58 protein-coding genes and 3 pseudogenes are annotated in these 54,721 nt (G+C 68.8%); 34 read left to right on the plus strand and 27 right to left on the minus strand.

What is annotated here, in order from left to right; genetic code table 11:
- Positions 1 to 20: 20 nt before the first annotated feature.
- Positions 21 to 1,217, minus strand: a complete 1,197-nt coding sequence (locus tag ACFPFQ_RS24355) for an ATP-binding protein (RefSeq protein WP_379622663.1) — start codon at positions 1,215 to 1,217, stop codon at positions 21 to 23.
- Positions 1,207 to 1,782 (minus strand): hypothetical protein, encoded by a 576-nt coding sequence (locus ACFPFQ_RS24360; RefSeq protein WP_379622665.1) that lies wholly within the window; start codon positions 1,780 to 1,782, stop codon positions 1,207 to 1,209. The genes ACFPFQ_RS24355 and ACFPFQ_RS24360 overlap by 11 nt, the downstream gene beginning before the upstream one ends.
- Positions 1,783 to 1,941: 159 nt before the next feature.
- On the opposite strand from ACFPFQ_RS24360, the gene ACFPFQ_RS24365 reads away from it, so the two are divergent.
- Positions 1,942 to 2,277, plus strand: a complete 336-nt coding sequence (locus ACFPFQ_RS24365) for a nuclear transport factor 2 family protein (RefSeq protein ID WP_379622667.1) — start codon at positions 1,942 to 1,944, stop codon at positions 2,275 to 2,277.
- Between the two features lie 59 nt (positions 2,278 to 2,336).
- Here ACFPFQ_RS24365 and ACFPFQ_RS24370 read toward each other — a convergent pair whose 3' ends face one another.
- The 5 genes and pseudogenes from ACFPFQ_RS24370 to ACFPFQ_RS24390 form a co-directional block, all read right to left on the minus strand.
- Positions 2,337 to 2,819: a hypothetical protein gene (locus ACFPFQ_RS24370; RefSeq protein WP_379622767.1), complete on the minus strand. Its 483-nt coding sequence runs from the start codon at positions 2,817 to 2,819 to the stop codon at positions 2,337 to 2,339.
- Between the two features lie 187 nt (positions 2,820 to 3,006).
- Positions 3,007 to 3,177, minus strand: a pseudogene (locus tag ACFPFQ_RS24375) (hypothetical protein); the annotation flags it as partial.
- A 77-nt stretch (positions 3,178 to 3,254) separates the two neighbouring features.
- Positions 3,255 to 3,536 carry a hypothetical protein gene (locus tag ACFPFQ_RS24380; RefSeq protein ID WP_379622669.1) on the minus strand — a complete coding sequence of 94 codons (282 nt, stop codon included), beginning with the start codon at positions 3,534 to 3,536 and terminating at the stop codon, positions 3,255 to 3,257.
- A gap of 297 nt (positions 3,537 to 3,833) precedes the next feature.
- Positions 3,834 to 4,151 (minus strand): hypothetical protein, encoded by a 318-nt coding sequence (locus ACFPFQ_RS24385; protein WP_379622671.1) that lies wholly within the window; start codon positions 4,149 to 4,151, stop codon positions 3,834 to 3,836.
- Between the two features lie 15 nt (positions 4,152 to 4,166).
- A complete protein-coding gene (locus ACFPFQ_RS24390) occupies positions 4,167 to 4,568 on the minus strand; it encodes an ArsR/SmtB family transcription factor (RefSeq protein WP_379622673.1) in 402 nt (133 codons plus the stop codon).
- Between the two features lie 124 nt (positions 4,569 to 4,692).
- Here ACFPFQ_RS24390 and merA point away from each other — a divergent pair, with 124 nt between their 5' ends.
- From merA to ACFPFQ_RS24415, 5 genes are read left to right on the plus strand one after another with little or no spacing between them, the layout of a single operon-like run.
- Positions 4,693 to 6,138 carry a mercury(II) reductase gene (gene merA / locus ACFPFQ_RS24395; protein ID WP_379622675.1) on the plus strand — a complete coding sequence of 482 codons (1,446 nt, stop codon included), beginning with the start codon at positions 4,693 to 4,695 and terminating at the stop codon, positions 6,136 to 6,138.
- Positions 6,139 to 6,190: 52 nt separating this feature from the next.
- A complete protein-coding gene (gene merB / locus ACFPFQ_RS24400) occupies positions 6,191 to 6,829 on the plus strand; it encodes an organomercurial lyase MerB (RefSeq protein WP_379622677.1) in 639 nt (212 codons plus the stop codon).
- A 29-nt stretch (positions 6,830 to 6,858) separates the two neighbouring features.
- Positions 6,859 to 7,062, plus strand: a complete 204-nt coding sequence (locus ACFPFQ_RS24405) for a rhodanese-like domain-containing protein (protein ID WP_379622679.1) — start codon at positions 6,859 to 6,861, stop codon at positions 7,060 to 7,062.
- 3 nt (positions 7,063 to 7,065) lie between these two features.
- Positions 7,066 to 7,533: a CBS domain-containing protein gene (locus ACFPFQ_RS24410; RefSeq protein ID WP_379622681.1), complete on the plus strand. Its 468-nt coding sequence runs from the start codon at positions 7,066 to 7,068 to the stop codon at positions 7,531 to 7,533.
- Positions 7,534 to 7,567: 34 nt separating this feature from the next.
- On the plus strand, positions 7,568 to 7,867 hold the full coding sequence (locus ACFPFQ_RS24415) for a hypothetical protein (protein WP_379622683.1): 300 nt from the start codon (positions 7,568 to 7,570) through the stop codon (positions 7,865 to 7,867).
- A gap of 292 nt (positions 7,868 to 8,159) precedes the next feature.
- Here the strand turns inward: ACFPFQ_RS24415 and ACFPFQ_RS24420 are convergent, their stop codons facing one another.
- The 3 genes from ACFPFQ_RS24420 to ACFPFQ_RS24430 all read right to left on the minus strand — a co-directional run bounded on the left by ACFPFQ_RS24420 (position 8,160) and on the right by ACFPFQ_RS24430 (position 9,292).
- The gene (locus tag ACFPFQ_RS24420; protein ID WP_379622685.1) at positions 8,160 to 8,324 is read right to left on the minus strand and encodes a hypothetical protein; all 165 of its coding nucleotides are present in this window, start codon (positions 8,322 to 8,324) and stop codon (positions 8,160 to 8,162) included.
- A 388-nt stretch (positions 8,325 to 8,712) separates the two neighbouring features.
- Positions 8,713 to 8,955, minus strand: coding sequence for an SRPBCC family protein (locus ACFPFQ_RS24425; protein ID WP_379622687.1), 243 nt, complete (start codon positions 8,953 to 8,955; stop codon positions 8,713 to 8,715).
- Positions 8,956 to 9,043: 88 nt separating this feature from the next.
- Complete coding sequence (locus tag ACFPFQ_RS24430) at positions 9,044 to 9,292, minus strand: hypothetical protein (protein ID WP_379622688.1); 249 nt, start codon at positions 9,290 to 9,292, stop codon at positions 9,044 to 9,046.
- A 158-nt stretch (positions 9,293 to 9,450) separates the two neighbouring features.
- Here ACFPFQ_RS24430 and ACFPFQ_RS24435 point away from each other — a divergent pair, with 158 nt between their 5' ends.
- The 4 genes from ACFPFQ_RS24435 (at position 9,451) to ACFPFQ_RS24450 (ending at position 13,632) form a co-directional block, all read left to right on the plus strand.
- A complete protein-coding gene (locus tag ACFPFQ_RS24435; protein ID WP_379622690.1) occupies positions 9,451 to 10,335 on the plus strand; it encodes a hypothetical protein in 885 nt (294 codons plus the stop codon).
- A gap of 14 nt (positions 10,336 to 10,349) precedes the next feature.
- A complete protein-coding gene (istA, locus tag ACFPFQ_RS24440) occupies positions 10,350 to 11,834 on the plus strand; it encodes an IS21 family transposase (protein ID WP_379622692.1) in 1,485 nt (494 codons plus the stop codon).
- Positions 11,831 to 12,604 carry an IS21-like element helper ATPase IstB gene (gene istB, locus ACFPFQ_RS24445; protein WP_379622694.1) on the plus strand — a complete coding sequence of 258 codons (774 nt, stop codon included), beginning with the start codon at positions 11,831 to 11,833 and terminating at the stop codon, positions 12,602 to 12,604. The genes istA and istB overlap by 4 nt, the downstream gene beginning before the upstream one ends.
- Before the next feature lie 80 nt (positions 12,605 to 12,684).
- Positions 12,685 to 13,632 (plus strand): transposase, encoded by a 948-nt coding sequence (locus tag ACFPFQ_RS24450; protein ID WP_379622696.1) that lies wholly within the window; start codon positions 12,685 to 12,687, stop codon positions 13,630 to 13,632.
- Between the two features lie 399 nt (positions 13,633 to 14,031).
- On the opposite strand, the gene ACFPFQ_RS24455 is transcribed toward ACFPFQ_RS24450, so the two are convergent.
- Positions 14,032 to 16,686: an alpha/beta fold hydrolase gene (locus ACFPFQ_RS24455; RefSeq protein WP_379622698.1), complete on the minus strand. Its 2,655-nt coding sequence runs from the start codon at positions 16,684 to 16,686 to the stop codon at positions 14,032 to 14,034.
- A complete protein-coding gene (locus ACFPFQ_RS24460) occupies positions 16,683 to 18,038 on the minus strand; it encodes a salicylate synthase (protein WP_379622700.1) in 1,356 nt (451 codons plus the stop codon). Before ACFPFQ_RS24460 ends, ACFPFQ_RS24455 begins: the two co-directional genes overlap by 4 nt.
- A 313-nt stretch (positions 18,039 to 18,351) precedes the next feature.
- Between ACFPFQ_RS24460 and ACFPFQ_RS24465 the strand changes: the two genes are divergently transcribed.
- The 4 genes from ACFPFQ_RS24465 to ACFPFQ_RS24480 all read left to right on the plus strand — a co-directional run bounded on the left by ACFPFQ_RS24465 (position 18,352) and on the right by ACFPFQ_RS24480 (position 21,327).
- Positions 18,352 to 18,615, plus strand: a complete 264-nt coding sequence (locus ACFPFQ_RS24465; RefSeq protein ID WP_379622759.1) for a metal-sensitive transcriptional regulator — start codon at positions 18,352 to 18,354, stop codon at positions 18,613 to 18,615.
- 121 nt (positions 18,616 to 18,736) lie between these two features.
- Positions 18,737 to 19,030, plus strand: a complete 294-nt coding sequence (locus tag ACFPFQ_RS24470) for a rhodanese-like domain-containing protein (protein ID WP_379622702.1) — start codon at positions 18,737 to 18,739, stop codon at positions 19,028 to 19,030.
- A gap of 61 nt (positions 19,031 to 19,091) precedes the next feature.
- Positions 19,092 to 20,474 (plus strand): MBL fold metallo-hydrolase, encoded by a 1,383-nt coding sequence (locus tag ACFPFQ_RS24475; protein ID WP_379622704.1) that lies wholly within the window; start codon positions 19,092 to 19,094, stop codon positions 20,472 to 20,474.
- A gap of 61 nt (positions 20,475 to 20,535) precedes the next feature.
- On the plus strand, positions 20,536 to 21,327 hold the full coding sequence (locus tag ACFPFQ_RS24480) for a sulfite exporter TauE/SafE family protein (protein WP_379622761.1): 792 nt from the start codon (positions 20,536 to 20,538) through the stop codon (positions 21,325 to 21,327).
- Positions 21,328 to 21,435: 108 nt separating this feature from the next.
- On the opposite strand, the gene ACFPFQ_RS24485 is transcribed toward ACFPFQ_RS24480, so the two are convergent.
- The 7 genes and pseudogenes from ACFPFQ_RS24485 to ACFPFQ_RS24515 all read right to left on the minus strand — a co-directional run.
- Positions 21,436 to 21,852: a hypothetical protein gene (locus ACFPFQ_RS24485; RefSeq protein WP_379622705.1), complete on the minus strand. Its 417-nt coding sequence runs from the start codon at positions 21,850 to 21,852 to the stop codon at positions 21,436 to 21,438.
- Positions 21,853 to 22,198: 346 nt separating this feature from the next.
- Positions 22,199 to 23,728, minus strand: a complete 1,530-nt coding sequence (locus tag ACFPFQ_RS24490) for a lytic transglycosylase (RefSeq protein WP_379622707.1) — start codon at positions 23,726 to 23,728, stop codon at positions 22,199 to 22,201.
- 196 nt (positions 23,729 to 23,924) lie between these two features.
- Positions 23,925 to 24,491: a hypothetical protein gene (locus ACFPFQ_RS24495; RefSeq protein WP_379622709.1), complete on the minus strand. Its 567-nt coding sequence runs from the start codon at positions 24,489 to 24,491 to the stop codon at positions 23,925 to 23,927.
- Between the two features lie 923 nt (positions 24,492 to 25,414).
- On the minus strand, positions 25,415 to 25,681 hold the full coding sequence (locus ACFPFQ_RS24500) for a hypothetical protein (protein ID WP_379622711.1): 267 nt from the start codon (positions 25,679 to 25,681) through the stop codon (positions 25,415 to 25,417).
- 141 nt (positions 25,682 to 25,822) lie between these two features.
- The gene (locus ACFPFQ_RS24505) at positions 25,823 to 26,044 is read right to left on the minus strand and encodes a hypothetical protein (RefSeq protein ID WP_379622713.1); all 222 of its coding nucleotides are present in this window, start codon (positions 26,042 to 26,044) and stop codon (positions 25,823 to 25,825) included.
- Positions 26,037 to 26,387: a hypothetical protein gene (locus ACFPFQ_RS24510; RefSeq protein ID WP_379622715.1), complete on the minus strand. Its 351-nt coding sequence runs from the start codon at positions 26,385 to 26,387 to the stop codon at positions 26,037 to 26,039. The genes ACFPFQ_RS24505 and ACFPFQ_RS24510 overlap by 8 nt, the downstream gene beginning before the upstream one ends.
- Positions 26,388 to 26,422: 35 nt before the next feature.
- Positions 26,423 to 26,569, minus strand: a pseudogene (locus ACFPFQ_RS24515) (IS5/IS1182 family transposase); the annotation flags it as partial.
- Between the two features lie 353 nt (positions 26,570 to 26,922).
- On the opposite strand from ACFPFQ_RS24515, the gene ACFPFQ_RS24520 reads away from it, so the two are divergent.
- The 4 genes from ACFPFQ_RS24520 (at position 26,923) to ACFPFQ_RS24535 (ending at position 30,907) form a co-directional block, all read left to right on the plus strand.
- Positions 26,923 to 27,888, plus strand: a complete 966-nt coding sequence (locus ACFPFQ_RS24520) for a PEP/pyruvate-binding domain-containing protein (protein WP_379622717.1) — start codon at positions 26,923 to 26,925, stop codon at positions 27,886 to 27,888.
- 180 nt (positions 27,889 to 28,068) lie between these two features.
- Positions 28,069 to 28,908, plus strand: coding sequence for a 3-oxoacyl-ACP synthase III family protein (locus ACFPFQ_RS24525; RefSeq protein WP_379622719.1), 840 nt, complete (start codon positions 28,069 to 28,071; stop codon positions 28,906 to 28,908).
- Positions 28,909 to 28,924: 16 nt separating this feature from the next.
- Positions 28,925 to 30,070, plus strand: a complete 1,146-nt coding sequence (locus tag ACFPFQ_RS24530; RefSeq protein WP_379622721.1) for an FAD-dependent oxidoreductase — start codon at positions 28,925 to 28,927, stop codon at positions 30,068 to 30,070.
- Positions 30,071 to 30,091: 21 nt separating this feature from the next.
- A complete protein-coding gene (locus ACFPFQ_RS24535) occupies positions 30,092 to 30,907 on the plus strand; it encodes an alpha/beta fold hydrolase (RefSeq protein WP_379622723.1) in 816 nt (271 codons plus the stop codon).
- On the opposite strand, the gene ACFPFQ_RS24540 is transcribed toward ACFPFQ_RS24535, so the two are convergent.
- Entirely contained in the window at positions 30,867 to 31,385 is a 519-nt protein-coding gene (locus ACFPFQ_RS24540; protein WP_379622725.1) for a hypothetical protein, read from the minus strand. The genes ACFPFQ_RS24535 and ACFPFQ_RS24540 overlap by 41 nt on opposite strands.
- A gap of 62 nt (positions 31,386 to 31,447) precedes the next feature.
- Here ACFPFQ_RS24540 and ACFPFQ_RS24545 point away from each other — a divergent pair, with 62 nt between their 5' ends.
- Positions 31,448 to 32,878 (plus strand): PEP-utilizing enzyme, encoded by a 1,431-nt coding sequence (locus ACFPFQ_RS24545; RefSeq protein WP_379622726.1) that lies wholly within the window; start codon positions 31,448 to 31,450, stop codon positions 32,876 to 32,878.
- 233 nt (positions 32,879 to 33,111) lie between these two features.
- On the opposite strand, the gene ACFPFQ_RS24550 is transcribed toward ACFPFQ_RS24545, so the two are convergent.
- The 3 genes from ACFPFQ_RS24550 to ACFPFQ_RS24560 all read right to left on the minus strand — a co-directional run bounded on the left by ACFPFQ_RS24550 (position 33,112) and on the right by ACFPFQ_RS24560 (position 35,053).
- Entirely contained in the window at positions 33,112 to 33,660 is a 549-nt protein-coding gene (locus ACFPFQ_RS24550) for a hypothetical protein (RefSeq protein ID WP_379622728.1), read from the minus strand.
- Positions 33,661 to 33,664: 4 nt separating this feature from the next.
- Positions 33,665 to 34,426: a transposase domain-containing protein gene (locus tag ACFPFQ_RS24555; protein ID WP_379622729.1), complete on the minus strand. Its 762-nt coding sequence runs from the start codon at positions 34,424 to 34,426 to the stop codon at positions 33,665 to 33,667.
- A gap of 171 nt (positions 34,427 to 34,597) precedes the next feature.
- Entirely contained in the window at positions 34,598 to 35,053 is a 456-nt protein-coding gene (locus tag ACFPFQ_RS24560; protein ID WP_379622763.1) for a tyrosine-type recombinase/integrase, read from the minus strand.
- A gap of 998 nt (positions 35,054 to 36,051) precedes the next feature.
- Between ACFPFQ_RS24560 and ACFPFQ_RS24565 the strand changes: the two genes are divergently transcribed.
- The 5 genes and pseudogenes from ACFPFQ_RS24565 (at position 36,052) to ACFPFQ_RS24585 (ending at position 40,204) form a co-directional block, all read left to right on the plus strand.
- Positions 36,052 to 36,564 (plus strand): AAA family ATPase, encoded by a 513-nt coding sequence (locus ACFPFQ_RS24565; RefSeq protein WP_379622731.1) that lies wholly within the window; start codon positions 36,052 to 36,054, stop codon positions 36,562 to 36,564.
- A gap of 5 nt (positions 36,565 to 36,569) precedes the next feature.
- Positions 36,570 to 37,154 (plus strand): AAA family ATPase, encoded by a 585-nt coding sequence (locus tag ACFPFQ_RS24570; protein WP_379622765.1) that lies wholly within the window; start codon positions 36,570 to 36,572, stop codon positions 37,152 to 37,154.
- 49 nt (positions 37,155 to 37,203) lie between these two features.
- Positions 37,204 to 37,995, plus strand: a complete 792-nt coding sequence (locus ACFPFQ_RS24575; RefSeq protein ID WP_379622733.1) for an ATP-binding domain-containing protein — start codon at positions 37,204 to 37,206, stop codon at positions 37,993 to 37,995.
- Between the two features lie 915 nt (positions 37,996 to 38,910).
- A pseudogene (locus tag ACFPFQ_RS24580) lies at positions 38,911 to 39,294 on the plus strand (helix-turn-helix domain-containing protein); the annotation flags it as partial.
- 160 nt (positions 39,295 to 39,454) lie between these two features.
- Positions 39,455 to 40,204 (plus strand): IclR family transcriptional regulator, encoded by a 750-nt coding sequence (locus ACFPFQ_RS24585; protein ID WP_379622735.1) that lies wholly within the window; start codon positions 39,455 to 39,457, stop codon positions 40,202 to 40,204.
- A 9-nt stretch (positions 40,205 to 40,213) separates the two neighbouring features.
- Here ACFPFQ_RS24585 and ACFPFQ_RS24590 read toward each other — a convergent pair whose 3' ends face one another.
- Together ACFPFQ_RS24590 and ACFPFQ_RS24595 are read right to left on the minus strand one after the other, a co-directional pair.
- On the minus strand, positions 40,214 to 41,620 hold the full coding sequence (locus tag ACFPFQ_RS24590) for an MFS transporter (RefSeq protein WP_379622737.1): 1,407 nt from the start codon (positions 41,618 to 41,620) through the stop codon (positions 40,214 to 40,216).
- A 46-nt stretch (positions 41,621 to 41,666) separates the two neighbouring features.
- Positions 41,667 to 43,313, minus strand: coding sequence for an FAD-dependent oxidoreductase (locus ACFPFQ_RS24595; protein WP_379622738.1), 1,647 nt, complete (start codon positions 43,311 to 43,313; stop codon positions 41,667 to 41,669).
- 471 nt (positions 43,314 to 43,784) lie between these two features.
- Between ACFPFQ_RS24595 and ACFPFQ_RS24600 the strand changes: the two genes are divergently transcribed.
- The 6 genes from ACFPFQ_RS24600 to ACFPFQ_RS24625 all read left to right on the plus strand — a co-directional run bounded on the left by ACFPFQ_RS24600 (position 43,785) and on the right by ACFPFQ_RS24625 (position 49,965).
- The gene (locus ACFPFQ_RS24600; RefSeq protein ID WP_379622740.1) at positions 43,785 to 44,726 is read left to right on the plus strand and encodes an NAD(P)H-dependent flavin oxidoreductase; all 942 of its coding nucleotides are present in this window, start codon (positions 43,785 to 43,787) and stop codon (positions 44,724 to 44,726) included.
- 34 nt (positions 44,727 to 44,760) lie between these two features.
- A complete protein-coding gene (locus ACFPFQ_RS24605) occupies positions 44,761 to 45,888 on the plus strand; it encodes an acyl-CoA dehydrogenase family protein (protein WP_379622741.1) in 1,128 nt (375 codons plus the stop codon).
- A gap of 31 nt (positions 45,889 to 45,919) precedes the next feature.
- Positions 45,920 to 47,560, plus strand: a complete 1,641-nt coding sequence (locus tag ACFPFQ_RS24610) for a class I adenylate-forming enzyme family protein (protein WP_379622743.1) — start codon at positions 45,920 to 45,922, stop codon at positions 47,558 to 47,560.
- 13 nt (positions 47,561 to 47,573) lie between these two features.
- Entirely contained in the window at positions 47,574 to 48,011 is a 438-nt protein-coding gene (locus ACFPFQ_RS24615) for a PaaI family thioesterase (protein WP_379622744.1), read from the plus strand.
- Positions 48,012 to 48,057: 46 nt separating this feature from the next.
- The gene (locus ACFPFQ_RS24620) at positions 48,058 to 48,711 is read left to right on the plus strand and encodes a GntR family transcriptional regulator (protein ID WP_379622746.1); all 654 of its coding nucleotides are present in this window, start codon (positions 48,058 to 48,060) and stop codon (positions 48,709 to 48,711) included.
- Between the two features lie 240 nt (positions 48,712 to 48,951).
- Positions 48,952 to 49,965, plus strand: coding sequence for a PDR/VanB family oxidoreductase (locus tag ACFPFQ_RS24625; protein WP_379622748.1), 1,014 nt, complete (start codon positions 48,952 to 48,954; stop codon positions 49,963 to 49,965).
- Here ACFPFQ_RS24625 and ACFPFQ_RS24630 read toward each other — a convergent pair.
- Positions 49,962 to 50,765 carry an IclR family transcriptional regulator gene (locus ACFPFQ_RS24630; protein ID WP_379622750.1) on the minus strand — a complete coding sequence of 268 codons (804 nt, stop codon included), beginning with the start codon at positions 50,763 to 50,765 and terminating at the stop codon, positions 49,962 to 49,964. The two genes, ACFPFQ_RS24625 and ACFPFQ_RS24630, sit on opposite strands and share 4 nt — an antisense overlap.
- Before the next feature lie 171 nt (positions 50,766 to 50,936).
- On the opposite strand from ACFPFQ_RS24630, the gene ACFPFQ_RS24635 reads away from it, so the two are divergent.
- From ACFPFQ_RS24635 to ACFPFQ_RS24650, 4 genes are read left to right on the plus strand one after another with little or no spacing between them, the layout of a single operon-like run.
- The gene (locus ACFPFQ_RS24635) at positions 50,937 to 52,193 is read left to right on the plus strand and encodes a Rieske 2Fe-2S domain-containing protein (protein ID WP_379622752.1); all 1,257 of its coding nucleotides are present in this window, start codon (positions 50,937 to 50,939) and stop codon (positions 52,191 to 52,193) included.
- A gap of 46 nt (positions 52,194 to 52,239) precedes the next feature.
- Positions 52,240 to 52,587 carry a hypothetical protein gene (locus ACFPFQ_RS24640; RefSeq protein WP_379622754.1) on the plus strand — a complete coding sequence of 116 codons (348 nt, stop codon included), beginning with the start codon at positions 52,240 to 52,242 and terminating at the stop codon, positions 52,585 to 52,587.
- Positions 52,584 to 53,648: a Gfo/Idh/MocA family protein gene (locus ACFPFQ_RS24645; protein WP_379622755.1), complete on the plus strand. Its 1,065-nt coding sequence runs from the start codon at positions 52,584 to 52,586 to the stop codon at positions 53,646 to 53,648. The genes ACFPFQ_RS24640 and ACFPFQ_RS24645 overlap by 4 nt, the downstream gene beginning before the upstream one ends.
- The gene (locus ACFPFQ_RS24650) at positions 53,645 to 54,259 is read left to right on the plus strand and encodes an RraA family protein (protein ID WP_379622757.1); all 615 of its coding nucleotides are present in this window, start codon (positions 53,645 to 53,647) and stop codon (positions 54,257 to 54,259) included. Before ACFPFQ_RS24645 ends, ACFPFQ_RS24650 begins: the two co-directional genes overlap by 4 nt.
- A gap of 57 nt (positions 54,260 to 54,316) precedes the next feature.
- Here ACFPFQ_RS24650 and ACFPFQ_RS24655 read toward each other — a convergent pair.
- A partial coding sequence (locus tag ACFPFQ_RS24655) for an AMP-binding enzyme (RefSeq protein ID WP_417715034.1) occupies positions 54,317 to 54,721 on the minus strand: 405 nt, incomplete at its 5' end.

Genomic DNA, 54,721 nt, shown 5'->3' on the forward strand with positions numbered 1-54,721 from the left:
CCCTCGAGCGTTCAGAGGGGTCAGTTTTCCGGCGCCGTCAGGGGGTCAGCCTTCACGAGTCGGCGACAGTCCCCGTCCTGCGCGGTGGTTTCCAGGGCATCGGCCGCGGCGCGGCTCAGCCGGGCCCGGACCGGCGGCAGCAGCGCGTCGAGCACCACGTCCCGGGTCAGCGCATGACGGAACTCGAACGCGGTACCGGCGCGGGTCAACAATTGGGTGCGGTACCCGGCCTGTAGCGCGGCCAGCACCGCGTCCTCGCCCAGCCCGGTGATCGCGCCCAGCAGCGCGTCATCGAATCGGCGGCCCAGGATCGCCGCGACCCCGAGGACCTCGCGGGCGTCGGCGTCCAACGTCGCGAGGCGATCCGACACGGTGTCCGCGAAGCGCACCGGCAGGTACGGGTCGGGCGGCTGCACCATCCGCCATGTGCCCGCGTCGTCCTGGCACAACGCGCCCGAGCGGGCCGCCGCACCGAGGAGATCCTCGACGAGCAGCGGCAGCCCCTCGGCCCTCTCCAGCAGCTCGTCCACCCCTGCGGGCAGGGCGCCGGCGCCGGCGCCGGCGCCGAGGGCATCGAACGTGTCGAGCTCAAGGCACGCTCGGGCCAGGGCCAGCACCTCGTGGGGGGCCAGGGTGGCCAGACCCAGGTGCACCGCCGAGCGGCGGGCGGCCAACCGCCCGATCAGCGCCGCCGCGGACGGCGGTTCCGGTCGTACTGTGGCCAGTACGGCGATCGGCTGACCGGCCAGGTTGTCACCGAGGTACTCGACCACGGCGAGCGTCTCGGGGTCGGCCCAGTGCAGGTCCTCGAGCACCAAAAGCACCGCGTCCCCCATCCGGGCGAGCAGGCGCAGCATGGCTTCGGCCACCTCGACCAGCGACGGTTCGCTGCGCACCGCCCCCCACCGCGGGACCACCCGGGCCAGCGCCCCCACCGAGGGCAGCTCAGCCGGCAGCCCACCGGCCCGCTCCAGCCCCAGCAGCGCCTCCGCGATCGCCCGGAACGGGACCGACGGTCCTGAGGATGCCCGCCCACAGGCCACCGTCAGGCCGCGCCCGGTGGCCGAGCGCACCGCAGCCCGGGCCAGACAGCTCTTACCAACCCCCGCCTCGCCCTCCAGCGCCAACAACCCGCCCCGGCCGGCGGCCGCGGCATCGAGCAGGAAACCAATTGCGGCCAACTCAGTGGTCCGCCCCACGACCCGGTCAGCCAGCATCTGCCGACCAGCGAGATCGTTCACCGCGCCGCGACTGTGGCCAGGTACTCCTCGACCACCCCGCCAGTTCCTGCGGCTGTCGACCCGACGGCGGTCTCACGCCGTCGCCGGACACGCCCCACGGGTCCATCAGGGCGCTGACGGGGTGCGCGAACTCCCGCCAGGCGGAGCGCTGCTCGCCCAGCACCGCCCGCCCCGCCGTTGTCAGCTCGTAGCTGCGCTGCCGCCGGCCGCCCACCATCGACCAGCCGCTGGCGATGGACGCGTCGCCGCTGGCGTCCCAGTGCAGCGGGGTCTCGGCGTGATCAGATCCGGTGACCGGTGCGTTGGGGTCGGCGCCGGCATCGATGAGCAGGCCCACGACGGCCGAGTCGCGCGGGAAGTAGCCGGGCCAGTCGGTCGCGATGTGCAGCGGGGTCCGGGTGCTGCCGTTGCGGCCCTGGATGTGGACCAACGCCCGCCCGGGATCCTCGGCGGGCAGGCGCTGCAGCGCCGTGGAGTCGCCGGCCCGGATGGCCTGCCCGAGCGCCACGGCGACCGGATCGTCGGCGGGAAGTATTGCCATGGGGTGTGCTCCTGTCCCGGGCTCGTCGACCCCGATTGTTGTCCCTTCGGGGTTCGTCACGGAGCTGTTGCTGGGATCGGAGCTGAAGTCCGTTGCGCGCGGCAGGGCGGGCGACCATCATCGCGACGTCGCCCACCCGGGGCCGGACGGAGAGCGTCGATGACCGAGCACGTCACCCAGCAGGTGATCGACGCGTTCACTGCGAACGACCTGGATGCGCTGGCCGCGCTGATGGACCCCGGGCTTAGCTGGCATGCGGTCGATGCCCGCGCCGCCTGCCACGATCGCGGCGAGGTCCTTGATCTGATGCGTCGGCAGGTCGCCGCCGGGGTTCGGGCCGAGGTGGTCGAGTCCCGAGTGGCCGGGTCGTGTGTGCTGGTCGGGCTCGCGGTCAGCGCCCCGGAGGGTGTCCTTACCGACGACGTGCCGCGCGATCAACCCGCCTACAAGGTGATCACTACCGGGGACGGGCGGGTCTCACACATCCAGGACTGAGTCGACCGCTCCCACGCAGCCGGGCTCGCCGGCGTGACCTGACCGGTCGAGGTGCCGGGTTACCGGGTCGTGTGTTCCGGCGCCATCGGGGTGGTGGCCGTCGAGTCCTCGGCCGGGCAGCAGTCCTCGGGGGTCGGAGGTGCATCGGTGGGGGTGTGTCGGGTCCGGATCACCGCGGCGGCGGCGATGATCACGAGGGCGGCGGCGGTGAGCGTGACGGCGAGTTGGTGCTCGGTGATGGCGGTGGCCACCCGCCCGGCGAGCCCGGCCAGTCCGGCGTCGCCGAGCCGCGGTGTGCCGAGCAGCTGAGGCAGCCAGTAGACGAGCAGGTAGGCCCCGGACACGGCGAGCAGCGCGCCGGCGATCCGCCCGGCGTAGCGGGCGACCCGCTGCAGCGCGGCGGCCAGGGTGTGCCCGGCGAACGAGGCCAACACCGCGAGGGTGATCAGCAGCAGCGCGGAGCCGGCGGCGTAGGCCGCGAACACCGCGACGGCCCCGACCAGGGTGGTGGCCGCGGCCTGGGTGACCACGGCGAGCAGCACCCGCGAGGGTGCAGGACGCCGACGCGACGGCGTAGCCGGCGCCGAAGACCACGATCCGCCCGACCCCGCCCGCGACCGCGGTGTGGCCGGGCTGTCGGCCGGGCAGCGTGACGGGCAGGTGCCGACCGGCGAGCAACGCCAACCCGGCCAGCACGAGGATCGCGCCGATGCCGGCGGCGATCCAGGGGACCACGGTGATCAGGGACCGGATCCCGGCGGTGAGCCCGATCCCGATCACGAGGAAGGTGGCGGTGAACCCGACGGTGAGGGCAAGCCCGGCCCGTAGGCCGCCGGCCAGCCGGGCCGCGACACCGCGGCGCTGCGCGTTGTCGGGGTGGCCAAGGGTGGCGGTGAGCATCGCGGGGAGCAGCCCGAACCCGCACGGGTTGACCGGGGCGAGCAGCCCGGCGCCGAAGGCCAGGGCCAGCAGCCCGGTCACTGCGCCGTCAGCTTCGTCAGTTCGGTCTGGACCTGCTCGCGGGTGGGTTCGACCGCGCGCCAGGTCGGTGCGCCGGAGGGGTTGAGCACGATCACGGTGGTCAGCTGGGTGACCCCGAGCGCGGTGATCAGCCGGGTGTCGTGGTCGAAGCTGTAGCCCAGGCCGGTGGCGTGGTTGGTGGTGAGGAACCCGCGGACGTCGCTGTCGGTCTCGCCGGGGGTGATGTCGACGCCGACGACGTTGGCCGCGCCCGGGTTCTGCTGCTGGATCTGGGCCACGCGGTCGAGGTCGGGCCACAGCCGCCGCAGTTCACGCCGAAGAACAGCAGCACGCTGGGTTTGCCGCCGGGCACCGCGACCGGCTGCCCGGACATCGTGGCGGCGGTGAACGACACAGGACCACCGGCCGAGCCGGCGCCGGCGGCACCGTCGGCGCTGCTGGCCGGGGTGAGGGCGGTGTAGAGGACCGCGGCCACGGCCAGCACCACGACGAGGGCGCCGGCCAGCCACAGGGTCCGGCGCCGGGTCGAGCGCCGGGTCGCCGCGGTGGGCTTGTCGGTGGAGGTGGGGGGCATCTCAACGCTCCTGGTGCGAGATCGGGGATCGGTCGGTGTCGACGGACTGAGCAGGATGCTCGGGTGGGCAGGCCGCGGGCCTCAGCGAGGAGGTCGCGCGCGGCCGCAGCCGCCACCCGAGCGCGGCGAGCGTGAGCAGGCCGGCGGCGCCGAGCAGCCACGGGTTGAGCAGCCAGGCACCGATCACGCCCGCGGTGGCGGTGAGGGTGGCCACGCCGAGCAGCGCAGGCCCGGCGCAGCACAGCACCGGCACCAGCAGCAGCGCGGCGGTGCCCAGCGCGGAACGCGTGTCGCTGCGCTGGGGGTTCGGACGGAACATCGGGTGGGGCTCCCGTCAGCCGGTCGGGTCGGCGGAGGGGATGCGCATGCAGGCGGCCAGCGCGGCTGCGTTGTCCGCGGCCAGTGAACGGGCCAGCACCACCAGATCGGCCACCCGCGGGTCCGCGACCCGGTAGTAGGCGAACCGGCCGGCGCGGCGCACCGAGACGTAGCCGCAGTCCGACAGGCACCCCAGATGGGTGGAGACCCGGCCCTGGGACAGCCCGATGTGCTCGACGCACTCGGTGACGGTGTGCTCGTCGTCGAGCAGGAACTCCAGCAGCCGCAACCGGGCCGGGTCGCCCAGCGCGCGGAAGAACTTGGCCACCATCTCCACCCCTCCCGCCTCGACCGGCAACAACGCCACCCCGCCCTGATGCGGCGCGGCCGACTGGTCGGTCTTTGCTCGGTTCGTCATCGCCTACCGCCCTTCCCGTCCGGGACCTGTCACATCCGGATCCCCGGATACTAGGGTAGACATTGTGGCATCCGCGTGAGCGGATACCTCGCTGTATCGGGTTCGTAAGAGGAAGGGCGGCGCGATGGGCAGCGACAACGACGGCGGTACCGGCGGCGGCGTCGAGTTCGACCTGGTGATCGTGGGGTCGGGCGGGGCCGGGTTCGCCGCCGCGATCGCCGCCAGCACCTCGGGTGCGCGGCTGGTGATGGTCGAGCAGGGCACCACCGGAGGGACGTGCGTGAATACCGGGTGTGTGCCGTCCAAGGCGCTGCTCGCCGCCGCCGGCGCCCGCCACGCCGCCATCCAGGCCTTCCCGGGCGTCGCGACCAGCGCCGGCCCGGTCGACATGGCCGCGCTGATCGCGGGCAAAACCGCACTGGTTCAGGGGTTGCGGGCGGAGAAGTACACCGACCTGGCCACCGCGTACGGCTGGCCGATCCTGCACGGCACCGCCCGCTTCGCCGCCACCGACAACGGGGGCACCGACGACGGCCCGGTGCTGGAGGTGGACCTCGACGCCGGCGGACGTCGCCGGATCGAGGCCGCGCACTACCTGATCGCCACCGGCTCCGCCCCGCACACCCCCGACCTCGACGGCCTTGAGGAGGTCGACTACCTGACCTCGACCACGGCGATGGAGCAGACCGAGCTGCCCGAATCGCTGGTGGTGATCGGTGCGGGCTATGTGGGGTTGGAGCAGGCGCAGCTGTTCGCGCACCTCGGCGCCCGGGTCACCCTGGTGGGCCGGTTCGCCCCGCACGCCGAGCCCGAGCTCGCCGACATCCTGGCGGGGGTGTTCACCGACGACGGCATCACCGTCGTCCGGGAGCGCGCTCTGGCCGTCATCGACGAGGACGGCGGTGTCGTGGTCACCACCACGACAGGGCGGGAGGTGCGGGGGCAGCGGCTGCTGCTGGCCGCCGGGCGGCGCCCGGTCACCACGGGCCTGGGGCTGGACGCGGTCGGGGTGAAGACCGGCGACCGTGGCGAGGTCGTCGTCGACGAGCAGCTGCGCACCACGAACCCGCGGATCTGGGCGGGCGGGGACGTCACCGGGCACCCGCAGTACGTCTACGTCGCCGCCGCGCACGGCACCCTGGTCGCCGACAACGCCCTGCACGGCGCCGACCGCACGCTGGACTACACAGGCCTGCCCGCGGTCACCTTCACCACCCCCGCGCTGGCCTCGGCCGGGATAACCGAGTCCGCCGCCGTCGAGGCCGGGCTGGACTGCGAGTGCCGGGTCCTGCCGCTCTCCGCGGTCCCGCGGGCGCTGGCCAACCGCGACACCCGCGGCGCGATCAAACTCGTCGCCGAGACCGGCACCGGGCGGTTGCTCGGCGCGCACGTGCTGGCCGAGGGCGCCGGGGACGTCATCGCCGCCGCGGTCTACGCCCTGGCCAACCAGATGACCGTGGCACAGATGGCCAGCCTGTGGTGCCCGTACCTGACCATGGCCGAAGGGCTCAAACTCGCCGCCCAAACCTTCACCACCGACGTATCCAAGCTGTCCTGCTGCGCCGGCTGACCCCGGCCTGGCCAGCACCGATCCGCACACCCCCGGAAGGGATCTCGCGACGATGAGCACGGATGTCGACCAGCTCGCCACCCAACTGTCCGGATCGCTGGGCGGCCGTGCGGCGGCGCTGCCGTGGCTGTGGCCGGCGCTGCTGCGCGCGCTGGCCCGCGCCGCCCCGGTCACCCTCGACGAACTCGCCGCCGCGACCGGCCACAACCTGGCCGAGGTCAGGGCCGGGCTGGGCGCGCTGACCGACACCGAGTACGACGCGTACGGCCGGGTGGTCGGGCACGGCATCACGGTGAACCCGACCCCGCACTCCTTCGAGGTCGACGGGCACCGGCTCTACACGTGGTGCGCACTGGACACGCTGATCTTCCCCGCCGTCCTCGACCGGGCGGCGCGGGTCAGCTCGCCGTGCCACGCCACCGGCACGCCGATCCACCTCGACGTCGACCCGCAACGGGTGGCGAGCATCGAGCCGGCCGCCGCGGTGGTCTCGATCCTCACCCCGGACGGGGTCACCTCGGTGCGCTCCGCGTTCTGCAACCAGGTCCACTTCTTCGCCTCCGCCACGGCCGCGGAGCCGTGGCTGCGCGAGCACCCTGACGCCTCGGTGCTGCCGGTGCGCGAGGCGTTCGACCTCGGCCGCCGGCTCACCGCCACCCTGCTCGTCGGCGTCGGCACGTCCTACTGCTGAACCCACTCATCCACTGCCAGGAGGTCCCGGTGCCCACACCGATCGCCCTACCCGCCCTGCGAACGCTGCTCGATCAGGGCGCCCAGTTGGTCGAGGTGCTGCCCGCGCAGGAGTACGACGAGATGCACCTGCCCGGTGCGGTGAGCATCCCGCTCAAGACCCTCGACGCCGCCACGACGGCCGGGCTCGACCGGGTGCGGCCGGTGATCGTGTACTGCTGGGACGGCCTTTGAGATATGAGCCCACGAGCCGCGTGCCGGCTCGCAGCGCTCGGCTTCACCCACGTCTTCGACTACGTGCCCGGGAAGGTCGACTGGCTGGCCCACAACCTGCCCGTCGAGGGCACAGCCGCCGGCGCGCCGACGATCGGCGCCCGGCTCCGCGACGACGTCGCGACCGCGTCCCTCGATGAACCGGTGGCCGCGGTCCGGGCCCGGGTCACGGCGAGCCGATACGGCTTCGCGCTGGTCCTGGCCGCCGACCAGGTCACGCTGCTCGGGCGGCTGCGGCCCTCGGTCCTCGCCAGCGCCGATCTCGACCGCCCGGCCGGTGAGGTGATGGAACCCGGGCCTTCCACCCTGCGCCCCCACGAACCGGTCCGGGAGATCGGGCAGCGGCTGGCGGAGCGCCATCTCACCTACGCCGTCGTCACCGACCCGGAAGGGCACCTGTTGGGTACCGTCCACCCCAGCGACCTGCACTGACGGCCGAGGCCCACCCGCGTGGAGGTGTCCCATGATGAGCGCCCAAGCCCAGCACGAACCGGCGTCTGTCCCGGCCTGCTGGTGTTGCGGGCGGCCCTACCCCGAGACCGAGTTGACCCGCCTCGGGCAACACCCCGAGATCGGGGTCTGCCTGGGCTGCGCGGTGTTCCTCAAACGCCGCGCCACCGCCCACCGCGACACCGGAAACTCCAGCCCGGCGAGCCGGGCCCGCGGCCTGATCGGCACGGTGCGCGAGGCCGTGATCAGCCGCGGCTGGCACGAACACGGCCCGCTCGCAGCCCTGCTGCGCCGCATCGACCGGTACCTCCCATAGACCTGGGCCAGTCGCGGTTCTGCTCGGGCGGTGCCGCATCGTGGCGGTGTGATGACGCCGCGGGTGCGACAGTTCAGTTCGCGCGCACCGTGCACGTGATCGCCTCGGTCGGACGGCTCTGCGCGGTCGTGGGTTTCCTCGCGCTCGCCATCTTGGCCTGACCGAGGTAGACGTGGGCGCCGTGGGCCGGCCCATCTCGCAATGGATCTGACCGGCCCGAATGTCCTGGTCCGTTCAGCATCGCGTCCCCGTCGTGCTCGTATGCCGCGGCGGCGCTTACCCGGTCGGTGTTCTACTGCACACGAACTCCACCGCCGCGAATCGGCTTCGAGATCGCCTCGACAACCTGGTCGTCGAGCTCGTCGAAGATCGCGGTGACCTTGCAGCGGTGCGTGGCGTGGTTCTCCCAGCGCCATACGGACGCGATGTGTCGTGCCGGGATGGCTGACCGAACCACGGTCCTGATGGAGCACGTGCGCGCAACGAAGCTGCCCCGGATCGGTCCCGCGAACGCCGGCTACCAGGAGACCCGGCTCGGCTTTGACGTCCGTGCGCCGCACCGGCCGGTCGCGACCGTGCCCGTCGGCCACACCTCGGACGTCGCGGGCGCGCGGAAGGCCTCGCATCGTTGCTGTCGTCATCGTCAGCTGTGCGCGTGCTGGTCTTCGACGGCTTGTTTGAGAGTGTCGAGGTAGCCGACCCATTTCTTGTGTAGCTGGCGCGGGAGCAGCGATTCCATGAGTCGGAACATCCCGGAGGTGACGGCGTCGACGTGGATGTCGACGCGGGTTCCTGTCGCGGTGGGGGTGAACTCGAGGCGTTGGGTGGGGCGTACCCCGGGCCGGTCAGGTTCTCCAGCACCACCTGGTGGTCGGGCGCCCAGTCGCGCACGATAATGCCGAACTCCTTCCTTCCGAGAAACGCCACGATCTCGGAGAAGGTGGATCCGGTCGAGAAAGGAAGCTGCGCGCGCCGCGGACCTCAAGGACCTCAGGTCGCCAGCGCGGGATGTTGTGCGGGTCGGCGGTGTAGGCGAAGACCTCGGCGACGGGCCGGTCGATGGTGATGCTGTGGTCGAAGCTGAACATCAGATGACTCCGGTGGGAGACGGGGCTGGGGTGGGAGTCGGCCGTGCCGGGGCGACCCACCTGGGTCGCCCCGGCGGGGTCGGGCGGCTCAGTGTGCCTGGGCCGAGGCGGGGAGCTGGCGTTCGCCGGCCTGGGTGATGATCTGACGGGCCGGGTAGACGTGCGGGGTGGGCGCGATTCCGGCCTTTGCGCTGGCCGGGCCGAGGATTTCGCCGAACGCGGCGAAGGCTTCCTCGGAGTCCCACACGTCCCGGACGCCGAAGCCGGTGTCGGTGCGATAGCACACGTGGTAGAGCCGCGCCGGTTGGTGCAGCGCGGCGTCACCGGCGGCCTCCATCCTGCGTTCCGCGTAATTCGGCTCGTCTAGAGATCCTGGTTGGATGAAGCCCGAGGTCATCGCTGTGCAGGTCGCCACTGAGCCGAGAAGTGCCTAGAGAAACGTCTAATATAGTCCGAGCTGCTAGAGAGCCGTTTAATGGTGTAGCGTCTAGAGCCATGTTCGTGAAGACGACGGTGCGGAAGACGAAGAACGGCCCGGTCCACTACCTGCACCTGGCGCACAGCGAGTGGGACCCGGTCGCCGGCCGGTCGGTCCCGAAGATCCTCTACGGGTTCGGCCGCGCCGACCAACTCGACCGCGACGCGGTCAAGAGGCTGGTCGGGTCGCTGTCTCGGCTGCTCGACCCGGCCGACGCGCTGGCCGCCACCATCGGCTCAACCCCGGAGTTGGCGTTCTGCGAGTCCCGCTCGTTCGGGGGCACGTTCACCCTCGACGCGCTGTGGCACCGCCTGGGTATCGACACCGTGCTGCACGGCCTGCGCGCCGCGCCGCGCCGCGGCCGACCCCGCGATGTCGAGACCACCGAGCGGGTGCTGTTCGGGCTGGTCGCCAACCGGGCACTCGCGCCGTCGTCGAAGCTGGCCGCGGCGGACTGGATCAACCACGACGTGCACATCGACGGGTTGCCCGCCACCTCCGACGACGCCTGCTACCGGGCGATGGACTGGCTCCACGACGTCCGCGACAAGCTCGAGGCCGGAGTGTTCGCCCAGGTCGCGAACCTGCTCAACCTCGAAGTCGACCTGCTGTTCTTCGACACCACCTCCACCTACTTCGAACTCGAAAACCCCGACGAGCCCGTGACCCGCGACGAACACGGCCACCCCCGACCCACCGACGACACCGCCACCGACGACACCGCCACCGACGACACCGCGGCCAAGGACGGCGCGGCCACCGACGGCGGAGACGACCACGTCGGGTTCCGGACCTACGGCAAGTCGAAGGACTCCCGCAATGACCTTCCCCAGATGTCCGCGTACGACCTCACCTGCTCAGCGGCGTACGGCTTGACGTGCCGAGGTCCCGGCGTGTCGTGACCGTGTTGAACTGAGTGTTGATCACCCTTCGGGGCGAGTCGGCCGAGCGTGCCGGCGACCTGAGGGGTGGTCCGCACGTCATGATCCTGAATCCGGAGGAATGGATGGATCTGCGCCGTTTCCGAGCCCTGCATGATGCGGGCGTAAGTATCTCGGCGATCGCCCGGGAGACCGGGCATCACTGGCGGACCGTGAAGAAATATCTCGCCGAGGAGAAGATGACACCGCCGGTGGCTCCGCCGCGACGAGGCACCCAGCCTCGAGTAATGGACGCGTTCGCCGAGGTGGTGGACTCGTGGCTGCGGAAAGACATCACGTTGAAGGGTTCGGTGATTCATGAACGACTCGTCGACCAGTACGGGTTCACCGGCCACTATCAGCGGGTGAAAATGTATCTGACCGAGGCTCGACCACGGGTCCGCGCCGAGCTGGGCATCGATGCGGATGCGTTGGCCGATCTGCACCGACGTTTCGAAGTGACCCCGGGCGCCCAAGCCCAGGTCGACTGGGGCGACGAAGGCGACGTGCTCGCCCATGTTGGGATCGAGAGAGTGTACTCGTTCCACATGGTGTTGTCCTATTCGCGGGATCCGTTCTGCTGTTACACCACCTCGATGGACCTCGAGGTGTTCTGGGACTGCCACCGGCGCGGGTTCGCACATTTCGGTGGGGTGCCGGCCTCGATTGTGTATGACCGGACCAAGACGGTGGTGCGGCGGCACGTCGCACCCGGTAAAGCGGTTCCGCTGCACCCGGAAGCGGTCGCGTTCGCCGGGCACTACGACTTCGATATCGATGTGCTGGCCGCCTATCGGCCGACCGGGAAGGGTCGGGTCGAGCGTCAGGTCGACATCGTGCGCGATCACGTGCTGGCCGGGCGGAGCTTTGACCGTCTTGACGAGCTTGATCACGCGTTCGGGGCCTGGTCGGTTCTGCGGCGCCGCCAGGTGCACCGCACCCACGGGGAGGTGATCGGGGTCCGCGCCCAACGTGACCACGCCGTGCTGCGGGCGCTGCCCGAGACTCCGTATCTGGTGGCCGATCGGCATCTGCGTCGGGTCGGGAAGGACTGCCTGGTGTCGTTCGCTGCCAGTCTGTACTCGACCCCGGCTCGTCGGGTCCGACCTGGTCAGACCGTGGAAGTGCGCGTCACGCCGGCGACCGTGGCGATCCACACCCTCGCCGCCGAGCCGGACGGGTCGTCGCTGCTGGCGGTGCACGCCCGCGCCGCGCGCCGGGGCAGCTGGGTCGTGGACCAGCGGCACTGGGACGGGTTGCCCGATGGCACCGGACGGGCCACCACCGACCGGGTCAGCGACCCACTGCCGATCCGAACAGCGGAGCCCGAGCCGAACCCGCTCGCCGGGCTGCTGACCCGCTCAGCGGCCGCTCAAGTCCCGGTGGGGCGGCGTTCGCTGACCGCCTACGACGACGCCGCCGGGCTCACTACACGCCGCGGCGACCACCCTGATGACAATCGGAACGGAACAGCTTCATGACGGAACTGACCACCGCCCGCATCAAATCTCACGCCACCAAACTAGGGTTGCCGCACCTGGCGGCCAGTCTCGAGCAGCTGGTCAAACGCGCCGATGTCGAACAGCTGGGATACCTCGATTTCCTCGACCTCATCGTCGAGGAGGAACTCGGGATCCGCGAAGGACGACGTTTCCGGCAAGCCCTGAGGTTGTCGAAGCTGCCCCACCACAAGACCCTCGATGAGTTCGAGTTCGCTTTCCAGCCCGACCTCGACACCCGTAAGGTTCGCGATCTGGCCAGTCTGTCGTTCATCGAGACGAAGAGCAATGTTGCCCTACTGGGTCCCCCGGGAGTCGGAAAGACACATCTCGCGGTCGCGTTGGCGGTGTCGGCCTGCCGGGCCGGCTACTCGGTCTACTTCACCAGTCTCGACGACATGGTTCGACAGCTGCGCGCCGCCGAGGAACTCGGCCGGCTCAACCGCAAGATGCGCACCTACACGCGCCCGGCAATTCTTGTCGTCGACGAAGTGGGGTATCTTCCGCTTGACCGGTCTGACGCCAACCTCGTCTTTCAGATGATCTCCAAAAGATACGAGACGGGGCCGATCATCCTGACCTCGAACAAGAGCTTCAGCGAATGGGGCCAGGTCTTCTGTGACGATGTCCTCGCCACGGCGATTCTCGATCGCGTACTTCATCATTGTGAAGTGCTCTCGATCAACGGTCCGAGCTATCGGTTGAAACACCGACTCACCGCGATCGAAGGAGGTAGCACCACCGTGGCATGATCGGCCCGCCAGCCTCGGCACGTCAGGTCGTACCGGCCTCGGCACATGAGGTCGTACGCGGACACCAGATCGTGATCGGGATGGCCGTGACCCGCGACGGGATCCCGGTGCGGGTGTGGTGCTGGCCAGGCAACACAGGCGACTCCGCGCTGATCCGCCAGGTCAAGGACGACATGCGGGACTGGACCCTGTCGAAGATCGTGTGGGTCGCCGACCGCGGGTTCTCCTCCGAACGTAACCGCCGCTACCTGCGACAAGGCGATCACGCCTACATCATCGGCGAGAAGCTGCGCTCCGACAGCCCGGAGATCAAGGCGGCCCTGTCGCGCCAAGGCCGCTACACCACCATCGCGGCGAACATGCGGGTCAAGGAGGTGAAGGTGTCCGAGACCGAGCGGTTCGTGATCTGCCACAACCCCGACGGGGCCGAGCGCGACGCGCACATCCGTACCCAACTCATCGCTCAACTCCAGGAGCTCATCGACGGCTCGGACACGCTGAGCGTCATGAAACGCGGCGAGCTGCGCGGGAAGATCTCGACCAAGCCCGGTCTGCACCGGTTCCTACGGGTCACTCCCGGTGGGTTGCTGCGCATCGACAAGGCGAAGATCAAGGCCGAGGCGAACCTGGACGGGAAGTACCTGCTGCGCTGCTCAGACCCGCACCTGAGCGCCGCCGACATCGCCGTGGGCTACAAGCAGCTGCTGGAAGTCGAACGCGGCTGGCGCGATATGAAGCAGATCCTCGACCTGCGCCCGGTCTGTCACCGCCTCGAAGAACGCATCCGCGCCCACGTCGTGTTGTGCTGGCTCGCGCTGCTGCTCATCCGCATCATCGAGACCACCACCGGCGATACCTGGCACAACATCCGCCGCGATCTCCAGCGCCTCCACGTCGGCACCTTCACCGGCCCCACCGGCCTGTTCCGCCAGCGCAGCGACCTGTCCAAGCCCCAACAGGACCTGTTCGCCAAGCTCGCGATCCCCACCCCCAAGCAGATGATCGAACTCGCCCCCACAAGCCGCTGACCAGCCCCAACACCACCACCTAGAGACACGCCCCTCCGGCGTGTCTCTACGCGTATCCCCAGGTCAAGCCCTAGATCATGGCCTCTAGGCCACCTGAATTACGCGGAACGCAGGTCCATCGCGGAGTCGTATTGGGCCAGGGTGCTGCCGGGTGGGAGTTCGAACAGAACGGCGATCGAGTCCGCACCGGCGATCGTCCCGCTGAACCGGTCACCCGTGGCGTCCGTCCAGACACCGTGCCCTTGACCACGAGTCGGAACACTGTTGGGGCGCGCCGATGGGTGGCGTCAGGGCGGGTCGACCTCGCCCGGGCCGAGGTGATGGACTACGACCGGCTTGACTCCGCTCCCCGGTTCCCGTGTCGGTTCCGATAGCAGGGCAGGAGCCGCGTCTGCGGAATCATCGTCTGTCGTCGCCGAGCTCGGCGGTGATGAGCGCTCCGATGTCGGAGGCGTGTGGCTCGCGCATCAGCGAGCTGTGCTCGGCCGCGATCTCGACGATCTTGTGTGGTCCGGTGAGCAGTGGCGTCCAGGCGTGGGCGCCGTCGGGGTTGTCGTCGCCGAGTATCAGCAGGACGGGTGTGGTCAGCGGTCGTAGGGCATACCGGCGGGCGACGAGCCCGGAGTTGTCGAAGAAGGCGTCGAACTGGTGCTGCCCGGGGAACGCGATGATGCCGGCCAGCCGGGCCCGCACGCGCTCGCCGAGCTGGTCGAGCTCCGGCAGCCCGTCGGGGAGCACGGCCTGCACCCGGCGGTGGACCGCGGTACCGACCGTCCCCAGGCTGCGGCGCCACAGCGACGGGGCCCCCGCGGCGGCGGGTATGTCGTCCGGGATCGGGGGCAGTGGTGCCAGGACGGCGCCGGCGCTGCTTGTGGGGTGGTAGGTGTCGAGCAGTGTGAGGTGGCGGACCGTCTCGCCGGCCTGTTCGAGCCACCGCGCGGTCTCGAGCGCGACCAGCCCTCCGAAGGAGTGCCCGACCAGGATGTAGGGGCCGTGGGGTTGGATGACCCGGATCAGCTGCAGCGCGCGGTGGGCGGCGGCCTCGACGGTCCGGTCGGGCCGGGCTCGCTGCTCGAGCCCGTGGGCCTGGAATCCGTACACCGGGCGGTCGCCGAGGTGGCGCGCGATCGGCACGAACGTGAGCGCGAGCGATCCGCCGCCGGCGAAGCAGAACGCCGGCGTGCCGGCACCTCCGGTGCGCAGCGAGACGATGTCGGGGTGGCTGGGCAGCGAGGCCGAGCCGAGCGTGACGCGCCGGGTGAACCGGCGCAGTGTCGGTGCCTCGACGAGGTCGGCGGAGGTCAGCGCGATCCCGAGCCGTTCGGCGACGAGCCGGCGCATCTCCTGCGCGGTGAGCGAGTCACCGCCCAGCTCCATGAAGTCGTCGTCGAGGCCCACCGAGTCCAGGCCCAGCACCTCACCCCACAGGTCCGACAGCACGATCTCCCACTGCGTCGTGGGCGGCTCGCTCAGGGTGGGCGGCGCGGCGGGGGGCAGCGCCTGGCGGTCGACTCGTCCGCGCTCGTTGCGCGGCAGCTCCGCCATCGCCACGATGACCGAGGGCACCATGTACTCGGGCAGCCGCTGGCGCAGCCGCCTGCGGATCATGGCCGGTTCCTCGGCGCGGAAACGCTTGTCCGCGGCGACGTAGGCCACCAGGTAGCTCGCGGCGGGCGGCCGCACGACGGCGATCACCGCGGCCTCGGCGACCGCGTCGGAGTCCACGATGGCGGCCTCCACCTCGCTGGGATCGGTGAGATAGCCGCGGATCTTCACCGCGGCGTCGGTCCGGCCGGCGAAGCTCAGCACCCCGTCCTGCACCCGGGCCATGTCCCCGGGCCGGCACAACCGCCGCCCGTCGGCGTCGCGGCCGAACTTGGTGGCCTCCGCGGTGGGGTTGCGCCAGTACCCGGCCGACATGTAGTCCGAGACCACCACCAGCTCACCGGTCTCACCGGCCGCGACCGGCGCCCCGTCGTCGGCGAGGATCCGCACCTCCTTGTTGCTCGCGATGCGCCCCGCCGGGATCGGACCGTCCTGTTCCGGGGCGCCCCACCCGATCTCGTGGAAGGAGATGTTGCCGACCTCCGAGGACCCCGACCAGTTGACGTAGGACGCGCCTCGACGCAGGTGCGGGCGCAGCGCCTCGTAGTCGCGTCCGTAGACCGCTTCCCCGCAGGTGGTCACCAGCCGCACCGTGTCCAGCACGTGACCCGACGGCAGCGCCGCCACCAGCGCCCGCAGCAGGTGCGGCGTGCAGCCCAGCACGGTCAGCCGCTCCTGCGCGAGGAGTGGCTCCAACCCCCGCACCCCGCGGTCACGGGGGTCGTAGGCCCAGATGCCGGCGCCGTGGAGCAGCGCCTTGAGCATCAGCATGAATCCGCCCGCGAACGACAGCGGCAGCACCTGCACGACCCGGTCGGCCACACCGATCCTCAGGTTCTCCGCGCCGTGGTGCGCGTCGTTGAGCGCGTGCCCGTGGGTCACCACCACGCCCTTCGGGACGCCCGTCGATCCCGACGTGAACACGATGCACAACGGATCATCCAGACCCGCCACCGCGACAGTGGCCACCCTGGCCCGGTCGGCCACCGCACCCGGCCCGTCCACGTCGGCGGCCAGCTCCTCGAACCGCAGCACCGTGGTGGCACCCAGAGCGGCCGCCAGGCCGGCGTGCTCGGCGTCGGTCACCACACACGTGCTGCCCGACAGTTCGACGATCCGCCGCAGCCGATCCACCGGTAGGTGCCGATCCAACGCCACCAGGATCCGACCCGCCTTCATCACCGACCACAACGCCAGCACGCCCTCCGCGCTGTGATCCAGCAACGTCAGCACCGGCGTGCCGTCGTCCGGCACCGTGGCCAGCAGCCGCGCCGCCACCACATCGGTGACCGCGTCGGCCCGCGCGAAGGAGTACCGCACACCCGCCGAGCTCACCGCCGGCCGATCACCCAACGTCGCGGCCACCTGCCGCCACCGGTGCACCACCGACGTCACGTCACCCGGCACGGTGAGCGGCAGTAGGCGCGAGGTGGTCGTGGGGGTCGTCATGCTCGCTTCTCCCTGATCGGCTGCCGGGTAGCGGGCATCGCGGGGACGACGTAGGGCGCGACGCTCATCAGCTTCTCGCACGTCTCCTCATACTCGCGCTCAGACCGAGACGCCCCGACGATGCCCGCACCCGCCCGCAGCCATGCGCGTCCGTCGCGCTGGTAGATGGCCCGCAACACCAGCGCCGCGTCCAACGCGCCGTCGGTGTCGAGCATGAACACGGTGCCGGCGTAGAGGCCGCGCGGACCGTCCTCCAGCTCACTGATCAGGTCGTAGGCGGGGCGTTTCGGGATCCCCGAGGCCGTGACGGCCGGGAACACGGCGCCGAGCGCATCCCAGACCGTCTTCTCCGCCAGCAGGTCGCCCATGACGCGGGAGCCCAAATGCTGCACGCTCCCGCGCTGCTTGACCGCCAGGAACTCGGTGATCCGCACCGACCCCGCGGTGGCGATCTCGGTGACCTCTTCGACGGCGAGCTTCACCGACGTCGCGTGCTCGAAGATCTCCTTGGGGTCCGACACCAGCTCGGCGCGCAGCTTCGCGTCCAGCGCCTCGTCGCCGGTGAAGGCGCGCGTGCCCGCGAGTGGCTGCGTGGACACAGAGCCGTCCGCACCCACTTCCACGAGGCTCTCCGGGCTGAACCCGGCCGCGATCCATCCGCCCAGATCCAGCAGGAACGAGCGGGTCGGCGTGTTGTGGGAGCGGCCCAGCTCGTAAGTCGCAGGGATGTCGACGGGGAACTCGACGACCACCGAGCGCGACAGGATCACCTTCTGCAGCCGGCCGGTGGCGATGTCGCTGATCGCCTCGTCGACGCGGCCTCGGTAGCGGCCGCAGTCGGTGCGCACGTCCACCGGCGATGGCACGGGGTCAGCGAGTGTGTCGGGCGCCGCGAGCACGCAGGCCACCGCTTCCAGGAGCTCGGGGTCCACCGAGCGCACCACCGCCCGCCCCGCGCAGAGCTCGACCTCAAGACCCGCGACGATCATGTGGGCGAGAGTCTCATCCCGTCCGGCGGGAGCCGTTCCGGTGCCGATCTGCGCGGCCAGGTCGAAGCAGGCGAACCCGTAGACCCGCGCACCGTCGAAACGGACCCGGTCGATCGCCGCCGAGACCTCGGGCCACGGGGTGCCTGTCCAGTCCTCGTTCGTGCGCGACCCGTCGGCGGCCCGGGTCGAGCGCACCTGCCGGCCGTCCACGACGACCTCGCCCTCGGCCCGACCGGCAAGGTGGTAGCGGCCGCCCCGTTCGTACATCACGTACCGCCCGAGCAGACCCGATGAGACCAACCTGCGCACCGCCCGCACCGGCTCCACGACGATATCCAACGTGGCCACGTGGTAGCGGCTCACGACACCTCCGTGGGGTCAGAATGGCCTGTCGATGTCCACCCGGGCCGGCCCGCTCATGGGCCGGCGGCCGGGAATGGGTTACGGAGTCTCCAACGACCGACCACCCGGTGAGGGTGTGCGCGATCCCGACGCTTGGCGCAGCCAGGCGGCATAGCGTGAACACGCGATCAACCCGTGACCACCGCGCCCGACCAGCTCGCCACACCGGGGAGACCGGTGTCGAGTGCTCCGGTCCGATCCGAACCGCAGCAGCCAACGGAGGTGCTGATACACCCGGGGGTATGTTGGCTTTGATGGAGGTGGCGACGTGAAGATGACTCCCGCTCTGGTGGGTGATGCGTTGGTGCGGTTGCGCCGGGCCAACGGGCAGCTGTCCGGTGTGATCCGGGCGATCGAGGAGGGTGGGGACTGCGCTGAGGTGTTGACCCAGCTCGCGGCGGTGTCGCGGGCGTTGGACCGGGCCGGGTTCAAGATCGTGGCGAGTGGAATGCGGCACTGCCAGGCCGCGCGGGATCGGGGCGAGGAGCCGCCGATGACCGAGGCCGCGCTGGAGAAGCTGTTCCTCTCCCTCGCCTGAACGTTCTCCCGAATAGGCCGTGTATGTCACGTCAACCACGGCGGACATGTGTTTGTCAGATACCCCACCGGGTACCTGAAGGTTGAGGAGGTCAGTTGTGACGCAGGTTGATGAGGTTGATGTGGAGCAGTTCGCGTCCTCGCGCCGCGAGGACGTGGCGGTGCTGGATGTCCGCTCGGCGCAGGAATTCGCGGCCGGGCATGTGCCCGGTGCGGTGAACGTGGCGTTGGAGCAGATCGTCGCGGACCCGGGCCACTACGCCGGCCAGGAGCTGTATGTGATCTGGCAGTCCGGTGGTCACAGCGCGAAAGCGGCGGAGGCGCTGACGTCGGCGGGCGCGCGGGCGGTGTCGGTGGCCGGCGGAACGGCCGGCTGGATCGAGTCCGGCCGCCTGGTGGACTCCGGCACTCCCTGACCGGGGACCGCACGAGCCCGGAGCTGAAGGGGTACCGGACCGAGGACGGAAGGAACCTGTTGTGATTGATGTCGAAGTGATCGAAACCTCCTCGCTGGGGGACCGCAGCTACCTGGCCACCGACGGGGAGGTGGCGGTGGTGATCGACCCGCAACGCGATGTGGACCGGGTGCTGGCGCTGGCCGGGCGGTTGGGGGTGCGGATCTCGCACGTGGCGGAGACCCACGTGCACAACGACTACGTCTCCGGTGGCCTGGAACTGGCCCGCCTGACCGGCGCGGTCTACCTCACCTGCGCCGACGACGAGCTGGCGTTCGACAGCACCGGCGTCACCGGCGGCGATGTGGTCGAGGTCTCGCCGCGGCTGCGGCTGCGCGTGCTGGCTACTCCCGGGCATACCTTCCACCACCTGGCTTTCGTCCTGGAGGGCGCGGACGGGCCGATGGGGGTGTTCACCGGCGGGTCGCTGCTCTACGGCACGACCGGACGCACCGACCTGCTCGGCGACGAGCACGCCGAACCCCTGGCCCGCGCCCAGCACGCCTCGGCGCACGCGATGGCCGACCTGCTGCCCGAGGGGGCGCAGGTGTGGCCGACGCACGGGTTCGGCAGCTTCTGCAGCGCCAGCCCGGCCTCGGGCGACGACTCGACACTGGGCCAAGAACGGGAGGTCAACCCGGTCCTGCGGCTCGCCCGGGACGAGTTCGTCCGCGAGACGCTGTCCGGGTTGGGCGCCTACCCCGCCTACTACGCCCACATGGGCGCGCTCAACACTGCCGGCCCGGACCCGGTGGATCTGCGCGCCGCGGTCCTGGCCGATCCGGCCGAGCTGGCCCGGCGGGCGGCGGCTGGGGAGTGGGTGGTGGATCTGCGTTCCCGCAAGGCCTACCTCGACTCGCACCTGGGCGGAACGATCAGCCTCGGCCTGGACGGGCCGATGGCGACCTGGCTGGGCTGGATGGCCCCCTACGGCGCCCCGATCACCCTGCTCGGCGAGGACCCCGCCCAGGTCACCGCGGCGCAGCGGGAACTGGTCCGGATTGGTATCGACCGGGTCGCGGCCGCCGCGACCGGCACTCCGCGCGAGCTGGCCGCGGACCCCGCGCAGCTCACCAGCCTGCCCAGCGCGAGTTTCTCCGCGCTGGCCGCCGAACTCACCGGGCGGCGGGACGGCGATCTGCCCCCGGCGCAGGTGGTGCTCGACGTCCGGCTCGACACCGAGTGGAAGGCCTCCCACCTCGAGGGTGCGGTGCACGTCGCGTTGCCGGAGCTGCCCGGGCGGCTCGACGACGTGCCATCCGGGGCGGTGTGGGTGCACTGCGGCAGCGGCTACCGCGCCACCGCGGCCGCGTCGCTGCTGGCCCGGGCCGGGCGCACCGTGGTGGTCGTCGACGACGATTTCGGTAACGCCGCTGATGCCGGGATCCCTATGACCACCCCGTGACCAGACACCCGACCGGACCTCGGACCGATCAGCGGCACGGCGGCCGAGGGAGCGGGTCATGATGATCCTCGCCGGCGTGTTCGGTCTGATCATCGGCTCCGCCCTCGGGCTGCTCGGCGCGGGCGGATCCATCCTCGCCGTCCCGGCGCTGATCTACGGCGTCGGCCAATCGGTGCCCGCGGCGCTGTTCGGGTCGCTGTTGGTGGTCGCGATCTCCGCGGCGGGCGGGCTGGTGGCGCGGCTGCGCACCGGGACGATCCGCTGGCCGGTCGCGCTGGTGTTCGCCGCCGCCGGTGTGCCCACCGCGTTCGCGGGGACCGCGTTGGGGAAGCTGCTGCCCACCCAGTGGCTGCTGCTGGCGTTTACGGTGCTGATGGCGGTGGTCGCCGTCCGCATGCTGCGCGGCAAACCCGACGACACCGGCGGGGTGTGTCGCACCGGTGGGGGTGGGATCAACTGGCGCAGCTGCCTGCCCAAGGCGCTCGCCGCGGGTGCCGGGGTGGGGTTGCTGACCGGGTTGTTCGGGGTCGGGGGCGGGTTCATCATCGTGCCCGCCCTGACTCTGCTGCTCGGGCTGACCCCCGCCGAGGCCATCGCCACCTCGCTGGCCATCGTCACCCTCACCTCGTTGTCCGGGCTGGCCGCGCACGCCGCCGCCGCCGCGAGCGTGGACTACGGCGTGATCGTGGTGTTCGCCGCCGCCGCCCTGCTGGCGTCCCTGGCCGCGGGGCGGGTGGCGAACCGGCTGCCGGCCGCGGCGCTGCGCCGCGGGTTCGCCGTGGTGATCCTGGCCGTCGCCGCCGGGGTCGCCGCCGCCGCGCTGTTCGCCCCCGCCGCCCTGCACACCAGCTGAACCCATCCGCCCCACACCCGACATCGACACGGAAACAACAACGGGAACGACAACGGAATCGGGAGCACGACTGACGGACTACAGCATGACGTTCACCCTGGAGCTGCCCTACGAGAAGGCCGTCGCCGCCGTGCGGCAGGCCATGGCCGGGCAGGGGTTCGGGATCCTCACCGAGATCGACGCCCAGGCCAGGGCCAGGAGCTCGCGGGGCACCGCGTCGAGCTCGCGGACGTTGGACCACTTGAACGCGCGCAGCCAGGACCCGATGGTCGTCGGCGCGCGAATCTGGTCGAACAGCTCGCTGGTCGCGCCGGCCTGCAGCGGCGCGGTGTCGGCGACCGAGTCACCGCCCAGCAGCATCGACCCGACCACCGTCAACGCCTTCGTCCCGCCGTTGGCGCCGTGCGCGGCCAGCCGCACGCGTTGTTCGATCAGCTCGGCGAGTCCGATCTTCTGGGCCAGCACTGCCGCGGGCAACAGCCCTGCGCCCGACACGAGATTGGGCTCGTTGCAGCTCACGGACACGGTGCTGAGGTTGTGGGAAGCTCGCATCTTCCAGGTAACTTCCGGGCCGGGGAACGATTGGCGTTGAGAACCACATCGTCCCTGCTCAGAGGGCACTTGGCCTTTGAGACGCGCCGCGTCAACCCCACTTCAGCGGTGCAGGTCAAACCCCAGATTCCGTGTCCAGCGCCAACATCAGCTGCGGAACCCGGGGGTCAGCGACCTGGTCGCTGAGCGAGTCGAGAACACGAAGGGCCGGATCACCGCCAAACGCCTGCGCCCGGCCGCCCGGGCGGCGGGCTATCAGGGGTCCGCGCGCAACTTCACCATGACATCCCGGCGGACAGCGCACAGGTTAAAGATCAAGCTAAGCAGGAACGAACGACACGGTCAGCTGGACGGGCGCGGCCGGCGCCCCCGCGCCCCGCACCAACAGACCGTGGTCGGGACCCGCATAGAGCACCGTGACGAGCCCGGTGATGCGGAACCGGCGCACGCCCGCGACCGGAGCCGAGGCCACGTCCGGGCCCACCGACGCGGGCTCGGCGGCCGTGGTGGCCGACCAGGCCGCGGTCGGTCGGCGCACCGTCAGCGTCGCACCGGCGGCATCGGGGCCCGGGTCCAGCCGCAGCGTCGCCGTGGCCACCCGGCAACCGGCCGGGAGGGCCGGGAGCGCGAAGCGGAGCAGCAGCCCGGTCGTGTCCGGCACGACCCGTGTCGTTGACGCCGCGACGGTGACCGCGGGGCAGGCCGGGGTGGGCGGCGTCGTGACGGGCATAGTCGTGGTGGACGCCGCCGTGACGGGCGGACTCGTGGTGGGCGGGGTCGTCCCCGGGAGTGTCGTGGTGGGCTGCGGTGTTGTGGTGGGCGGCGGCGTGACCGGCGGCGTCGCCGGTCCGCCTTCCGACGTGGCGGTGGTCGGGGGGGCCGGTGGCTTCTCGGCGGGCTGCGCCGGGCTCGCAGGACGCGGCGGCGCTGCCGGCCCGAGGACGGGCGCGCCGGCCTGGGGCTCCGGGACTGAGGCACCGCGGGCTGCCGTCTGCGGCGGGCCACCCGGCCCGCCCTCGGCGGCGGCCAGCACCTGCGGCCCTGGCTCGGCCGCGGGCACCGGACCGTCCTGGTCGGGGACGGCGGTGGCTCCCGTCCGGTAGGCCTGCGCCCAGGCGAGCGCGGTGGCGCCGTAGGCGGCCGACCGGTTGTAGCGGAATAGCGCCGCGATCGCGCCCGCGGTGGTGCTCAGGTCGCCCCCGCCCGCGCAGAGGTAGCGGGCGGCACCCAGGGCCGCGTCGTCGACGTTGTTGGGATCGGCCACGCCGTCGGCATTCCCGTCGGCCCCGATAGACCGCCAAGTGGCGGGCAGGAACTGCATCGGGCCGGTGGCACGATCGAAGCGGACATCGCCGTCGAGAACGCCGCCGTCGGTGTCGGTGACCACCGTGCTGCCGGGGAGCGAACCGTCCAGGACCGGGCCCAGGATGCGGCCACGCGTGGTGCCGGCGGCGTCCACCCGGCCGCCCGCGGCGTGACCCGACTCGATGCGCCCGATCCCCGCCAGCAGGGCCCAGTCGAGCCGGCAGCCCGGATCGGCCGCCCCCATGAGGTCTGCAGCGTGCCGGTAGGCCGCAAGGACGCGGACGGGGATGCCACCTTCGAGCAGCACCTGCGCCGGCGAGAGGGCGGTCGCCTGCGCCGCCAGAGCCGCGGGCACTGGGGCCACGGTCAGCGTGACGACGGGCAGGGGCGTGCCGGCCCGCTGCAGCGCGCCCAGCTCCACCTGCACACGGGGCGGATCCGCCGGCGCGGTCGCCACCGTCTCGGATCGGCTCTGCGGGGTGGCCAGCACGACGGCCAGCACCACGGCGGTGACCACCGCCCCCCCACGCCGATCCTTGCCCACCGCGGTGACTCTGCCATCCCCGCTCCCCGGTGACGAGAGCCTGAAATGGGGGAGGGGTCAGCGGCTGGAGAACTCCTTCGCCGCCTGCACCGGGTCGAGGGCGGACCGACCGGCCGCAGGCGGACCAACTGTTGAGCACGGAAATATTGACCGCGGGTCGGAGAACCTTCTGTCCTCGGTTGGCACGGCCTGGTCGTCATGGGTGCATGAGCGCGGTGAGGGGCTGGAGCGGCATCCGTGTGCTGGCGGTGGCTCCGACGGCGAGCAGCGCGCCGCCGGACAAGATGGTTGCGCCGTGCAGGGAACTGCGGACGGCCGTATCGGAGAGGGTGGGGCCGGGCAGTGCCGGCAAGGGCGGGCCGGTGAGCGCGGTGGCGTACGGCGCGGCGCCGGCGTTGCCGATCCCGAAGACCCGTCCGCGGTCGGTAGCCAGCTGCGAGATCTGGCCCTCGTGGTCGTCGAGGTCGCGGGTGGACCAGCTCGTCCCGTCCCAGTGCATCGCGAACTGTCGCCGCGGCTGGTGTCCGCGCTCAGCGGAGGTCTGGTGGTGGCCGCCGGCCCAGACGTCATTGCTGGCCAGCGCTACGACATCACTGATGTGTACCGCGGTGTGCGGTGGGGTGGGCGCGGGGACATGCTGCCAGGTGTGGCCGTCGTAGTGCAGGGTGACCGCCCGGACGGGGTGTTGCATCACGGTCCCGACCGTCCACAGGTCGTCGGTCGCGATACCGCCGATGCCGGAGAGGCCCCAGTTGGTGGCCACAGTGGGCAGCGGCTGGTCGGTCCAGGCGTGGCCGTCCCAGTGCTGGCACGGTGCCGCGCCCGCGGTCGTGGTCGGGGTCGGCGGCGTATCCGGCGGCCCAGACGTCGTGGCCGCCGAACTGCGTGAGCCCGAACAGCTGGGCCTGCGGCGCAGGAACAGATCGCGATCGGTGTGACGGTGGCGGACAAGGGGCGGTCGTCCTACAACAACATCAACTTTTCGATCGTTCGGGATCTTCTTCCCCGGATGGAGGATGCGCCCGCCCCGGGGGGAGGCGCGGCCGGCCGGTTGTTCCTCGACCGTGTCCAGCGCGAGGTGTTCGACCCGGTCGGGGTGCACAGCGCGCGGTGCTCGGTACCGACGGACCCGATGCTGTTCTATGGCCGGCCTGGGGTCCTGACGCGGGGGAAGGTGCCGCCGGTCGGCCCGGCGGCCTGCGCGTCGGGGTGGGTGGTTCATTACCGTGGCGGACATGTTGCGTGTGCTGCGCGGGCTGGCGAGCGACGACATCCGGACCGCTGATCTGCGCGACCAGATAAACGAAACCTCGCGGTGTCTCGGGTGGGACCACTGCACGACCCCGGCTTCTCACCTCAAGGGTGGCGAGTTCGACACGGACGAGGTCCAGTTCCAGTTCCAGACGTTCTTCGGCACGGTTCGCGGGCGTTCCTGTCGTGATCGCCACCAACTCGCCGTCGGCCACGCTCGAGGTGGTTGTCGCCCACGCAGCGACCGGCGCCACCATCCTCTGACGTCGCGTGCCAGCGGCACCGAACTGACTCGACGCGATCTTCACGCCAGATTCAGCCGGCGGTTCCCCGGACAACCGGGGCAACCTTGGGCCAAGCTGATCGGCAACAGCACCATCCCGGCCAATGTCATTGTGGCCGCTCACTGGCCATGTTGGAAACTGATCGTCAGCGTCAGCTGTGACCGGCCCCGTGGCCGCAGCCGTCGACTGCGCCACCCGGGGAACCCGCGTCGGAGGTGTTGCTGGCCGGTCGCGTCGAGGGCCGCTGAAGGTATTTGAGCTGCGCCAGCTTGTCCCGCTTGGCCGTGCGTAGCGCGCGGCCCGACAGGCCAGAGGTCAGCTCGAATGCGGCCCGACGTCGCAGCCTGACCTCAGTGCGGGCCATCGGGATCACGATCAGGAGCACCAGGACCGCGAGCAGTAACCGGACGATTGTCATCGGGCACCTCCGTGGAGGTCACAGTACGAGCCGCGGCAGAGTCGACGCTGCCGCTGTTGGGGTGGCGGCGGACGCCGCACGGTCGCGTCGGGCCGCGGACGGGAAAGGACACCGGTTGCGACCGATCTTCGCCGGGACAGGTCAGAAGCCGACGAAGACGAGCTGCTCGATAACGTCGGGTGCGGACACGAGCAGCACGGCGCCGACCGTTGCCGGGACGGTGAGGAGCGCCGTTCGTGGAGCTTGATGGCGGCGGTCGTGCTGGGTCAGGCCGACGAGCAGCGCAAGTCCGAGGGCGGCGATCGCGGCGACGATGGGGATATCGTCGCGGTAGAAGTAGCCGCGATGCACGGCGTCACCCATCAGAAGCCCGGCCGCTGTCGCCGTGGCGGCGGCACCGGGCCAGCCGGGGTGGCTGATGCGGTGAAACGCCAGCCGAGCCCGAGACCGCGGCGATCGCGAGCACGATCCACAGTCCGATCTCGGTGTAGTTGAGCGGGTAGGGCTGGCCGGGATAGCGCAGCGCGTACATCACCTTCTTGCCCACGTAGAAGGCGATGACGGCACTCAGCAGCGCAACGGTGGCGTGCAGGATCGCCGGTCGCGGCGGCCGTCGGGCAGCGACGGCGATGACGACGATGAGCCAGAGAGCGAGGGTGCGGGAGATCGGGCGCTGCAGCGGGTCGTAGTAGCTGTAGGCGCCCACGGCACCGGACAGCAGTGAGCCTTTTCCACTTGGGGTCAGCTGGCGTGGATGAGGACGAGGATGGCCTTGACGAGAGCGGTGGCCCGGTGGGGGCAGCAGCGGATCCTGCGGAGGATCTTCCCGCTCATGAGCTGCGCGTTGGCGCGCTCACCGGGTCCGCGTTGACGGGCGTGGGCGGAGTTATCCTCGACGCACTCACCCGGCCTCGAAGACCGCATCCGCGCCCACCTCATCCTCTGCTGCGCTCGCGCTGCTGCTGGTCCGGATTGTCAAGACCAGCGCCGTCGACACCTGGAACCGCGTCCGCGAGGACCTCCAAGTACTGCACGTCGGCACCTTCGAAGAACCCGCCGGCACTTTCGGCAACGCATCGAACTCACCACCGCGCAGCGCTACATCCTCGCCAAGCTCGGTCTCCAGTCGGTGAGCAACACGCACGCCCGCGCCAGGACTACCTCCACTCCGCGGCCCGAGCAGCCAGGGCCAGCTCGCCTCGATACTGGCGTACGAACCTTATGAGGACGATGATCTGGGGATGCAGTCGCTGATCATGGACGATGATGCTGTCATCGCGCAATCAAGTTCAGTTGTCGGCGGTAAGGCCGCCACCCTCGCTCGTCTGCGTCTGGCCGGTATTGCGGTGCCGGAGTTTGCGGTCGCCACTGGAGCGGCCTTTTTGCTGCACCTGCACAGCAACGCAATCAGTATTGCCGGCTTGCTGAGTGACGATATTTCGTCGGCACGACTAGCTTCAATCACCGATAAGATAAGAGGTGCGTCACTCCCTGATACCGTAGATGCTGCGATACAATCGACCTACCAAGGCTGGAACTCACCCACGGGCATGCCGCGGGTCGTAGCAGTGCGTTCGTCGGCCGTCGGCGAAGACGGCGCTGAGGCCTCATTCGCTGGACAGTTCGAGTCTTTCCTCGGAGTACGTGGCGTAGGACCGTTACTGCAACGCGTGAAGGACTGCTGGGCGGCCTATTTCAACGATCGATCAGCGACGTACCGCGCGGCCCGCACCGGACTTGCGGAAACCACTGCGATGATGGGGGCAATTATACAGCGGCAGATCTTCGCTGCAAAGGCAGGCGTGTTGTTCACGCAGCACCCGGTCACTCGTGACACATCGCTGATTTACATCGAAGCAAACTTCGGAACCGGCGAGTCAGTCGTCGGGGGGCTGGTTACACCCGACGCGGTTACCGTATCGAGGGCACCTCTGGTGGTGACTGATATCAACATTGGCCTGAAATCGGTGATGTCGACAGTCTCTCCCACCGCGCCACAGAGCCGTGTGGTCTCGACGCCGCAGGAGCTGTCAAATAAGCCTGTGCTGACCGAACATCAGGCCCTTGCGATAGCGGAGATCGGACTCCACGTGGAGCAGCTACTCGGCGGTCCTCAAGACATAGAGTGGGCGATCGAGTCCGACCGGATCTGGATCCTTCAGGCTCGCCCCGTTACCCAAGCCAGAGCCGCGGGCCGCGCCAACTAGTCCTTGACCCAGGGAGCGAATATTTTGACAACGCACGTACGTGTTGCTGGCATAGGGCACGCAGTCGGCTCGAAGACCGTTTCCAACGCTGATCTTGCGGTTTCGCTCGAGCTAGGCAGCGAGTGGTTCACCTCGCGGACAGGCATACTCGAACGGCGTGTATGTGGACCTAACGAGGACGTGCAGAGTTTGGCGCGGAGCGCCGTAACTGCCGCGTGCGATCAAGCCGGGATACTGCTATCTGATCTCGGTGCGGAAACCGTACTCCTACACATTCAGAATGGATTGACCTGCTTAACTCCGCCGTCGGGAATCGTTCTCGCCCAGTCCCTCGGGCTGACAGAAGTTCGGGTTCTCGCGATCGACGGCGTGTGCTCCGAGCCCATTGCTGCGATCGAGATCGGAGTCCTCATGCTATCGGCTGGACGCTGCGAGCGGGTCATCATCTCAGCCGCGGCCGACTTCCTTGGCGTTATCGATCCCAAGGATGTGGCGACTGTCGGCCTGTTCGGGGCCGGAGCAGGAGCGATGGTGTTGACTCTTCCTTCTGATGGCGAAAATCCAACCCATATTCACAGCCTGCAATGGCAAACACACACCAAGTACGCCGATCTGGGTCGAATTCCAATCCACGGTTATCAGTCGGGGTCCGCCGGGGTGCAGATCAGTGCCGGGTTCTATGAGATGGACGGTCAGGGGCTGGCACGTGCTGCTCTAAGAGTGCTCCCCGGCGTTCTGGGCGCGGTGCTCAAAGAGTCACAATGGCGGCGCGAAGATATTGGCCTCGTGATCGCTCACCAGCCGAATGCTAAGCTGCTTGATATCGGCGTGAGGGCATTGCGGCTTGACCCGAAAACCGTTCCTATGCCTGTTTGCCACCTCGGAAATATGGGGCCCGCAAGTCTACTGGTGAACCTGTCGCTCGCCAAGGAGCAGGGGCTACTCATACCCGAGCTCAAGGTCCTGTTGTTGGCGTTCGGTTTGGGATTCTCCTGTGGTGCAGCGGCGGTCGAGTGGTGACGGCCGGTGGGTCGTTATGAACCCGATCGTGATTGTTGGCGGCGGTATCGGTGGTTTGGCGAGCGCGCTTGCGCTTGCGCACTTGGGATACCAATCGACCGTCCTCGAATCACGCCCGTCATCAGCGCATATAGACCGGGGCGATGTTCTTCACGCCGGAGTGATGCCGTTGCTGTCTCGGTGGGGAGCTGACCGCGACATCGCTGCGCACAATCCGTTTCAGTTTCACCGGTTTCGCATCGCGAGCGGTGACGGTGGAATCCTTTTAGACGCCGACACGCGGCAGCTACTCGGTGACAATCATTGTTTTACGTCGCTTCGTCATCCTAACCTAGCTGCAGCGCTGCGAGCCGCAGCCGAGCGAACGGGATTGGTAGACGTCGTCAATGGTGGGCGGTGTGTCGAGCTGCTGGACTCCGGCGGGCGGATTTCGGAGGTCCACACGGCAACCGCTACATACCCATCGTCGCTGGCCATCATCGCCAGTGGCGCAAGATCTCGCCTTGCAAGGCGGTACTTTGGTGCGCCGAATGTGTATCGCTATGCCACAGCATTTTATAATGCGTGCGTTCGCACCGTCGACGGCTACGGCGACTGCGGCTTCTACATTCTGAGCGACGATGGAGCCATGGTGCTAGTGCCACTGCCCGAAGGCCTGCAACGCATCGGTATCCAGGTACGTTCGTCGCAGCTCAACGAAGTCGGCGCGCCCGACTTCCTCCATGAGACCATTGCAGCCCGGTTCCGACCACTCGCCGGGGTGCCGCTCGAACTGGTCGAACGGCCGCACACATACCGCCTCTATAGGGCCGTGAGCGATCGGTGGGGCCGGCCCGGCGCGATCCTGTTGGGAGACGCTGCCCGACAGGTACATCCGGTTGGTGGCCAGGGCCTGAATCTCGCCATTCGCGACGCCGAAGTACTGGCAGGATGCCTTGACGCGGCGGGTTGCCCCCGGACGGCGACCCGCATAGATCAGGCAATCGCCTCTTACGGTGCTCAGCGTCAGCGCAGCGTACGGCCCACTTTGAGGCGCACCCACCTGCTCGGTGTTGCCGCCGAACGAGCGCCAACAGCGGCGTCTATGGCAGCAGTCCAGCTAGCCGGAAGGATCGTGCCGGTCAAGCGAAACCTGCTGCAAGCCATGATGGATGTCCGGTAATCGAAAGGGGACGAGTCCTCAGTGAAGTCAAGCCAACCATCGTTGGTCGCCGCCGCGCAGCAGGTCCAGCAGCAACTCAACAGTGCCATGACTACCAGCCGCGGCCGCCGCTTGTTTTCACGCGGTGAGGGGCAGACGGTCATCCTGATCCCCACCTTCGCCGAGCTGGGGTTCGTGTACGCGCCACTAGTTGACGCGGTGCCGGATGGCTGGCAAGTCGTGTTGTACACACCCGCGGTCTCCGCACATGAGGTGTTTGGCCCGCCCCAACGGGCCGAGGAGCTGGCACAGATACTCGATCACCTCGGAGTCGACGCCGCGCATCTTGTTGGCTGGAGCGACGCCGGGGCGGTCGTCAGCGAGTTCACCCGTCGCTGGCCAGATCGAGTCCGCAGCCGGGTGTATCTGGGCACTCCATCGACGTATGTCATGCCACGTGGGATGCGCCTTATATCGGCGCTCTATGCGCGCTCTGCGCTGTACCGGGTGACGCCGGACGCGGTCGCCGCCCTTCTGGTCGCGTTGCTGATGGGTGGCAGAGCGATGCCCACCCATCAACTGCTCCCGCGCATACGTGCCATGGGTGCCGTCGCGAGATATCTGAAATTCAGCATTCTGCCATGCTTGAGATACCCGAACTCGGTAGCCGGCACCTGCCCCACGCTGGTTGCAGGTGGCGAGACGGACCGCTTCGTTAGGCTGGAGCATATGGCGCAACTAGCTCGGGCGACTGGCGGGCGTTTCGTGCTCATCCCCGGCGGCGATCACTTCCTCCCGTGGACATCCCCACACCATGTTACGCGGGTGGTCTGGGCGTTTCTGGACGAGGCTTCATGAGGGATTTGGCTGCGTCCGGCAGGTGTCTCGCCTCTTCCTGCATGTGCGCGCGTAGCGCAGACAAGTCGATGACCTTGCCAATGAGCCAGTCCAACACCCGCCCGGCGATCGCGCTGCGCCACCCCAGCTCCACCACCGCCTCCAACTGCGCGCGTCCGCCGCTCACGGGTTCTATACGAAAGTATCCACTGCCCAGCCGCAGTAGAGCCAGCGGTCGGCGAGGCATGAATTCTACGTATCTGTCTTCGACGGATTCTGACACTACACAACTGAATTGAAAGGCGCGCCGCCCCAGACGCTCCTTGAACACCATTACTTGTCCGACTCCCGTCGGGCCGAGCGGCGCCTTCAATTGGCGAAAGTCAAGGTGATCGCGAGGATGCCAGCGAAGATAGGCGTCATGATCCAGGGTAGTGAGGAATCGCCATACCTCGGCGGGCGTGCAAGGAATGACACTGACTTCGCGAACGGTTTTCATACGGCGATTCTACCGGTGACAGCTCGGTCGCGCTCGTATTCGCAAAATCTGAGAGGAAGTCGATGAAGAAACTGCGCAGCTGGGCTGATCGGCAGGTGGGCGTGATGCTCGCCGACTACTTCCCCCGACCGCTGACCGTCCTTGACCGCGACATCAGCCTTGGCATCGTCCAGGCCACGCTCGACTACGCGGTGCGGTTCGGGCTTTCTCGGATTAGGGCCGCTGACATTCTCGTGCTCGACGAATCCGGTGCGGTGACGGTGCACGCACGCAGCCCATGGTTGACCGGTCGGTGCATCTATCGCCTGCCGATCGGTATCGTTACCACTCTCATCGGGATGCGGTACCGCCCCTCCGAGTGGATACGAAACGACCTTCAATCTAGGCTCCGCGAGATTGCCGCACTTCTGGGCCGTGACTTGGACGAGGCCTCGGATGCGGATCTTGTCGCCATGATTCAGCATAGCGTCGCTTTGCGAGTGGCAATGTTCGCGTCCCGCAGACGGCACTTCCTGCCCAGTTTCACGATCAAGATCGTTATCGATCAGCTGACGCGTTTCATACCTAATCTCACTCATGCGGGCGATCTCACCGGACAGGATCACCCCACTGCTATCTTCCGGCGGGATCTACAGCGGTTAGCGCTGATCTGGCAGCAGGTCGTCGATGGCAGCGCCGACGCAGATGAACTCGACCGGGCCACTGCCACGTTCATGGCCACCCACGGCGGCCGGGGACAGACCTTCATCCCTCTAGTCAGCGATCCCGTGTGGGACACCCATCCCGGAGACCTCCTGGCTGTGCTGCCAGCACTTCTGGCAACGTCGGACTCCCATGCGCCCGCCATGCCGGTCCCGCTGCCTGCCGCTAAGCGCGGCGGGGCACTGGCCCGTCGCTTGTCCGAGATCTCCACCGAACGCGACTGGATGGCATTTGGTTACGAGCAGGCAACCCGTATCATGCGCAACCCGGTCCGCGTGCTTGGTGCCCGCTGGACGGAAGCGGATCTACTGAAAAGCCCAGACGACGTGATGCATCTGCGTCTTATCGAAATCGAGCAGATTATCGCCACAGGCGCACCTCCAGACCCGGACCTCATCGCCGCCCGCCGTTCTGCGTTCACCCGACCAGCGCCTACGTCAGCGCCGCTCACGTTGTCAGGTGAGGATCTGCGCGGAGTCCCTGCCGCATCGGGCAGTTTCATTGGCGTTGCTCGAGTCGTGACGTCACCAACCAACTTCGCCAGCCTGCAGCGCGGAGAAATTCTGGTGTGTCAGATGACATCACCAGCCTGGCTTCCCCTTCTTATGGTTGCTGGCGCAGTGGTCTCCGACCTGGGCGGCATCCTGTCACACGCCGCGATCGTGGCCCGCGAGTTCGGTATCCCTGCGGTCACAGGAACCGGCGATGCCACTGTAAGGCTGATTTCAGGGGCTACATATGTTGTGGATGGTGATGCTGGAATCGTACGTCCGTATGTAGGCGGGCCTTGACGCAATGCCACGTAGCGTAAGTCGATCATGCTGCTGGCTGGGGTTTCAGCTCGCGGATGTTGATTGTGGCCGGTGCTCGGTGGCGGATGCTGGCCGGCTCGCCGGGCTTCTTGACCCGGTAGCTGTTGTGTCGGGCCCGTTTGACCGCTCGCGGGCTGGTGCGTTCGCGGCGGGGCGGGATGAGCAGTGTGGCGAGCTCGCCCAGATGGGCGGGGAGGCGGTTGGCCCAGTCCTCAGGGGGAAATGTCCGCCGTCCCGGGGGCGGTACGGCGGATCATGCGCAGGGCCTTGGCGAAGGACAGCGAGTCGGGGTTGAGGTCCGCGGCCGCGGAGGCTCGGGCGGTCAGCTCGCTGATGGCGTGGTGCACGATCAGGTAGGCCCAGACCTCCTGATGGACCAGGTCGGGTAGCCGGGAGCGCAGCACCCGGCCGGGGCCGCGCAGGTGGGTTTTGAGCTGGTCGTTCGCGGTCTCCTCCTCCCACCGCTCGTTGTAGGCGACGGCCAACTCATCAGCTCGGGCCCCGTTGTCCCCGGCCAGCTCGGTGATCGTGGACAGCACGACGATCAGCTCCCCGGTGCCGTTGCCGACCCGGTCGGGCACGTCGTACTCGATCACCCGGGCCAGGTGGATGACCGGCAGGCCGCGCTGGTCGTAGGCGTCGGGGACGGCGTTGATGTCGGACAGGTCTGCGCCAGCGCGGGCGGCGGCGAGCAACCGCTCGCGGCGGTGCCCGCGGATGGTGGGGGTGATCAGGGCGGTCAGGTAGGTCCCGTCGGGCAAACCTTCATGACCGGCAGCTCCAGCTGGGTCGGGGCCCGCCACAACGGGGCCGCCCCGGTCGCCGCGGCGCTGTCCCACGCTGCCCAGGAGTAAAGCCCCGGTCGGCGGTGAGCAACTCATCGGTGCGCAGCCGCGGATACGACCTGGCGGCGACGGTCTTCTCGCCGACCCGGTAGGCGTCGACCTCGGCGGCCACGAACGCGTGGGTGCCGCACTCGGCCAACGCCACCACCCGGACCTTGGGGAACGCCGAGCGGTTGTCCCCCGACCCGGCATAGCCGAACTCGGTGGCGTTCTCCTTGCTGTCGGGAACGTCGATCTCGAAGCCGTCGATGGCCAGCAGTCGCCACCGGCGCAGGAACGACCCGCGCGCGGTGCCCAACGCCATCGCCCGCGCGGTGGGGCCGGCCTTGCCGGCAACCGGGCCGCAACAGCGTTCGAACAACTCCGGGAACATGTTGCGGCCCAGGCGTTTACGAGCCTGGGTGATCGCTGAGGCGGTCGGCACCGTCCAGGCCGCGTCCCAGCAGCCGAGTCGGTCCAGCGACCCGGTGACCTTGGTCGCGACCTCTTGGTAATCGTCGTCGGGGAACAGGCACAACCCCAACGCCAGGCATGTGATCACATGCGTGGGCAGCTTGCCGTCCGAGCGTTTCGCACCGACCCCGGACACCGCGACCGCCTCATCGACCGCGTCCCGGGGCACCGCATTGACCAGCACCCCCAACGACACCTGATCCGGCCGCACCACCACACCCTCGCCCATGATCGGCGACCGTGCCAGCCGCACCATCCGAGACGAGCACCCCACGCCGCACCGATCAAGAACAACCAGGTCAACAGCTTGATCCACTTAGCTTAGGCGACGTGGCATTGGGCCTTGACGCGGCGCACGCCGCTACAAGCTGATCATCATCGACCTATGCCGACACCACGACTATGCCGAGGACCGTCGCGAGGATGTCGCGTTGGACGGCGTTTGGCTGTCACCGATCGCGGCATAGTCACAGGCTCTCGAGGAACGCCAGGACCTTGTCCGGTTGGCGGTAGCGGCCGGGCTTGACGCTCGCGGGGCGGTGAGCGCGAGGGCCTTCTCCTTCATGAGGACGTCGGCGTGCATGTAGGGGTCGGTGGAGCGGATCCCTGCGCGACCGAGACAGAGGGCGATGACCGAGGTGTCGACGCCGGCTCGCAGCGGCGACATGGCGCATGTGTGGCGCAGGACGTGCGGGTGGACTCTCCTGCTGAGCAGCGACGGGCAGTCGCGCGCGGCGGTCGCGGTGCGGGTGCTGATCCGGAGGGCGACAGCATCGCGGCTGAGCCGACGCCAGGTCCGGGTCGGGAACAGCGGATCTCCGGGGCGCCCGGCCCGTTCAGCCAGCCAGGTCTGCAGGACGGCCTCCGTCCAAGATCATTAACCCTACAACATCACAGTGTCCGGCTCTGGGGGTCAAGCTCATATCTCCCGATGCGACCCGTGGTGGCCGCCAGCCTGAGTGGCCGCGAGTCGTTCGAACGTCTGCTGTGGTTGACTACTTGATACCGAGTCAAACGGTCACGGCTCGAACTCTTTGACTGTTGGTTCTGGAGCAAATCTGGAGCGCGGACCTGACGTGAACCGGCGAGAACAGCGCTGAACGGCGTCGAACTGCACCACGATGACCTGCGCGGAGTCTGTTTCCGCAGGTCAGCGGGTTGGCCGGGCCGGACTGGCAGTCAAGGGGTCAGGGGTTCGAATCCCCTCAGCTCCACTCTTGCATCCGAAGCCCCGCCACCTGAGTTTTTGCAGGTCAGGCGGGGTTTTTGGCATCTGACGATGATCTCGCGCGATCGTTTCGAAGAGGCGTAATTCGCTGCTCCTGGAGCAGGACTGGAGCACGGTGTTGCCGGGGTACGAAATGGGGTCAGGGTTTGCTCCAGGGGTTCGGGTCCGTTCGGGCCCCTTCGGGGCGGTTCAGGCTAGTTCAGGTCGGTTGGTGTCGGTTGCCGGCGCGGCGATGTGGATCTTCGGAGGTTGATGCTGTCAGTGGTCGCGGTTAGCGCGCGTGTCGCGTTCGTCCCGTGGCACCTCATAGCGACGATTTCCGCCGCCGTAGCCACAGTCGGGGGCCGATACCCGTGGCGGGCGGTTGCTCGTTCGACGTTCGATTCTGGGGGCTGATCCCGGGGATCCAGTTGGTGTCGTCCGGCGTGGCGACCGGTCAACGTCATGCCGCTGACCGCTTCACGAAACCTTCGAGGATTGACTGGCCCGCCTGGACCTTCACCGTTGTCACGTAGCCATGCTTCTACGCGCCACCTCCGGATGTCACCCGCTAGGGCATGCCCATGCACGCACCGTGATCTTCTCCCAAGGTCGCGGACGACCTTGGGGCGACGAGATGGTGACCTGTGAGAGTTCGGCGCGTCGAGATCAGCAACTTCCGTGGCATCGCCTCGCTCGACTGGCGCATCCCGGCTGACAAGAAGTTCGTCTGCCTCATCGGCCCAGGTGACAGCTGCAAGTCCACGATCATCGACGCGATCTACTACACCCTCGGCGACCGCTGGGCGCTGGCCTTCAGCGACACCGACTTCTTCAACGGTGACGTCGAGGCACCGATCACCATCAGGGTTGCCCTTGCTTCCTTACCTCCGGAGATCCGCTCACATCAGCAGCTCGGCATGGACGTGAGCGGGATCGATGCCAACGGTGAGTGGATCCACGATCCCGAGGACGGGTACGAGCCGTGCGTCATCGTGCAGCTCGTAGTCACCAAAGAGATGGAGCCAGCCTGGACTCTGTACCGACCGGACGGGCATGAAGCCAACAGGTTGGTGCCGGTACTCGCCGCCGGTTCTCCGTCTTCAGAGTCGACGACCGCATCGACAACCACCTGCGATGGACGCGCACATCTGCGCTGACCCGCCTGACTGACGCCAGTCACGGAACCACCGGCACGCTGGCCACAGCGAACAGAGCGGCACGCGTAGCCGTCGCTGAGTCGGTGACGCCCGAGCTCAAGGCGCTGACCGGCACTGTCCAGGAGCGACTGTCCAAGCTTGGTAGCGGTGCCTTCACCAACTTGCAGCCCGGCCTGGACATCAGCTCAGCGTCTGGTGGCGGCAACCTTGCCCTGTTCGACGGTGAGGTTCCGCTAACCAACCACGGCCTGGGCACCCGATGGCTCGCGGGCATCACCACCCAAGAGATGGCCTCGGAGGACAAGTCCGTCGTCTTGATCGACGAGATCGAGCATGGTCTTGAACCACATCGGCTCGTCCACCTGCTCAAGCACCTGCGATCGGAGGATCGGCCGGCTCAGGTCTTCACGACTACACACTCCCCCGTAGCCGTTGAGCAGCTCAACTCATCCGACCTCGCCGCATCCGCGCCAATCACGGTCAGGTCACCGCGGCCTTTATCCCCGACGACCTCAAGTTTGCTCAGGCGACTCTCCGGGGAGGTCCGTCCCCCTCTATGTGATGCAGTACCAAGCCTGGCGATGGCATGACTGCAATGTGCCACTTGGTGAGTGGCTCCTGGCGATCAGGTCGACACTCATGCAAGGTAACGCGATCGACTTCTCCACGCTGCAGGTCCCTGGGCTCACCTGGGTGCAGTCTTATCAAGGCGTCGTGCGCAACCAAGGTCTACGGCAGTGGCCGACAGGCCAATCAGTTCTCGTCTTGGGGCAATGGAAGCCTGATGCCGACGAGCATGGCAAGGAACTTCTCGGCGTCTTCGGCGTCATGGAAGACTTGCGCGGTGAGTTCATGCACAGGTTCCTTGTCGAAGTGGAAACGAGCATACCTCAACAGCGACCCGTTATTGTAGCCAGGTTTGCCAAGAGCTGCTTCGTGGGACTCAAAGGCATAGATGTGCCTCTTGTGGATAAGCTTGGGCGCGGTCAAGCTGTAAGCGGTCTCAAGCGCGACGACATCGGACCGGTTCAAGCGGCGCTCGATTCCATGCTGCCTGCACCAAGTCTGCTCGGAGTCGCGCAGGCCATGACATCTATCGCGAGGGCCCCTGGCCTGCGCCTCTACAAGCGCGAAGCGTGGAACGACTGCATCAAGGCTCTTGAGACGTGCGAGTCTGGCGAAGTTGTGCTCGCGGCTGAAGCACTCGGCCGGATCCGCGATGGTCTCAGGCACTCAGGCCGCCGACCTGCCAACCGAGTCATGTCCCGAACAGTTCTGGTCAAGGGGCTTGAGTACGACCATGTCGTCATCGGCAACGCGGACAAGATTGCGGACTGCAGGAACCTCTACGTAGCACTTACTAGGGCTCGTCACTCGGTGACAGTTATTAGTAGTACGTCTGTCGTCTGGCTGCCCGAGGTCAAGAAGTAGCGGTTGAGTGACGAATCCTACATTATCCTTCGGTCTTGGCTAGGGCCCGTCATCTCGCTTCGGCCAGTCAACATCCCAGCGCAGATGACAGCCCGACCTCAGTAGGGAACGCCACGGTCAGGCGCGCGATACCGGATCGCGGCGTGCTCGGGCTTACGTGCGGTGGCACGTTGATGGTCTATGCGGCCCGTTCCAGTCTGTGCTGCGTGCGCGGCTCGCGAGGTTCACTAGCGTCGGGCTTTTCGACGCTGTGGGTCGCGCATTCGGCCGGATCATCTGTACAAGAGCGAGTCTGACGCGCCCGTCCGCACGTGTCACGTCCTTCCAGATCCAGACGGTGAATCCGGCTCGAAATAGTTCGGCGGCAACGCTGGTGGCGTCCTCGTAGGTAGTGGTTTCGGCGAGCCGGACCTCATCGCGAACGATGCGCTGCGTCTCCCGTTCGATGAGGCGGGCCTTGACTCGAAACGTGGTCATCGTCGGCTGCTCCTCTCCAGTCTGCTTCGGTTGTTCCATTGCTCGATGGCTCGAAACGAAGGCGCCATCGTGAAGAATTGGACAGGCGCGCTGCCTGAAACGCCTAATTGGCCGATGGTCGGCTAAGGGCCAGCCGAAGCGGACAACTGTATCGTCGTAGCGCTTCTTCAAAGACTGTCGACGCTGACCGTGTGAGCAGCGTGGGCGGCATCCATTGACGTTCGTTCGGCGTAAGAGGGCCAGTGTAAGTCGAAATTGACGCCACGGTGCCAACGAGGTCCACGGATTCGAAACAATATTCCGCGTGCGTCGGGTAATCGAGGACCAGTGCATCGCCGGGAGTGCGAAGCTGCGGGTGAAGGCCGCTGCAGAGAATTTAGATGGGCTATGTCGCGTGTCGTAGCTCTGTTTACGGTTGATGGTGCGAGAGAATGAGGTATGTCGGTTGCTGCGCCGCTGGTGCTGCGCGAGGGTGATCGTTCTCGGTTGGAGGCGTTGACCCCGGCGCCTTCGATCAGGGCTGGGATCGCGGTGCGGTCGCGGATCGTGCTGTTGGCCGCGGACGGGTTGCCCAACGCTGAGATCGCGCGCCGGACCGGGACGAGTCGCCCGACGGTGGTGGACTGGCGCGCCCGTTACGACGCTGGTGGGATCGCGGCGTTGCAGGACCTGGCCCGCAGCGGCCGACCACCGGAAATCGACGAGATCGAGGTGGTGGTGGCGACCCTGGCCGATGACGGGCGACCACCGGCGCATCTGGGCGTGACGCACTGGTCGGCGCGGTTGTTGGCGGCGGAGTTGAAGATCTCCTTCGCCTCGGTCGCGCGGATCTGGCGCAAATGGCACCGTTTCATGATCAGATCGGAGCGCGTCCGGGTGGTAATATCCGGCGATCTTGTCGACGTGTGCTGCGCTGTGCCCGGCGCGGGTGCAGAGGAGCGCGCAAATGGAGCCCCGTCGCAGTGGTTCCGACCGATCGACGTTGTCATCGGTCGCAAAGGCGCTGCTCCTTCTGCAGTATTTCGAGAATCACGCGTCCATCTCGGTCGCCGAGGCCGCGGTACTTCTCGATGTCGCGCCGTCGTCGGCGCACCGCGCGCTGACCACACTGCGCGAGTCGGGGTTCGTCCGGCAGCAGGAGACCGGGCGGCGCTACGAAGCCGGGCAACGCCTCCTCGACATCGCGATCGGTGCTCTCCGCCAGGTCGACATTCGGGCGGTCGCCGGTCCGCACCTGAAGAAGCTCAGCCGGTACGTTCCCGCGCAGATCTGGCTGAACAAGCTGGACGTCCGCCGTGTGTACACCGTCGACATGCACCTGACGACCGGGGTCGCGCTCGCCGATGTCGACGCCGTGTCCCGTTTCCCCGCGCACACGTCGGCGTCGGGCAAGGTCCTGCTCTCGCGGATGGCGCGCTCCCAGATCGACCGTCTGTACCCGGACGAACAGCTCGAGGTCTCCACCGAGAAGTCGCTGCGTCGGAAGGCGCAGCTCCTGAAGGAACTGGATCTGGTCCGCAGGTACGAGTACGCCGTCCAGGTCGGGGAACAGCTCAAGGTGTCCGCCGGCGTCGCCGTACCGTTGTACGGCGAGCCGGACGAGCTCCTGGGCGCGATCGCGGTGACCGGGCCGGCCCAGGACTTCGACTCCGACACGGTGCGGAGGCACGCCGTACTGGCCCGCGAGGCTGCCGAGGCCATCTCCCAGGACATCCGCGCCCGCACGGTGTGACCAGGGCGTTCAGTCCGCCGCGGGCACCGGCTGCTGCCGTCCACCGGCCATCCTGACGGGACGCAGGTTCGCCCCGCGCACGCACAGGAGCAGACCGCCGGCGACGACGAAGACGACTGCGCTGGCGATGTAGAGCTCGTTCGCGGTCCAGTGCGCGTCGAGCAGCGTGCCGGCGACGATCGGGGCGATGATCGCACCGATCCGGCCGACGCCGACCGACGAACCCATCGCCGTCGACCTGACCCCTGGGCCGTAGATGGCCGACACCAGCGCGTAGAGGCCGGTCACGCAGCCGTTGAGCAGCAATCCGATGATCGCGGCGATGCACAGCGCTGCGGTGAGGGACGACGTCGTGCTGAGGAAGATCGCCATCATCACCGCAGCGAGGATGATGTAGCCGAACACGACGTTGCGCAGCCGGAACCGGGTGAGCAGCGCTCCCAGGATGAGCGCGCCGAAGATGCCGCCGACGCTGAGCAGCACCCCGCCGGAGATCCCGACCGCCGGTGAGAGGCCCGCCTTCACCAGTAGCTGGGGCGTCCAGCTGCTGACGAAGTAGAAGCCGGCGAGGATCAGGAAGAAGGCGGCCCAGATCAGCAGCGTCGAGCGGCGCAGTGCCGGGGCGAACAGCGTGCGGAAGCCGGAGAGTACCCCGGGCCGGGCCGTCAGTGGTGGAAGCTGGGTGAGCTCCGCGTGACCGAGACGGCGCGCCATCCGGTTGGCCCGCGCGAGGGCGTCCCGGGGCTGGCGGGCGAGCAGGTAGTCCAACGACTCGGGCAGCCGGAAGGACGCGAGGACCGTGACGGCGAGAGTCGCCACTCCGCCGACGAGGAACACCGAACGCCAACCGGTGCCGTCGATCAGCTCGACCGACAGGATGCCGCCGACGATCGCGCCGGCCGGGTAGCCGACGGACGTGAGACTTACCGCCATGCCGTGCCAACGCCGGGACGCGTACTCACCAGCCATGACGATGTTCGTCGTGATGATCGCGCCGATGCCCAGACCGGTCAGCCCGCGCAGCAGCCCGAGCTGGAGCGGGGATTCCGCGAGACCCGAGAGCAGCATGCCGATGCCTGCCACCGCTGCGGCGCCGATGATGAGCGGGCGCCTGCCGACGCGGTCGGCCCAGGGTGCGATGAACAGCGATCCGGCGCCGACGCCGATCAGGCCGGCAGACAGCAACAGGCCGAGCTCGGAGCTGGTCAGGCCCCACTCGGTGGTCACCGCGTTGGCGGTGAACGACATGACCTGTACGTCGAAGCCGTCGAGGGCGTTGATGACGAGACAGAGCGCGACGACCAGCCACTGGAACCGGGTCATCGCGGAGTCCGCGACGGCGCGCCGCAGGGGATCGGGGGGTTCGAACGCAGAATCCTCGGACGTTGTCCGGCCGGCCGGTTCTGTGGTGGACATAGCAACTCCTTCGTCGCCGAGAACCCGAGGTGTGGTGGAGAGCTGGTCAGAACGGACGGGCCGTGAGCGCGGCCACGGACATGCCCGCGGCGTAGCCGAAGGCGAGGGCGGGCCCGAGCGTTCCGCCCGCGCCGGGATAGCTCTTGCCGAACATCGAGGCCGCGACGTTCCCCGCCGCCCACAGCCCCGCGACCGTGGACCCGTCCGGCCGGAGGACCCGGCCGTTCGGGTCGGTGACCGGGCCGCCCTTGGTACCCAGGCATCCGAGCCGCAGCTCGTAGGCGTAGTAGGGCCCCTCACCAAGGGGACCGAGCGTCGGGTTCGCGTAGTCGTCGTCGCCGCGGTAGGCGGCCAGGGCGCTCCGGCCCCGTCCGAACGCCGGGTCGATGCCGGCGGCCGCATCGGCGTTGAACTCCCGCACCTGTGCTTCCAGACCGGCCCGGGAGATGCCGGCCCGCGCCGCCAGCTCGCCGATCGTGGCACCCTCGACGAGCCAGCCCGCCCCGTCGCCCGCCCCGAAGACCTCCCAATAGTTGAGTAGTGGGTACTTCGCCCGGAAGGCCGCGTCGAACACGACGTAGGCGGGCAGGTTGCGGTAGCTGAAGGTTCCGGGGTCGAACGCCTGCATCGCGTGCGGCATGTCGTTGTAGTTCAGTGACTCGTCGACGAAGCGCCTGCCCTCGGCGTTGACGATGATCATTCCCGGGAACGCCCGTCCGACCGACATCCGGTAGAAGGGCGCACCGTCGTACTCGGCGCCGGGGACGTCGACGGACGGCATCCACCACGCCTCGCTCATCGCACCGAGTCGGGCACCGGCGCGCATGGCCATCAGCAGGCCGTCGCCGGTGTTGTCCGGCGGACTCAGCGGCGCGTTCATCGGCACCCCGAGGAAGCCCTCGACGAGATCGGGACTCCATTCGAAGCCGCCGCTGGCGAGGACGACGCCGAGGCGGGCATTGAGCTGCCGGGTCCCGTCGGGTCCGTCGACGACGACGCCGGACACCCGCGCGTCGGTGTCGACGAGGCCCGTGACGCGGGTGCTGGTCACGAACCTGACACCGGCCTCCAGACAGCTCTCGACCAGACCGCCGACGAGTGCCGCTCCCCGCGCCACGATGCCGTCCTCGCGACGCCTGCTCGCCAGCGCATGGAGCTCGGCGGTGTCGGCCCGCAGACCCCAGCTCGCCACCTCCAGCTCGGGATGCGTCAGGGGCGGCCATCCACCCGGCCACGGCGGAAGGCGCAGAAGCGCCTGGTGGGCGCCGAGCCGGCGCGCGTCGTACAACCCGACCGCGACGTTGCGACCGGCCCTCGCTCCAGGCAGTGCTGGCTGGTAGTCGGGCGTCGACGTGCCGAGGAACGGGACGGGGGTGTGTGCGGAGAGGAAGTCCAGCGCGGCCACGGACGCCTCGGCGAAGGCCGTGATCAGCGCGTCGTCGCCGGCGCCGAGGGTGAGCCGGCGAAGATAGGCGACGGCGTCCTCTGGCGAGTCCGGCAGGCCCTGCTCCCGCATGAACCGGTTGTCGGGGATCCAGATGCCCCCGCCGGAGATCGCCGTCGTCCCGCCGAGACGATCGGAGCGCTCGACCACGGTCACCCTGCGGCCGGCGTGGGCTGCGACTAGTGCCGCGGTCAGCCCGGCGCCGCCGGAACCGGCGACCACGAGATCGATCGATTCGGAGATCGACATCTGTGTTCCTCTCGACGATGAGGGTGTCCGGCTCCGGGCATGCCGGATCCCGGGACCGGGAGGGTCGCGGTGCGGTCAACGGCGTGCGTCGGGACGGGCCACCACCTCGGGAGCGGTGGGCGACCGGCTCGGGGATGGCGGAACTGTAGAGCGCCCCCGGAGTGTCGCCGCCACATTCCGCAGTGCGGAAGATCGGCCGGCATTGGCGGTGGTCCGGTTGGTTCCGTGCCAACCGTTCCGCATGGAGGAATGTCGAAAGTGAATGACCGGCGAGCACGTACGGTCATTGCTGGAGGCATTTTTCGGCCCCCCGTGATGTGTTGCGCCCTCCCACTGATGCCGAGGTGACTTCCGCATGGAACCAACGCGTGCCGGCGTGATCTCGACGCGGTACACCGAGCTGCTCGGCATCGATCACCCGATCGTCCAGGACGGTATGGGTCCGTTCCGCACGACTCGACTGGCTGCGGCGTGTCGGAGGCGGGCGGTCTGGGCACGTTGAGCAGTCCGACGGCGAGCGGGGCGGCCGACGGCGCGCGCGAGCTGCGGGCTGCGATCGACGAGTGCGCCGGTCTCACCAGCCGGCCGTTCGCCGTCAACATCCCGGTCGACGACCGGGGCCACGACCCGGCGCAGTCGTTCACCCGCACCTTCCTGGAGGTCGTGTTCCAGGCCCGCGCGGCCGATTCCGCCGTCGCTTCCCAGCTCAGAGCCATCACGACGGCGGCGGGGGATCCGGGTGCGTACGTCGCGGTGATCAAGGACAACGAGCTGGTGCACCAGCACAAGGTCGGGTCAACGCGCCAGGCTTGCAAGGCCGAGGCGCGGGGCGTCGACGTGATCATCGCGTCGGGAGCCGAGATGGGCGGGCACACCCATGCGCGACCCGTGCACACCGTCGTTCTCGGACCGAACGTCACCGAGGCCGTCGACGTGCCCGTCGTGTTGTCCGGGGGGTTTCGCGACGGTCGGGGGCTGGCGGCGGCGCTGTGCTTCGGCGCGGAGGGCGTCGCGATGGGCACGCGGTTCATCGCGAGCGACGCCAACACGGAATGGCACCCGAACTACGCCCGAGCGCTGCTCGACGCCCAAGAGGGCGACGATATCACCTATCCCGGATTCTTCGGCCCGGTCCGTGGACTGCGGAACCACGGCTCCGATCTTCTCGCGACGGTCATGAACGACGGACTGGCCGGTGCGTCCCTGCACGAATGGAAGCTCGCGGCGATGCGCAAGGCGCAGGCCGAGGGCGACACCGTCCAGGGTCTCGTCCTGGCGGGCCAGGTGGCCGGCGCGCTCACCGAGATCGTCACGGTGGCGGAGTTCGTCCCGCAGATGACGCGCGATGCGCTGCAGATCCTCGCCGATCTCGCTCGGCGGCTGCCGGTCGCGCACGCCACGTCGGCGTCCTGACTCGTACCCAGCTCTCCCTGAAAGAGGACATGACATGGACTTCGGTCACTCGCCAGAACAACGAGCCGTCCAGGACGTCGCACGGCGGCTGGCCGACCGGCTCGCACCCGGATACGTGGAGCGCGACATCGCCGGCCTGTTCCCTTGGAAGGAACTCGCCATGCTGGGTGAGGCCAGCCTGCTCGGGTTGAACGTGCCAGAGGAAGCGGGTGGTCAGGGTGCGGGCGAGCTGATCACCGGCATGGTCTGCGAGATCATCGCGACGGCCGACTACGACGTTGCGTCGTGCATCTGGCAGGCCGGCTCCACCGCCAAGCTGCTGCACCGGCACGGTTCGGCCGAGGTGCGTGACCGTTGGCTGCAGCCGGTGCTCGCCGGTCAGGCCATGGCGGGCTTCGCGTTCACGGAGCCCGGCGCAGGCTCGGACATCTCTGCGGCGGTCGCGACGCGGGCCCGTCGCGACGGGTCCGACTGGGTGCTGGACGGCGAGAAGAACTCGATGAGCTTCGCCGAGTCGCAGCTCGCGATCGTCCTCGCCGGGACGGTAGACGGACCGGCCGTGTTCTGCGTCCCCACGGATGCGCCGGGCGTGACCGTCGCCCCCTACGACGACCTCGGCGGACGCCAGAACGGCCGGGCGGTGGTCACCTTCGACGGCGCGCGGGTGCCCGACAGCGCCCGGCTCGGCGACCCCGGTCACGGTGTCGGACAGGTGCTCGGTGTCCTGGGCACATCGAAGGTCCTGGTCTCCGCAGGAGCGATCGGCGCGGCCACGGCCGCGCTGCGCGACGCCCTCGCGTGGGCGCAGGAACGCTCCACCTACGGGGCCACGCTCAGCACACGGCAGGGCGTCATGTTCCCCCTCGTCGACCTCTCCACCGAGCTGGAGGCCGCGCGACTGCTGCTGCACCGCACGCTCTGGTTGGCCGACAACGGGCAGCCCTACCGCAAGGACGCCGCGATGGTGAAGGCATGGGTACCGGCCCTGTGCACCCGCATCTGCATGCAGGCGATGCTCACGGTCGGCCACGTCGGATTCAGCCGCGAGCACCCCGCGCAGGTGCGCCTGCGGGACGTGATGGTCACCGAGTTCGGCGAGGGTACGGCCAACGTGCAGCGCCTGATCGTCGCCCGCGAGATGACCGGCATCTCACCCAACTGAGCTCGATCGGTGCGAACGGACGGGAGAATCGATGGTGACGAGATCTGCGGCGATCGAGCACGTGAGCCGGTGGCACACCGAGGAGGACGCGGACCGGTTCCGCGCCCGCGGATGGTGGAGCGACAGGTGCCTGTTCGAGATCGTCGACGAGTGGGCCGAGCGGACCGGTGACAAGCTCGCTGTCACCGACGGGACGTACGAGTGGACCTACGCCCAGCTCCGGGACACCAGCCTGCGTGCCGCGCAGGTCCTGCACGACCTGGGCGTCCGGCCCGGCGACGCGGTCACGGTGCAGATCCCGAGCTCGGCGCTGATCCCGGCGTTGCACTCCGCCGTCAACCGGCTCGGCGCCGTCTTCGTGCCCGTTCCCGAGATGTGGCGCGCCTCCGAGGTGGAGGCGGTGGTGCGGGGATCGCGGGCGTCGGTGCTCCTCGTTCCCGCCGGCGCAGGCTTCGACCATCTCGCGATGGCGCGGGAGATCCAGGCCGGCCTGCCGCATCTGGGCTGTGTCATGAGTCTGACGGGTGCGGACTCCTTCATGGACCGGGTCGCCGTCGCTCGACCGGACCTGGCGGCCATCGCCGCGCTCCGGCCCTCGCCCGACGAGGTGCTGTCGGTCATCTGCAGTTCGGGGACCACGGGTGTTCCCAAGCTCTCGGCGTTCAGCAGCAACAACGTCCTGACGAACATGAGCCAGGTCGCCGACGCCATCGGGATGGGCCAGGACGACGTGATGGGTGGGATCGCCCCGGCGAACACGGGGTCGACCGGCTACCTGTACGGGGTGCTCGGACCGCTCGTGGTCGGGGCCACCGCGCACGTACTCGGCCGGTGGTCGGCCCGGGCTGCGGCGGATCTCCTGAGCGGTCGGGGCTGCACGGTGGCGGTCGCGATCCCCACCCAGATCGTGATGCTCATGGATCCTGCGCTGGGCGATCACGACTACACACCCCTGCGGGCCTTCCTCAACGGCGGCGCGGCGCTGCCCGTCAGCGTCGCCACGACAGCCGAGGAACGCATGGGATGTGCCGTGCTCGGTATCTACGGCGCGTCCGAGTCGGCCTTCCCGACGTGCGGGAGGCACGACGATCCGCCGGACAAGCGCCAGACCACCGTGGGGCGGGTCGTGCCGGGACAGGAGCTGCGGCTGGTGGACGGCGACGGGATCGACGTGCCGCCCGGCGAGTCGGGCGAGGTGCTCTGGCGGGGCCCGAACTCCTCCTTCGGCTTCCTCAACCAGCCCGAGCTCGATGCGTCGGCGTTCGACGGAAGCGGCTTCTTCCACTCCGCAGACCTGGGCGTCCTCGACGAGGACGGCTACCTGCTCATCGTCGGACGGTTGAAGGACATGATCCTGCGCGGCGGACTGAACATCTATCCCGCGGAGGTCGAGGGCCTCCTGTACGAGATGCCGAAGGTGGCCGACGCGGCGGTCGTCGGGGTCCCCGACGACCGGCTCGGCGAGCGGGCGTGTGCGGTCGTGGTGCTGGCGGACCGGTTCGAGGCACTGGAGGTCGCCGAGGTCAGCGCCTTCCTGGAGGCGGCGGGGCTCGCGAGGTTCAAGCACCCCGAGTTCGTCGTCGCCGTCGCCGAGCTGCCCAGAGCCGCGTCGGCCAAGCTGGACAAGTCCCGGATCCGGGACATGGCCCGGCAGCTGATCCACGATCTGTGAGAGGCACGCTTCCATGCCGATGGACTGGTCGGACATGCCACCGATCCCGCCCGGGTTCGCCGACGAGCAACTCCTCGACCGGATGGGGATCGAGATCCTCAGCACCGGTCTCGACCGGGTCGTCGGGCGGATGCCGGTCGCCGGCAACAGGCAGATGTACGGCCTGCTGCACGGCGGCGCGAGCGCGGTGCTGGCCGAGACACTCGGCTCGATCCTCGCCGTGATGCACGCCCGTCCGGAGCGGTTCCCCGTCGGTCTGGAGTTGGCCTGCACCCATCACCGCGGGGCAACTGCCGGCTGGGTGACGGGGACGGCGCGACCGGTCCACGTCGGCCGCAGCACCTCGACGGTGGAGATCGTCATGACCGACGACGAGGGGCGCCGCACGGCGACGGGTCGGCTCACCTGCCTGCATCGGGCCGAACAGCCCGGCGCCGTCCCGCCGGGGTGAACGACGACAATCCTGACGCAGGATCGACGTCGATAGGATGCGGGTCATGGCGCGGACGGGCGGACGAGGCGGCGAGACGGGCACCGCGCGCGCCATCACGGCGATCAAGCAGCGCATCCTGCGGGGCGAGCTGCTACCCGGCGAGCAGCTGCGTCAGGAGAAGCTGGCCGCGGACCTGAGCATCAGTCGGGTCCCGTTGCGGGAGGCGCTGCTGATCCTGGCCGACCAGGGGCTGCTCGACAGCGCCAGCCAGCAGGGATTCGTCGTGGCACGGCGGTCCCGCGCCGAGTTCGCCCAGATCCACTTCATGCTCGACGTCCTGGAGAGCGAGCTACTCCGCACCATCGTCTGGCCTGACGCCGACACCCTGGAGTACCTGCGGGCGCTCAACGACAAGATGGCGGCGCTCGTCGAGGCGCCCGACTGGTTCGAGATCGTCGAGCTGAACCACGAGTTCCACCGAGTGCTCTGGGATCTGTCCACCGAGAACCTGATCTCGACCGAGGTGCAGCGGATCTGGCCGCTCGCCGACGCGTACATCGCCCGTGGATACAGCCGGCCGGAGCACCGCTCGGAGGCGGTCGGCTTCCACGACCGGATCATCGCCGCCATCGTCGACCAGGATCGGTCGGCGCTGCGGGAGATCAGCGCGGACCACCGCCGGTCCACCCTGTCGAGCGCGGACCCGACGTTCATCTAGCAGCTGTCTTCCCCGGTAACCGGGTTCTTTCCGCATGAAGGAAACCTCCCCGGCGGCATGGCGGACCTGTGCGGACGCCTTGTAGCGTCATCGGCACCACGGGAGGCCGCAGCGGGCTACCCGAGCGGCGACATGGTCCTTCGACCGGCCCCTCCACGCTCGTCACCTCCCCGTACATCGGGAGGCCGACCCCTGCGCGCGGGCGGCCCCGACACAACGACGAGGTGGTCGAGGATGGGCATGACGCGAACCGATGACGGAGGACTCGCGGTCCGGGCCGATGCTTTCGGAGACGCCCCCACCGCTGCGCTCCTGGTGCGTCAGGTCCGCTGGGAGGCCGACGGGATCGTCTCCGTCGAGCTGACTCCCCGCGGCGGAGGAGCGCTTCCCGGGTGGGAACCCGGAGCGCATGTCGACGTCTTCCTCGAGAGCGGGTTGGTCCGGCAGTACTCCCTGTGCGGCGGGGCCACCGACCGGAGCAGGTACCGGATCGCGGTGCTCCGCGAACCCGACGGTCGTGGTGGGTCCGAGGAGATCCACCGCGACATCCGGGCCGGCGCGACGATCACGATCGGCAAGCCGCGCAACCTGTTCCGGGTGCCGGACGCTCCCGGGTACCTCTGCATCGCCGGCGGGGTCGGGGTGACACCGATCGTGTCGATCGCCGAGGACGCGCTCGCTCGGGAACTGCCCGTCCGCGTGGTGTACGGCGGCCGCAGCCGGGACTCGATGTCCTTCGTCGAGGAGCTGGCGGCGCTCCTCCCGCCGTCCATGATCGACGTGGTCCCGCAGGACCGGCGCGGCATGATCGATCTCGAGCGAGAGGTCGCCGCACTGCCGGACAGCTGGGTGATCTGCGCCTGCGGCCCGTCGGCCATGCTCGAAGCACTGGAGGCGGTCTGCGAACGGCGCGGGGTGCGCGACCGGCTCGTCGTGGAACGGTTCACCGCCCCCGACAACCTGGAGACGGAGTTCGCGGGCGCGGAGAACAAGCCGGTCACCGTCCACCTCGAACGATCCGGGACCACTCTTGAGGTGCCCGCAGACCAGACGATCCTCGACGCCGTCAAGGACATCGCGTCCGTCATCTCCTCGTGCACCGAGGGCTACTGCGGGACGTGCGAGACGCGCGTGCTGCGGGGCACCCCCGAACACCGCGACACCGTTCTCACCGACGAGGAGAGAGCGTCGAACGAGATCATGATGATCTGCGTCAGCCGGGCCAGGACCGACGGGCTGACGCTGGATCTCTAGACGGTGCCGGGCCGATGTCGCAACCGATCGCGGATATCCCGGGTGATGGCGTCCGCGGTCTCTCGTGCGAGCAGGATCCGCTCGCGCCGCGAAGCCGGGTCGTAGTCCTCGGCGGGGCCGCTGACGGCCAGCGCGCCGAGCAGCTCGTCGGTCGCGCCGAGGAGTGGTACGGCGACGGCGCCGGACTCGGGCAGGTTCTCCCGGATCTGCACGGCGTAGTCGTACTTGCGGATCAGGTCGAGCTCGCGCAGTAGTTCGACCTTCCGGCTGATGGATCGCTCGGTCGACACCTCCAACTCTTCCCCGGGGTACAGCCTATCGATCTGTGAATTGCTCAGGCGGGAGAGCAAGAGTTTTCCGGCAGCCAATGTATGGGCAGGCCTGCTGGAGATGATGTCGGGTTTCGCCAGGGCTATTCCCGACGTCATGTGCATATCGAACGAGTACGCCCGCGTGGCGTCGAGCTTGATCAGCCAGATCTGGCCTGGAATCGTGTTGCTGAGATCTTCGAGGTAAGGGCGGGCGATCTCTCGCAGATCGATCTGGGCGAGCGCGCCGAGTGCGATGTCGAGCAACCGATGGCCCGCCTCGTACCGACGGCCGGACTCCTGCTGCCGGATGAACCCCATGTCCTTCAAGGTCGACAGCGACCGGTGGGCCGACGACGGCGCCACGTTCAGGAGCTTGGCCGCCTCCGACACCGAGACCGAATCGTGCTTCTCGAAGTGGGCGAGCAGCAGCAGCGCGTTGGTGACCGACGACAGCGTCGACCGGTCCGACCCACCCCGCTGTGGTTGCATCCCGCACGCGTTCCTCTCTGCGGAAAGACCTCTTCACTCACCGCCTGATGCGCCTTTGAACACTACCATCCAGCCCAGGCTGGAACGCCACCGAAGTCGATCCGAGGAGCAGCCGAGATGCTGTCTGTCGCAGACAACGAAATGTTGACCCAGGTGGGTCCCGGAAAACCCATGGGCGAACTCTTCCGGCGATTCTGGCTGCCTGCTCTTGTCAGCCACGAAGTGGCCGACCGAAATGGTCCGCCCATTCGTATCCGGTTGCTGGGTGAGGACCTGGTCGCCTTCCGCGACTCGACCGGCACCGTCGGCATCATCGGCGCGCACTGCCCGCATCGGCTCGCTCCGCTGTTCTTCGGGCGCAATGAGGAAGGCGGCCTGCGCTGCGCCTACCACGGCTGGAAGTTCGACGTGAACGGTACCTGCCTCGACATGCCGAACGAGCCCCCGGAACGACAGTTCAAGCAGCGCATCACGCAGACCGCGTATCCCACCCGGGAGCAGGGCGGCGTCGTCTGGGTCTACATGGGGCCGAAGGAGGTCATGCCCGACCGGCTCCCGCAGTTCGAGTGGGCGCAGGCGCCGGAGGGCCACCAGTTCGTGGCCAAGTGGCTGCAGCGCACGAACTGGTGCCAGGGCATGGAGGGGGAGATCGACACCAGTCACATCTCCTTCCTGCACTCCATGAAGGAGGTCTACAACCCCGAGGCGCTGGTCGCGCAGTCGCCGTCGGTGCTGGAGAACGCGGCACTCGACGGCGCGCCCCGGCTCACGCTCCTCGAGACGCCGTACGGCTTCAACTACGGCTCCCGCCGCACCTACAAGGACCAGTACTACTGGCGCGTCACCCGGTGGCTCTTCCCGATGTACAGCCTCATCCCGGGGACCGCCAACGGCGGGGCCGGCCGGTGCTGGGTGCCTGTCGACGACGAGCACACGTTCACGTTCCACTACCAGAGCCGTGACGACCGGCCGTTCGACGACGACGAGATCGCCCAGTTCTACAAGGGCGGCGGGTTCCCACCGCGGATGGAGCGGACCAAGTACATGCTCCGGGACGGCAACGTCATCGACACCTGGGTGCCGACCGCGAGGATCGAGAACGACTACCTCATCGACCGCGAGATGCAGCGCGACGTCAACTTCACCGGCATCTGGGGGGTCAACGAGCAGGACCGCAGCCTGCAGGAGGGCATGCGCCCGATCGTCGACCGCAGCAAGGAGCACCTGGGCACCGCCGACATCGCGGTGTTGTCGGCACGTCGTCTGCTGCTCAACATGGCGAAGAAGCTGATGAAAGGCGAGGAGCCGCGGCCGCCGCACGATCCCGAGTCCTACAACCTCCGTCCCCTCGAGGTGATCGACCCGCAGGACGACTTCCGGTCGATCCTCGAGAAGTACGACGCGACACTGGGTGCTGCCGCCTTCTGACCTGGCCGCGTTCCGTGCCCGTCGACGACATGCAGGAAGAGGACACGTGGAGATCACCGGACGTTCGACGGCCGACGTCGACACCATCGTCTGGGAGGACGACTACTTCGAGGACGGGGCCATCGCCCGCTTCGTGGCCCGGCTCGAGGGCACGCGGGAGGCGGAGCAGTTCCTGTTCCGCGAGTCGGAGTTCGATTGCGCCTTCCGCCAGGTCGACATGCGGATCGCCGACCTGACCACCGCGGGCGAGAGCGACTCCTCGGAGATGGCGGTCGCCCGCACGTTGCGGGACGAGGTCTGGGAAGGACACGAGCAGGTCGGCGAGCACAACGCGGAGCGGGCTGCGATGGCATGGCGCCGGATGGCGATCCTCCTCCAGGAGGGCTCCACGTGAGTGCGCCCGAGGGCCGGCCCGAGATACGGCTCGGGATCGTCGGTCTCGGGCTAGCGGCACGGATGGTCCTCGATTCGCTCGTCGACGACCCCCGGATCGCGGTCGTCGCCGGCGCGGATCCCGCCGAACCTTCGCGGGCGGAGTTCGCCCGCCGCACCGGTGCTGCCGCGTACCCGGACGTCGCCGAGTTGCTCGACGCCCCCGGTGTCGACGCGGTCTGGGTGGCGTCCCCGACCCGGTTCCACCGGGCGCACGTCGAGGCTGCCGCCGCGGCGGGCAAGGACGTGATCGTCGAGAAGCCGATGGCGCCCACCGTCGACGACTGCGCCGCCATGGTCACCGCCGCCGACAAGGCCGGCGTGCTCCTCGTCGCAGGTGGGGTGCGCAGCCTCGACCCGGCGTTTGCCGCGATGCGCGATGTCATCGGGTCCGGGGCGCTGGGCACGCTGCGGCACCTGTCGGCGACGGCGCACACCGGCTGGCTGTTGCGCGACCGTGCACCCGCGGACCTGGACGAATCGCTCGGCGGCGGCATCGTGTTCAACCAGGCGCCGCACCAGGTCGACACGGTCCGGTTGCTCGCGGGTGGCGCAGCGGTACGCAGTGTCCTGGCCACCACCGCGACGTGGTCCGAGCGCCGACCGGTCGTCGGGCAGTTCCGCGCCGAGCTGGACTTCGACGGCGGTCTCACGGCCGTGCTGTGCTACGACGGGCACGGCTACCTGCGCAGCACCGACCTGGTCCGCGTCGAGGGCCCGGCGTCGTCGGTGCTCGCCGATGCCGGGCTGGTCGTCGCGTCCGGCAGCCGTGGCGCGGTCCGTCCCCACGGGGACCACCTGCAGCTCGTCACCGACGACGGGGCGCAGGACATCCCGATCAGCCCGGGCGACGCGACCACCGGAGCCGTCGCGGAGCTGCTCGCAGCGCGTCGCCCCGGCGCCGGACCGCCCCGGCACTGCGGGGAATGGGGGCGGGCGACCCTGGAGGTCGTCGCCGCGATCGGGGAATCCGCGCGGACGCGAACTCGCGTCCTGCTCGCCGAGAAGGGACTGCACACGTGAACCACCCGTGGATGGGAGCGGCGACGCTCCACGAGGTGATGGGCCGACGCGGAGTGTTCCCCACGCACGTCAAACCCGTTCATCCGACTTTCAGGCTGTCCGGCCGCGCCTTCCCGGTGCTCTGCCGCGAGGGCTCCAACCTCGCCGTGCACCAGGCGATCTACCTCGCCGGGCCCGGCGACGTGCTCGTCGTGCACGTCGAGGCGTCCGGGCCCGACGAGTACGGGTACGTCGGCGAGATCATGGCCGAGGCCGCGAAGGCCCGCGGCCTCGCCGGGCTGGTGATCGACGGATGCGTCCGCGACGCCGGGCCCCTGCTCCACGTGGGCTTCCCCGTGTACGCCGCCGGGCTCTCGATCCGGGGCACCGACAAGCAGCCGCACCCGGACCCCGTCGTCGACGAGATCGACTTCGGTTCCTGCGTCGTCCGCAAGGGCGACCTGATCGTCGGTGACGAGGACGGGCTGGTCGTCGTCGCGGCCGCGGAGATCGACGACGTGTTCGCCGCGGGGGCGGCCCGCGAAGAGAAGGAGGCCGACCACATCCGCCGGCTGCGGGCGGGGGAGCGGACCCTCGACCTGATGGGCCTGCCGGCCCTCGTCACCAGCTGAACCACTCGACGAAGGGCCCGCCTACGGAGGCAGGCCCTTCGTCGGTACGCGCGAACGTCAACGCGTATCGCTGCGCAACTCCGGGAACTGGTCGTCGCGGTACTCCGTCACGGTGGTCTCACCGTTCGCGGCCTGCTCCTCGCGGCCGCGCAGGTCGACGCGGCGGATCTTGCCGGAGATCGTCTTGGGCAGCTCGAAGAACTCCAACCGGCGCACCCGCTGGAACGGCGCAAGGTTCTCGCGGGCGTGCTTCAGGATCGCCAGCGCGGTCTCCCGGTCCGGTTCGTACCCGGCGGCGAGGGCCACGTAGGCCTTCGGGACGGCGAGGCGGAGCTCGTCGGGCGCCGGCACGATCGCGGCTTCGGCGACGGCGGGGTGCTCGATCAGGACGGACTCCAGCTCGAACGGGGAGATCTTGTAGTCGCTGGCCTTGAACACGTCGTCGGTGCGGCCGATGTAGAA

Source organism: Pseudonocardia sp. GCM10023141, from assembly GCF_042653605.1.

Bases quoted from the DNA above. Each gene is read 5' to 3' on its own strand.
- ACFPFQ_RS24635 (WP_379622752.1), top strand. From the start codon at position 50,937: ATGGGCGAACTCTTCCGGCGATTCTGGCTGCCTGCTCTTGTCAGCCAC.
- ACFPFQ_RS24500 (WP_379622711.1), bottom strand. From the start codon at position 25,681: ATGACAATCGTCCGGTTACTGCTCGCGGTCCTGGTGCTCCTGATCGTG.
- ACFPFQ_RS24410 (WP_379622681.1), top strand. From the start codon at position 7,066: ATGAGCCCACGAGCCGCGTGCCGGCTCGCAGCGCTCGGCTTCACCCAC.
- ACFPFQ_RS24505 (WP_379622713.1), bottom strand. From the start codon at position 26,044: ATGGGTGACGCCGTGCATCGCGGCTACTTCTACCGCGACGATATCCCC.
- ACFPFQ_RS24465 (WP_379622759.1), top strand. From the start codon at position 18,352: ATGACTCCCGCTCTGGTGGGTGATGCGTTGGTGCGGTTGCGCCGGGCC.
- ACFPFQ_RS24430 (WP_379622688.1), bottom strand. From the start codon at position 9,292: ATGGAGGCCGCCGGTGACGCCGCGCTGCACCAACCGGCGCGGCTCTAC.
- merB (WP_379622677.1), top strand. From the start codon at position 6,191: ATGAGCACGGATGTCGACCAGCTCGCCACCCAACTGTCCGGATCGCTG.
- ACFPFQ_RS24450 (WP_379622696.1), top strand. From the start codon at position 12,685: ATGGCCGTGACCCGCGACGGGATCCCGGTGCGGGTGTGGTGCTGGCCA.
- ACFPFQ_RS24390 (WP_379622673.1), bottom strand. From the start codon at position 4,568: ATGACGAACCGAGCAAAGACCGACCAGTCGGCCGCGCCGCATCAGGGC.
- ACFPFQ_RS24590 (WP_379622737.1), bottom strand. From the start codon at position 41,620: ATGTCCACCACAGAACCGGCCGGCCGGACAACGTCCGAGGATTCTGCG.
- ACFPFQ_RS24615 (WP_379622744.1), top strand. From the start codon at position 47,574: ATGCCGATGGACTGGTCGGACATGCCACCGATCCCGCCCGGGTTCGCC.
- ACFPFQ_RS24605 (WP_379622741.1), top strand. From the start codon at position 44,761: ATGGACTTCGGTCACTCGCCAGAACAACGAGCCGTCCAGGACGTCGCA.
- istB (WP_379622694.1), top strand. From the start codon at position 11,831: ATGACGGAACTGACCACCGCCCGCATCAAATCTCACGCCACCAAACTA.
- ACFPFQ_RS24630 (WP_379622750.1), bottom strand. From the start codon at position 50,765: ATGCAACCACAGCGGGGTGGGTCGGACCGGTCGACGCTGTCGTCGGTC.
- ACFPFQ_RS24455 (WP_379622698.1), bottom strand. From the start codon at position 16,686: ATGACGACCCCCACGACCACCTCGCGCCTACTGCCGCTCACCGTGCCG.
- ACFPFQ_RS24595 (WP_379622738.1), bottom strand. From the start codon at position 43,313: ATGTCGATCTCCGAATCGATCGATCTCGTGGTCGCCGGTTCCGGCGGC.
- ACFPFQ_RS24610 (WP_379622743.1), top strand. From the start codon at position 45,920: ATGGTGACGAGATCTGCGGCGATCGAGCACGTGAGCCGGTGGCACACC.
- ACFPFQ_RS24365 (WP_379622667.1), top strand. From the start codon at position 1,942: ATGACCGAGCACGTCACCCAGCAGGTGATCGACGCGTTCACTGCGAAC.
- ACFPFQ_RS24435 (WP_379622690.1), top strand. From the start codon at position 9,451: ATGTTCGTGAAGACGACGGTGCGGAAGACGAAGAACGGCCCGGTCCAC.
- ACFPFQ_RS24480 (WP_379622761.1), top strand. From the start codon at position 20,536: ATGATCCTCGCCGGCGTGTTCGGTCTGATCATCGGCTCCGCCCTCGGG.
- merA (WP_379622675.1), top strand. From the start codon at position 4,693: ATGGGCAGCGACAACGACGGCGGTACCGGCGGCGGCGTCGAGTTCGAC.
- ACFPFQ_RS24520 (WP_379622717.1), top strand. From the start codon at position 26,923: ATGCAGTCGCTGATCATGGACGATGATGCTGTCATCGCGCAATCAAGT.
- ACFPFQ_RS24415 (WP_379622683.1), top strand. From the start codon at position 7,568: ATGAGCGCCCAAGCCCAGCACGAACCGGCGTCTGTCCCGGCCTGCTGG.
- ACFPFQ_RS24530 (WP_379622721.1), top strand. From the start codon at position 28,925: ATGAACCCGATCGTGATTGTTGGCGGCGGTATCGGTGGTTTGGCGAGC.
- ACFPFQ_RS24625 (WP_379622748.1), top strand. From the start codon at position 48,952: ATGACGCGAACCGATGACGGAGGACTCGCGGTCCGGGCCGATGCTTTC.
- ACFPFQ_RS24360 (WP_379622665.1), bottom strand. From the start codon at position 1,782: ATGGCAATACTTCCCGCCGACGATCCGGTCGCCGTGGCGCTCGGGCAG.
- ACFPFQ_RS24425 (WP_379622687.1), bottom strand. From the start codon at position 8,955: ATGTTCAGCTTCGACCACAGCATCACCATCGACCGGCCCGTCGCCGAG.
- ACFPFQ_RS24540 (WP_379622725.1), bottom strand. From the start codon at position 31,385: ATGAAAACCGTTCGCGAAGTCAGTGTCATTCCTTGCACGCCCGCCGAG.
- ACFPFQ_RS24355 (WP_379622663.1), bottom strand. From the start codon at position 1,217: ATGCTGGCTGACCGGGTCGTGGGGCGGACCACTGAGTTGGCCGCAATT.
- ACFPFQ_RS24555 (WP_379622729.1), bottom strand. From the start codon at position 34,426: ATGGGCGAGGGTGTGGTGGTGCGGCCGGATCAGGTGTCGTTGGGGGTG.
- ACFPFQ_RS24620 (WP_379622746.1), top strand. From the start codon at position 48,058: ATGGCGCGGACGGGCGGACGAGGCGGCGAGACGGGCACCGCGCGCGCC.
- ACFPFQ_RS24575 (WP_379622733.1), top strand. From the start codon at position 37,204: ATGCAAGGTAACGCGATCGACTTCTCCACGCTGCAGGTCCCTGGGCTC.
- ACFPFQ_RS24545 (WP_379622726.1), top strand. From the start codon at position 31,448: ATGAAGAAACTGCGCAGCTGGGCTGATCGGCAGGTGGGCGTGATGCTC.
- ACFPFQ_RS24385 (WP_379622671.1), bottom strand. From the start codon at position 4,151: ATGTTCCGTCCGAACCCCCAGCGCAGCGACACGCGTTCCGCGCTGGGC.